Genomic DNA, 56,942 nt, shown 5'->3' with positions numbered 1-56,942 from the left:
AGCAGCAGCTTGAGGGAGTCATCCAGATCCAGCATGCGCCCGGACGCCAGCCCGAACGGATTGCCGGCCGGGACCGGATTCAGCGGGGCATCCCCCGGCCGATTCGGCGCTTGCAGGCCGAGAACACGTTTTATCCAGCTCATAATGCTTTCCTTAAGTCGCTGCTTGCTCGCCCAGGCTTTTGCCATGCATCAGCCAAGCGACGAAGATACCGGCTATGGCGCCGCAAAGGTGTGACTCAATCGAAACTCCCGGCACCGGCACGAAGCCCAGCAGCAAGCCGCTGTAGCCAATCAACGCAACGCTAGCGACGGCAAGACTGAGCAGACTGCGCTGATACCAGGCCCTGGCCAGCAGGTAAGTCCAGAGCCCGAAAATCACGCCGCTGGCGCCCACATGCATGAGCGGCCGGCCGATGACCCAGACCATCAGACCGCCGAGAATCGCAATCAGCACTGTCACTCGCACATAACGCGATACGCCCTCACTCAGTACCAGCGAACTGAGCACGACAAAGGGCAGCAAGTTACCCAGCAAGTGGCGCACCGAGCCGTGCAGAAACGGCGCGAACAGGATGCCTTGCAGCCCTGTGAGCGTGCGCGGCAACAGGCCATGATGGAGCAGGCTGTTACCGGTCACGGAATTGATTATCTGGACCACGATCATCAGGGCAGCAAGACCGAGGACAAGCCTCAGGCCGTTTCCAACCTTCATGTTCACACCCCTGAAAAGCGCACAGAAAAAGGGGCCGGCGAACAGTACGCCTGCCCCTCGTAGTCGTGCCGGTTACGCGTCTTTGCCGGCCTGACTTTGTGCTTTCAGACGGGCCAGTACGTCGGCGGCACCGCCGGTTTTCGCGCCGATACCCGCGTCCTGCAGGCGGCGCTCCAGGTCACCGCCATTGGCCGCATCGGCCAGCTCTTCAGCGGCTTCGAGCTTGGCGTCCTGTTCATCCTGACGCTGCTTGATGCGCGCCAGGGAACCCACGGCGGTTTCCAGACGGCCATTGGCGCCACCGGTAGCAGCTGCAGCATTGATCTGCGCACGCTGCACGCTGTCACGCGCCTTGGCCATGTCTGCCTGCTGGCGCAGCCCCTTGATCTGGGTTTCAGCTTTGGTGACCTGGGCCGTCAGCTTGGCGACCTGAGCGCCGAACTGGTCGGCGGCGGTTTTCTCCTGATCGCGCAGGCCGGTCAGCTCGGCGACCTTCTCGGCGCACTCGGTGGCCAGGCCTTCTTCACCCTGGTTCAGCGCGGCCATGGCCTTCTGTTCCCAGTTGGCGATGTTTTTGTCGTGCTCTTCAACACGCTGTACCGACAGCTTGTGCTTGGCTTTGATCTGAATCAGCTGGTTGCGCGCAGCGAGCATCGAGGCGTCGGCGTCACGGATTTCCTGATCAAGAATGCGCAGCGCTTGCGAATCGACGATGGCTTCGCCAACTTCCGAAGCACCACCGCGCAGGGCTGTTACCATTTTTTTCCAAAGGCTCATGAATACGTCTCCCTTACTTCGAATCGGCAGTTAAAAAGTGTTCGTAGGCTTCGGCGGCACGAATAACGTTGTCCGCCAGGGTGAGGACTTCATGGACGATCACACTCAGGGACGAAGCTGCGCTGAGGGCGCCGAACATGTTGTAGACAGCCTCGCCATTGGGCATGGTCTCGATGCCGATGGACGACAGCGGGAAAATGTCCCGGCTGCGCAGTACGGCGTCGTTGAACTCGGCAACGTCCTTGACCTGGGATGTGTAGACCAGCACCGAGTCCACCAGAATCTGGTTGCCAGCGATGGCGATGATGATTGGCAGGCCGCCAAACTGATGCATGGTCACTTGCAGGCTCGGCTCGGCGCCTTGCAGCAGGGTCAGTTCAATCTCGTTGTTCCTGACCGCGTCTTGCTCGACCAGGGCCGCATGCAGCGTGTCGATGGTCCAGTTGGTATTTTCCGTCATGAATTGCTCCAGTTTGACTCGGTTGCCCCGGTAGGGCTGGCGTAGGGCTTTCTCGATCGTTCGCAATACATCTGCGTTTTCCGGAAGAACATACAGCTCTCGTTTCACGAGCCCGGCAGCTGTCAGCCGTGCGCGCATTTCACGCATGTAATCGGTTGAAGTTTTCCGAGCCATTTCGGCGCCTCTGTGAATCTCACATGTGATGAGGACATACACTAGGCCTGAAATCGAAGACGCGCAAGTCCTCACATGTGAGAAAAATCTCATTCTGAATAGAAGAAGATCGCCGATTGCTTTCAGAAAAATCTGTGGCCTACTGGAGGACGTCGTAAGCCTTTGGATTTTTTGCTGTATGAAGAAGCCTTTCACCGCTCATCTGCCCGCCTGGCTGCGCCGGGTACTGCGCCCGCTGTTGGATCCTTATCGCCGTTACCGCCACGCCCGTCTGATCCACGCTGCACGGATCGTCGTCGGTCTGCTGGTGACCATCATGCTGACCACCGGCATCAACCTGCCCCATGGCGAATGGGCCTCGGTGACCATGCTCATCGTGATCGGCGGCCTGCAGCACCACGGCAATATCGGCAAGAAGTCGGTGGAACGCGCCTATGGCACGCTGATCGGCGCAGGCCTCGGGTTGGCGGTAGTGGCGCAACAGAATTACCTGGGCCAGCCGCTGCTGACCTACCTGATCATGTCCCTGGCTTGCGGCTTCTTCGCCTATCACGCCATCGGCAAGGGTGGTTACACCGCACTGCTGTCGGCCATCACCCTGTTTATCGTCGCCGGGCATGGTGACAACCCCATAAGCGATGGTCTGTGGCGTACCGTCGATATCCTCATCGGTATTGCCTTGGCGCTGGCGTTTTCATTCGCCCTGCCGCTCTACGCGGTTTATTCCTGGCGCTACAACCTGGCCAAGGGCCTGCGTGATTGCGCCAAAGTCTACGGGCGCATCAGCCACGGTCAGGCGATTACTGCCGACGAGCACCTGAAGTTGATGGGCGGACTTAACGCCATCATGTTGCAGCTACGCTCACTGATGCCTTCGGTGTCCAAGGAAGTGCGCATTTCCATTGTCGAATTGGAAGCCATTCAGGGCCATTTCCGAATGTGCCTGAGCACCCTGGAAATACTCGCCAATATCCGCCCGGAAGATATCGACAACGCCCCGGACGAACTCAAGGCCTGCCTGGAAGCCGAGCACCGGCTGATTCGCCGTCAGTTGATCGGCATGGCCCGAGCCCTGCAAACCGGCGCGACCGAACGCCTCAAGCGCACAGCCGAGCCAACTCCAGCCCCCATGCAAGTGCCACCGGAGCTGGTCGGCTATCACCTGCTCACCCAACAAATGGCGCGCAATCTCGACGGCATGCAACAGCGCCTGGCCAAGACGGCGCGACGCTGGAAGATCTGATCAACAAAAGCGACATCGCCTTCTTGAATTGCGACATTGCCCGCTGAAATCTTTTCCGGGCATAGTCCTGTGCATGACAAATGACATCTATATCGGCTAGCGTTTACTGGCGAAAAGCCAGCCCAACTAATAAATAGGCTGCTAACTATTTAAATCAGACCAGACCCTCAACAAGCAGGGCAACTAACGGGGCAACTAATAGCCCCTTTTATGCATTCTTTTCTTTCTTCTGCTGCCGCCACTTAACACTCTAAGCAGAACACCATGATCGAACCCGAACGGATTGTGACGTTATCGAAGGAAGTCGAAGCCCTGGCTACTCGCGGCGTCAGCGATATTCAAATGATCACCCGCCAGACACGCCTGCTGGCGGTCAATGCGTTGATCGAAGCGGCCCATGCGGGCAGCGCCGGGCGCGGCTTTTCGGTAGTGGCCGAAGAGGTCAAGAACATCTCCGAGCGCATCTCGAAAATCGCCAGCGGCCTGACCCAGGACCTGCAGGCGGCGGTCAATGAGCTGACCGAACTGGGCCAGAGTATGTGCTTCGACATGCGCGGGCAGCGCTTGGCCGATTTGTCGCTGAATCTGATCGAAATCATCGACCGCAACCTCTATGAGCGCACCTGCGACGTGCGCTGGTGGGCGACCGATGCCTCGCTGCTGGATGTGCTGTCGCGCCCCAATGCCGAGACCTGCGCCCATGCCAGCGAACGCCTGGGCATCATCCTCGACAGCTACACCGTGTACCTGGATATCTGGGTGGCCGACAGCCGCGGCAAAGTCATCGCTTCCGGCCGACCGAAAGCCCATGGCAAGGTGATCGGCGCCGATGTCTCGCAGGCCCCCTGGTTCACCCAGGCCATGCGCCACAGTTCAGGCGACCAGTATTACGCCGGGGAAGTGGCCGTCGAACCGCTGCTTAACAACGCCCAGACCTGCGCCTTCAGCGCCGGCGTGCGCAGCAGCGAAAACCGCCTGAGCCCGGTCATCGGCGTGATCGGCATTTTCTTCGACTGGCAGGCCCAGGCCGCGTCCGTCATCGACGGCGTGCGCCTGACCAACGAAGAGCGCTCGCGTAGCAGGGTGATGATGGTCGATGCCAACCACAAGATCATCGCCAGCTCCGACACCGAAAGCCACCTGGGCGAAAGTATCCAGTTGCAAATCAAGAATGGCCAGCAGAGCGGCTACAGCACTCTGCAGGACAATATCATCCAGGGCTATTCCCTGACGCCGGGGTTCGAGACCTATAAAGGGATGGGCTGGGTGGGAGTGATCGAGCAGCGGTTGCCGGATCCTGAAACAGTTGGATAGTGAAAAAATCCGGGGCGAACAATCTGTAGGAGCGAATTCATTCGCGAAAGCGGCGGTTCAGACGACAGATGTGTATCGAATGTACTGGCCTCTTCGCGAATGAATTCGCTCCCACAAAATTCAGCCCACAGAATTTATACCCTGGAGGTCGCCCTCGCTATTCACTCGCGGCACACTCAACCACCTGCACCGTCACATCCTTCACCGCACGAAATGCCGCCAGTTCAGCCTCGTCCGCCGCCGAGGTGATCAACAGCCACTCGCGCTCGATGGGAGTCCAGTGTTGTTGCCGAGCGCGGCCGAGTTTTTGCGAGTCGGCCAGGACGATGACCTGAGCCGCACGCTTGATGATGCATTCCTTGAGATAGGCCTGCTGCGCGCTGGCTTCGCACAAGCCGAAATCGGCCACCACGCCATCGGCGCCGAGGAAAGCCTTGTCGACACTCAGGCGGCTCAGGGACAGCTCGGCCAGCGGGCCCAGGGTGCTCATGCTTGAGCCGCGCAGGTCGCCACCGATCAGGGTCAACTGCACCCCCGGCGCATTGGCCAGGGTCATCACGGCGAGCAGATTGTTGGTCACCACATGGATGTTTTGCCGCGAATACAGATGCACCGCGAGGGCCGCGCAGGTGGTGCCGCCGTCGAGCAGCACCGTGTCGCCGTCCTGCACATGGGCAGCGGCGGCACGGGCGATGGCTTCTTTCTGATCGCGCTGGCTGGCCTTGCGTTCTTCCAGTGAGGCTTCTGGCTCATGCACACCGACCAGCGCCGTGGCGCCACCGTGGGTGCGCACCAGATGACGCTGCTTGGCGAGCATGGTCAGGTCGCGGCGCACCGTGGCTTCGGACACACCGAGCGCGGCACTCAATTGCTCGACATTGGTATCGCGGGCGCGAACAAGCTCGAGAATGGCGCGGTGGCGGTCGCTCGCTTTCATGAAAGATCTCGCATCAGGACGGCCGCCGATAGTACGCGACTCAGCCCCGGCGTGTCGCCAGCTCGGCCCCTTGGCGCAAGGCTTCGAGCAGGCTGCGCTCGTCGGCGATGCCCTTGCCGGCGATGTCGAACGCAGTGCCATGGTCCACCGAGGTACGAATCACTTCCAGGCCCACGGTCACATTGACCCCGGCCTCCAGACCCAGGACCTTGACCGGCCCGTGGCCCTGATCGTGATACATCGCCACCACCAGATCGAAGTCGCCGCGTCCGGCGCGGAAGAACAGCGTATCGGCAGGCAGCGGCCCAGTCACATCCAGCCCCTGTTCCTGCAACAGCTTGACCGCCGGAATGATCTTCTCTTCTTCCTCGCCATAACCGAACAGGCCGTTCTCCCCGGCATGGGGATTGATGCCGCAGACACCAATGCGCGGGCGAGCAATACCGGCCTTGATCAGGGTCGCATTGCCGCGTTCGATGGTGCGCTGGACCAGGCCCGGCTCGATCTTGCGGATGGCGTCGATGATGCCGATATGGGTGGTGACGTGGATCACCCGCAGTTGCGGCGCGACCAGCATCATCGACACTTCGTCGACATGGGTCAGGTGCGCGAGCATCTCGGTATGGCCGGGATACTTGTGGCCACCGGCGTGCAGCGCTTCCTTGTTCAGCGGTGCGGTGCAGATGGCGTCGATCTGCCCCGCTTCGGCCAGAACCACAGCGCGGGCGATGTACTGGTAGGCGGCGTCCCCGGCAATCGACGACAGCTGGCCGAACGGCAGGTCGTCGGGGATCAGGTCCAGGTCCACGCAATCGATGGTGCCAGGCTCGTACAGCGCTTCGGAGGCGTCCTTGATTCGCCGTACCTTGGCGCTGCCATTGACGATGCGGTTGGCCTGCTCCAGGCGTCGCGCATCGCCGATCACCAGCGGACGGCATTGTTGGTAGACGATGTCGTGGGTCAGGCTCTTGACGATGATTTCCGGTCCGACGCCGCTGGCGTCGCCCATGGTGATGCCGATGACGGGGAGATAGTCGCTCATGTGCTTACCTAAATCCTTTAAAAAATACGGTTTAAATGTTCGCCACGGCCAGCGGTTCGCTCAGGCCGTGTAAATGCAGCCACGCGGCATACAGCGCGTGGTCGGTACCGAATGCGCCAGCCTTGGTGACAATGCCGGGGCAATGCCCATTCGTAACGGGGCGCCCGAAGGCCACTCCGGCCTCGACTTCAGCAAGCAGTTGCAGGCTGCCAATGCCCACCGCGCCGAGCATCGCCCGCGCAGTTTCACCGCCCGTGGCGACCAGGCCGCCAAGCTTGCTGAAGTGCGGCGCGACCATGGCAGCCAGTTGTTCGGAAAGCTGTACGCCCTCAGCCGGATCGAAAGCTTCATCACGGCCGATGCGCAACAGCAGATCGCGGCCCTGCGCCAGCACCTGGCCGATATCCATCTGCCAGTTATCCCAGCGAGCATGCTGCGCACCCTGGCGCAGGACCTCGGGCGGCACGATCAACTCGTCGATATCGGCGCGTGCCTTGAGCAGCGCGCATTGTCGCTGGCAGACCTCGGACAGGCTGCCGACCAAGGCCAGGATCGGTGCTTGTGCAGCAGCAGGCAGCCCCTCGGTCAGCGCATCCGACAGCCCGGCCAGTTGCGCGATCTCCCGCGCCAGGCCACCGGAGCCGACCCAGTACAACGGCTGATCCAGCTCCAGGGTGACCCGGGCAAGGATGCGCAGGTCCTGGGCGGTCTGCGCATCGACGATCAACGCCTGCACGCCGCTGCGAGCCGCCGCATGAATATGTTCGGCCAACGCCTGAACATCGCCGCGCAGGACCTCCAGTTTCAACGGCGCCGTACGCAGGCCCGCTTCGGCCAACAGACCGTCGATATCCGCGCAACGGCCGGCGTGCTCCAGTTGCCAGGTATCGGTGCTTTCCAGGGGCTGACCATTGACCCATATACGACCATCGAGAGTCGTGCGCCCGGTCGCCGGAAACGCCGGGGCGACGATGGCCAACCCGGCCAGGCTTTGTAACGCCGCCACTTCGGCGGCCCAATTGCCGCGCAGGGTCGAGTCGATCTTTTTGTACAGGCGCTGGCCCGGTTTGAGCAACGCCTTGAAGGTGGACAATGCTCGCTGCGCCGCCGCTTCGGGCGCCAGGCGGCGGCTGTCGGTATCGGCGGCGATCACCTGGGCCGCGCCAGTATCCCGGGACGGATCGAGGGTCACCACCGTGGGCAGGCCGACACTGGCAAAGCCAATCGCACAGTCGGCAGCGCCGGAGAGGTCATCGGCAATGATCAGCAGGTTCATCGGCGTACCTCTTGCTCGCCACCGACGTAGTGCGGTGCCCGTGCAGCCTGACGCTCCTTGTAGCGCTTGGCGACAGTTGCCGTAAGAATCGGCGACAAAATGGCCGTGACTACGACGCAGGCTGCGACCAGCAGCGTCGCGCTATTGGCCGCCTCGGTATACACCGGGTTCGCCGCCGCAATCAGCGCGGGCACGGCGGCGGCATTGCCAGCGGTGTTGGCTGCGGCGACTCCCGCCACCCCCGTACCGCCTGACAGGCGATCAGCGAAATACAGCGGAATACCCGTCACCACGACCACCGCAACACCCAGGGCGATACCCAGCAAGCCTGCCTGCCAGACCTTGTGCAGATCGAGGCTGGCGCCCAGGGCCAGGGCGAAGAACGGGATCATCACCGGCACGGCCTTGGCCAGGAAGTCGCGCATCTCGCGGTCCAGATTGCCCAGCAGCATGCCCAGCAACAACGGCAAAATCGCCCCCACCAGCGTCGGCCAGGGAAACGCCGCCAGACCGGCCACGCCCAGGGTGACCATGGTCAGGAACGGGCCGGATTCCAGAGACATCACCGAATAGGCGCCGACGTCTTCCGAACGACCGTATTGGCCCATCAGGGCCATGTACAGGCCACCGTTGGTGTCGTTCATCGCCGCCACCACGGCCAGAGTCGAGATCCCGGCAAAGATGCCCGAGGTGACCGGCTGCTCCCCGAGGAAATGGCCCATGACCACACCCACCAAAATCGCCGTACCAACCTTGGCGCCGAACAGCACACCGCCTTTCTTCAGCAGATAAGGCGTGGCCTTGACGTCGATGCTGGCGCCCATGCACACGTAGAACACCGCAAGGATCGGCAGCGAGCCGGTAAACAGGGCATTGGTGAAGGAGCCAAAGAACTTCGGCATATCGGGCAGGAAGGTAGCGACAAGCGAACCAAGCAGCAGCGGGACGATCATCATCCCGCCGGGTACACGTTCTATCGAACGCTTGATAGGAATCTGGGCCACGGGTTGTCTCCTTATTCTTATGATTTGATCAAAACGATCATACGAATGATCGTTTCGCTCAAAAAGATTAGAACATTTGCATAAAATGAGCAAATCAATCATTTTTATGATCATTCAGTCATTTCGTGTGCAAGGCACAAGGAGATGAGAAGAGTCGTGGGAGCGAGGCTTGCCCGCGAAGAGGCCGTTACAGCCGATACTTATCCAGGGTCTGGAAGGTCCTTCGCGGGCAAGCCTCGCTCCAACGTCTATGCAAGCAAGGTCAATAGGTCGGCGGCGTAATCACCCAGATCACCACCGCATCGACCTCGCCCGGATTGCCGTAGCGATGCGGCTCCTGGCTGGCAAAGCGGAAGCTGTCGCCCGCTTGCAGGCGAAAATGCCGCTCGCCCACCCACAGCTCGAAACTGCCGGTGAGCACAAAGCCCACCTCTTCACCTTCGTGGGTGTAGCTGGTGCGGTTGTAGGCGCCGGGAGGGAAGCGCGAGTGGACCATTTCGATCTGCCCGCTGGGGCTTGGGGTCAGCAGTTGATCGTGGATGCCGTCGTCATAGTGGATGTTCTGACGGCTGTCCTTGCGCACCACATAGCCCGCGTCGGCGCTGGCGACTTCCATGCGCGTCGAGAAGAACCACTGGATATTCACGCCCAGGCAGCGGCCGATCTTCAGCAAGGTGTCTACCGAGGGCCGCGACAGGTCGCGTTCGAGCTGGCTGATGTAGCCCACCGACAGGTGGCTTTGCCGGGCCAGTTCGGCCAGGGTCAGGCCCTGGCGCTTGCGCAGGCCGCGAATGCGCTCACCGAGAAAGCTCTCGCTGGCGGGCGCGTCGTCCTGTCCGGGTTGCGCATCCATGGCGCTGTCGCGGGTCTTGCCTGATGTCATGTTTCCCTCGGTGCCCTGATGTCGATGAAGCAAGCCGCATTGTAGGGGGCATGGCCTGACAATAGTCCAATGCCTCGAGAGGATTTTAGCGATAGTGAAATTATTAGATTTTTTTTCACAAAAGAGTCTTTTCTGTCTATTTTTTTCACTGCGTCTGGATTAGTCTCTGGATCACGCCCACACCGAATGGGTGTCATAAAAAAATCAAGCTGCACCGGTCTGCGCAGAGTCCTTCTGCCTCATGGCCAGATCGCCCCGTTTATTCACTACGTGCCTGTTTAAATCCGTTTACCCCTGCGCAGCCTGGGAGCTTCAGCGTGTCTGATCGCCGCCCCTCCCTGTTTGCCGAGCAAGGCCTCTGGCCGTTAGGAAAATGTCGATGAACAGTAAAAAACTAAAAATTGCCTGTGCGTTGTTGATGCTCTCGCCTTTGCCCGCCCTTGCGGCAGAAAGCATGGTCATCGTCGGTTTCGGCGGTGCCGCGCAGAAAGTCCAGAACACCGCGATCTTCGAGCCCTTCGCGAAGAAGGCTGGGGTCGACGTGGTGCAGAGCGAATACAACGGCGAAATGGCCAAGATCAAAGTCATGGCCGAAACCGGCCATGCCGACTGGGACGTGGTTCAGGTCGAAGCACCGGATCTGGAGCGCGGCTGCGCCGAAGGCCTGTTCCAGAAACTCGACTGGAACAAACTCGGCGGCAGCGACCAACTGATCGCTGGCGCGAAACAGGACTGCGGTTCCGCTGCGCTGGTCTGGGGCATGCCGCTGGTGTATGCCACCGACAAGGTCAAGACCGCGCCGACGTCCTGGGCAGACTTCTGGGACACCACCAAATACCCCGGCAAACGCGGCCTGCGCAAAGGCGCCATGTACACCCTCGAATACGCCCTGCTGGCCGACGGCGTCGCGGCGGCCGACGTCTATAAAGTGCTGGGCACTCCGGCCGGGGTTGATCGCGCCTTCGCCAAGCTGGACAAGCTCAAGTCGTCGATCCAGTGGTGGGAAGCCGGCTCCCAGCCAATGCAGTGGCTGGCTTCGGGCGACGCGGTCATGAGTACCGCTTTTAGCGGTCGCGGCGCCGTAGCCGCCAGTGAAGGCCTGAAAGTTGCACCGCTGTGGCAAGGTTCGCTGTACAGCATGGACTACTGGGCCATCACCAAGCACTCGGCCCATAGCGACTCTGCCAACACGTTCATCGCCTACGCCAACCAGGCCGAGCCGCAGCAGAAGTTTGCCCATATGATCGCTTATGGCGTGACCAACAAATCCCTGGCCGACAAACTCGACGCCGACAAGGCCCCGTGGATTGCCACTTCGCCGCAAAACATGGCCGTGGCCGTGCCGTTGAATATCGAGTTCTGGGTCGACCACGGCGAAGAACTGGAAGAGCGCCTCAACGCTTGGCTCGCCCACTGACAGATCCCCCTGACCGGAGCCCTTATGGAACACCTTTACAGCCAGGAAGAATGGCAACTCAGGCAAGAGCTGGCAGCCTGCTATCGTCTGATCGCGCACTACCGCATGACCGACCTGATCTCGACGCATATCTCGGTACGCCTGCCCGGGCCTGAGCACCACTTCCTGATCAATCCCTATGGGCTGTTCTTCGAGGAGATTACCGCCTCGAACCTGGTCAAGATCGATCTGGACGGCAACAAGGTCCAGGACAGCGCCTACCCGGTCAACCCGGCCGGGTTCGTCATTCATAGCGCGATCCACCGTGCCCGCGAAGACGCCCAGTGCGTGCTGCACACCCACACCAGAGCCGGTTGCGCGGTGGCGGCCCAGGAAGGCGGCCTGCTGCCGGTCAACCAGATCTCCCTGGAGTTCTATGGTCGGGTGGCGTACCACGACTACGAAGGCATCGCCTTGAACTTCAGCGAACAGCAGCGCCTGGTAGAGGACCTTGGCAACAAGTCGGTGATGATCCTGCGCAACCACGGCCTGCTGACCGTGGGCGACAGCGTCAAGCAGGCGTTCCTGCGCATGTATTACCTGGAAAAGGCTTGCGAAATCCAGTTGGCCGCCCAGGCCGGTGGCACCCTGCGCTTGCCACCGGACGAAGTCTGCCGTCGTACCGAGCAGCAATTCAACGAACCGGGCAAGGACGTGCCCGAAGGCGAACTGAGCGACCCGGATGCCGTGCAGTTTGCCTGGGCGGCGTTGTTGCGGCTGTTGGATCGGATAGCGCCCGAATACAAGCTGTAGGATTCATCCGGCCATACTGCAAGGAGAGTGGTGGGAGGGAATTTTGTGGGAGCGAATTCATTCGCGAAAACGGCGGTGCAGTCGATGCAAATGTATTGGATGTACTACCCCCTTCGCGGATGAATCCGCTCCCACAGTTTCTGTGTTCAGCTCAGGGCCGCACAGCCCCATTCAAGCAGGTAAGATGTCCCCGCCCACAGGAGACCTGCCTTGTCCGCCACCCGCCCGCCCGTTCTCGATGAAATCGACCGCCAGCTGATCGCCGCCCTGCAACTCAATGCCAGGGAAAGCGTGGCCATGCTCGCCCGGCAACTGGGCATCGCCCGCACCACCGTGACCTCGCGCCTGGCCCGGCTAGAAAGCAGCAAGGTCATCACCGGTTACGGCGTGCGCCTGAGCCAGCGCGTGGTCGATGGCGGTTTGCAAGCGTATGTCGGCATCACCGTACAACCGCGCTCCGGCAAGGAAGTCCTGCGCCGCCTCAGCACCCTGGCCCAGGTGCAGCAGCTGTGTGCGGTCAGCGGCGAATTCGACTACGTCGCCTGGCTGCGCACTGACTCGCCCGAACAGCTCGACGAATTGCTGGACCTGATCGGCAGCGTCGATGGCGTCGAGAAGACCACCACCTCGATTATTCTCAGCAGCAAGATTGATCGCGGGCAGGTTTGATTATCGCGACTTCGTTGGAGCGAGGCTTGCCCGCGAACCAACCAACGTGGAGTGTCAGGCAAACCGCTTCGCGATCTTCGCGGGCAAGCCTCGCTCCAACGATCTAAATGCTCACCAATTTCGTCATATTGATAGAAAACCCTGCATAACGACGACACATTGCGTCTTATTAACGTGCCATCCCTTGTCTAGACTGTGCCCTTTCGCGTCCCAGCCGAACAAGGTCAGCCATGAACAACAATCGCCACCCCGCCGACGGCAAGAAACCCATCACTATCTTTGGCCCGGACTTCCCGTTCGCCTTCGATGCCTGGATCGAACATCCGGCGGGTCTGGGCTGCATTCCCGCCGAGCAGCATGGCGCGGAGGTGGCGATTGTCGGGGCCGGGATCGCCGGGCTGGTGGCGGCCTACGAGCTGATGAAGCTGGGCCTCAAGCCGGTGGTGTACGAGGCCTCGAAACTGGGCGGGCGCTTGCGCTCCCAGGCGTTCGAGGGTGCCGAAGGGGTGATTGCCGAGCTGGGTGGCATGCGCTTTCCGGTGTCGTCCACGGCCTTCTATCACTACGTCGACAAACTGGGCCTGGAGTCCAAGCCCTTCCCCAACCCGCTGACGCCGGCGTCCGGGAGCACGGTCATCGATCTGGAAGGCTCGACCTACTACGCCCAGTCCATCGCCGACCTGCCCGCGCTGTTTCAGGAAGTGGCCGACGCCTGGGCCGATGCCCTGGAAGCCGGCTCGCAATTCGCCGACATCCAGCAGGCCATCCGCGACCGCGATGTACCGCGTCTGAAACAGCTGTGGAACACCCTCGTGCCGCTGTGGGACGACCGCACTTTCTACGACTTCGTCGCCACCTCGAAAGCCTTCGCCAAGCTGTCTTTTGCCCACCGCGAAGTGTTCGGCCAGGTTGGTTTCGGCACCGGCGGCTGGGATTCGGACTTCCCCAATTCGATGCTGGAAATCTTCCGCGTGGTCATGACCAATTGCGACGATCACCAGCACCTGATCGTCGGCGGCGTCGAGCAGGTGCCCCAGGGCATCTGGCGCCATGTGCCGGAGCGTTGCGCCCACTGGCCCGAAGGCACCAGCCTGTCGTCGCTGCATCGCGGCGCGCCACGCGCCGGGGCCAAACGCATTGCCCGCGCCGCCGACGGACGCTTTGCCGTGACCGATGACTGGGGCAATGTCGGCCACTACGCCGCCGTGCTGACCACCTGCCAGAGCTGGCTGCTGACCACCCAGATCGACTGCGAGGAATCGCTGTTCTCGCAGAAGATGTGGATGGCCCTGGACCGCACCCGCTACATGCAGTCGTCGAAAACCTTCGTCATGGTCGACCGCCCGTTCTGGAAGGACAAAGACCCGGAAACCGGCCGCGATTTGATGAGCATGACCCTCACCGATCGCCTGACCCGCGGCACCTACCTGTTCGATAACGGCGAGGACAAGCCAGGGGTCATCTGCCTGTCCTACTCGTGGATGAGCGATGCCCTGAAAATGCTGCCGCAGCCCACCGACAAGCGGGTCAAGCTGGCCCTGGATGCGCTGAAAAAGATCTACCCGAAGGTCGATATCGCCGCCCATATCATCGGCGACCCAATCACCGTGTCCTGGGAGGCCGACCCGTACTTCCTCGGCGCTTTCAAAGGTGCATTGCCGGGCCATTACCGTTATAACCAACGTATGTACGCGCACTTCATGCAACAGGACATGCCTGCCGAACAGCGCGGCATCTTTATCGCGGGCGACGATGTATCGTGGACTCCGGCCTGGGTCGAAGGCGCGGTGCAGACCTCGCTCAATGCGGTGTGGGGGATCATGACCCACTTCGGTGGCAAGACCCACGCCGAAAACCCGGGCCCCGGCGATGTCTTCGCCGAGATCGGCCCGATTGCCTTGCCCGACTGATTGGAGGCACGCCCATGCGTATCGCGCTGTATCAATGTCCGCCCCTGCCGCTGGATATAGACGGCAACCTGCAGCGCCTGGCGCAGCAGGCGCGTATCGCTGCGCAACAGGGCGCGGACCTGCTGATCTGCCCGGAGATGTACCTCAGCGGCTACAACATCGGTGCCGCCGCCGTGCAGGAGCTGGCGCAATTGAACTACGGCCCGGCGGCCAGTCGCATTGCCGCCATTGGCCAGGCCAACGGCATCGCGATTCTGTACGGTTACCCCGAGCGCCATGACGGCCGGGTGTATAACGCCGTGCAGTTGATCGATGCCAAGGGCAACACCCTGGCCAACTACCGCAAGACCCATCTGTACGGCGATCTGGACCGGGCGATGTTCAGCCCCGGCGAAACCGCCCTGCCGATATTCGAACTGAACGGGTGGCGCCTGGGTCTGCTGATCTGCTACGACGTCGAGTTCCCGGAAAACACCCGTGATCTGGCCCTGGCCGGTGCCGATGTGATCCTGGTGCCGACCGCCAATATGGAACCCTACGATTTCGTCGCCGATGTCACGGTGCGTGCACGGGCCTATGAAAACCAGTGCTACGTGGCCTACGCCAACTATTGCGGCAGCGAAGGGCAGATCCGCTACTGCGGTCTGAGCAGCCTGTGTGCGCCGGATGGTAGCCGCATTGCCCTGGCCGGGCGCGACGAATTGCTGATCCTGGGTACTCTGGACCGACAGTTGCTCGACGATTCGCGCACGCTCAATCCTTACTTCAAGGATCGTCGGGCCGAGTTGTATACGCGCCTGAGCAACGACTGATTCGCGCCAACGCGTTAGCATGAGGGCTCCTTTGCCGAGCCCTTTGCCAGCCATGCCTGTCCAGCAGACCCGCGAAGACCTGACCCTGCCCAACGGCCTGCACGTAGTGCTGTGCCATGCGCCGCGCCTGAAACGCAGCGCAGCATCCCTGCGTGTGGCAGTGGGCAGCCATGATGCGCCCCAAGCATGGCCGGGGCTGGCGCACTTTCTTGAGCACCTGTTTTTCCTCGGCACCGAGCACTTTGCCGCAGCCGACAATCTGATGACCTTTGTCCAGCGCCACGGCGGCCAGGTCAACGCCAGCACCCGCGAGCGCTGCACGGATTTCTTTTTTGAACTGCCGCCCGACGCATTGGCCCAGGGTCTGGAGCGCCTGTGCGACATGCTCGCCCATCCGCGCATGACAATGGACGAGCAACTGCGTGAGCGGGAAGTGCTGCACGCCGAGTTCATCGCCTGGTCCCGGGATGCCAAGGCCCGTGCGCAGCAACAGACCTTGTCCGCCTTGTCGCCGCGCCACCCGCTGCGCGGCTTTCATGCCGGTAATCGCTACAGTCTGCCGGTGCCTGGCGCTGCGTTTCAGCAAGGACTGAAAGATTTCTATCAGCGCTTTTATCAGGCTGGGCAAATGCGCCTTTGTCTGACCGGGCCGCAGTCGCTAGATGAGTTGCGGGCGATAGCATTGAGTGCGGGCGGGGTATTTGCGCCGGGGGCTCGCATTGCCCAGACTCCCCCGCCGCCGTTGTTCGACAGGCCTTCGACGGCCCCGCTGTTGTTTGCCTGCGAAAAATTGCCGGACGGGGCGGATGAAGCGCTGGGGTTTTTCTGTAGCTGGTTGGGTGAAGCGCAGGTGATTTATCAGTTTGCCGGGCAGGCGTTGCTCAAGGTTGACTCTGTTGTTGGCGCCGCCTTCGCGAATAAATTCGCTCCCACAGGTTCTCAATACGCTCTGGTGGGAGCGGATTCATCCGCGAAAGGGCCTCTGGTATTTTTCGATTGGCTGACCTTCTTCAAAACCCACTGGCCCGCCCTGCGCCACGAATACAACCTGCGCCAACAACTGCGCCTGCACACCTGCAGCGCTCTGGACCTGGCTCATCACCACGCCCGCGAATTGCCCGGCGAGCTGTCCGAACAAGGCGCCCTGGCCCTTGCCGCCCTGCTCGATCAGCTTCAGGGGCCAACCCCTGCTACAACCTTCGGATGGCAATTACCCGCGCCCAATCCCTTCCTTACCTCGGCCGCCACTGCCACTGACGAAGCCGCGCTATTTGTGCGCTGGCAGCTACCCGCCGCCAACCCGCTGCTCTGGCGCAGGATCAAATTCAGCTTCGGCGCACTGACCGAACAGGCCAACGAAGCCGGTGTCAGCCTGAGCTTTATGGCCTATGACGTTTACTGGCAACTGACCCTGACCGGCCTCGCCGCGCCCATGGCTGCGATTGTCGATGACGCCCTGCGCTGCCTGACGACGCCGAACCCGGACGAGCCCGCCGACGAAGCGCCACCGATCCCCATTCGTCAGTTGCTCAAGCACCTGCCGGATTACAACTTGCCCGACCAATCCAGCGAAACCGCAGACCTGTCACTGCTCTGGCAAGACAGCCACTGGATCGCCTTTGCCCACGGCGCACCGCTGACGCAATTGCTGCCGCCAACACCTCTGCCCGGCACTGAATCTCTGTCAAGCCATGCGCCTCTGGCCGTTCAGCCCGGCCGACACTGGTCCGTTCATCCCTGCGACTCAACCGAGCACGCCCTGCTGTTGTTCTGCCCGGCGCCCGGCACTGACCTGGCCTTTGAAGCGGCCTGGCGTCTGCTCGCCCATCTGGCTCAGGCGCCCTTCTATCAGCGTTTGCGGGTCGAACTGCAACTGGGTTACGCGGTATTCAGCGGTATTCGTCAGCTTAACGGGCAGGTCGGCTGGTTATTCGGCGTGCAATCGCCAGGGGCGCCCGTCGGCCAATTGGCCGAGCATATCGAAGCGTTTATCGACGACCTGCCACGACTTGTTGCCAGCGCCGATCTGCCCAGTCAGGCCAAGGCCCTGGCCAAGCAATTCGAACCGCAGGCCCTGGAGTGCGCCCAGGCCGCGCAGTTGCTGTGGCAAGCCCATCTGGCCGGACACGGCGATGACTACTTCGAAGCGTTGCGAAGAGCCATCGCCCGACTGGACGTTTCGACCCTGCAACAAGCCGCAATACGTCTTAAACAAACCTTCATATACATCGCTACACACACGCCTGAACGTTTGCAGCCACAGCTGGACTAACCTTGTAACGCCCATCGCGGCATTTACCCGGAGGAAACGCTTATGTGGACCAAACCGACCTACACAGACCTGCGCATCGGCTTCGAAGTGACCATGTACTTCGCCAACCGTTGAGCACAGCGCGGCACGAAGCCCCGGTTCGCCGGGGCTTTTTCATGTCACGGTAGATGCGAGACCGGTAGGACTGGCTTTAGCCGGGAGAGCGCCCTCCCGGCTAAAGCCGGTCCTACGACAAAGAAGGATTTGAGACGCCCATGCATATCCAGATTCTCGGCTCAGCCGCCGGCGGTGGTTTCCCGCAATGGAACTGCAACTGCGCCAATTGTGCGGGCCTGCGTGACGGCAGCCTCAACGCGAAAGCGCGCACCCAGTCCTCCATGGCCCTGTCCGATGACGGCGTGAACTGGGTGCTGTGCAACGCCTCCCCGGATATCCGCGCGCAACTGCACAACTTCGCGCCCATGCAGCCGGGCCGGGCACTGCGCGATACCGGGATTGCCGCGATCATCCTGATGGACAGCCAGATCGACCACACCACCGGCCTGCTCAGCCTGCGCGAAGGTTGCCCGCATCAGGTCTGGTGTACCGAGATGGTCCATGAAGACTTGAGCACCGGCTTCCCGCTGTTCGACATGCTCAAGCACTGGAACGGCGGCCTGGTGTGGAACCGCATCGAGCTGCAGGGCAGCTTCACCATTGCCGCCTGCCCGAATTTACGCTTTACCCCGCTGCCTCTGCGCAGTGCCGCACCGCCTTATTCGCCCCACCGTTTCGACCCGCATCCCGGCGACAACATTGGCCTGATCGTCGAGGACCTGAAGACCGGCGGCCGGCTGTTCTACGCCCCAGGCCTCGGTCAGGTCGATGACGCCCTGCTGGGCCAGATGCAGCAGGCCGATTGTCTGCTGGTGGACGGCACCTTGTGGGACGACGACGAAATGCAAAAGCGCGGTGTCGGCACCCGCACCGGACGGGAAATGGGCCATCTGGCGCAGAGCGGCGTGGGCGGCATGCTCGACGTGCTGGAGCGTCTGCCACGCCAGCGTAAAGTCCTCATCCACATCAACAACACCAACCCGATCCTCGACGAAGACTCGCCGCAAAGGGCCGAACTGGCGCGGCGCGAGATCGAAGTGGCGTTTGATGGGATGAGTATCGAGTTGTAGCAAATCCAGCGACCCACACAAATCCTGTGGGAGCGAGGCTTGCCCGTGAAGAGGCCAGGACAACCGACACATATCCTGGGCCAGAGAGAACGCATTGCGGGCAAGCCTCGCTCCCATAAAGTCCAGCCAGGGAACACGGATTATGAGCGAACACCCAGCACTATCCCCCGCCGAATTCGAGCGGGCCTTGCGCGCCAAGGGCGCCTATTACCATATCCATCACCCCTTCCATGTCGCCATGTACGAAGGGCGGGCCAGCCGCGAGCAGATTCAGGGCTGGGTCGCCAATCGTTTCTACTATCAGGTCAATATCCCGCTGAAAGATGCGGCGATCATGGCCAACTGCCCGGACCGTAATGTCCGTCGCGAATGGATTCAGCGCATGATCGACCACGACGGCGCACCCGGCGAAGACGGCGGCATCGAAGCCTGGCTGCGCTTGGGCGAGGCCGTGGGTCTCGACCCGGAGCAACTGCGTTCCCAGGAACTGGTGCTGCCCGGCGTACGCTTTGCCGTCGATGCCTACGTCAACTTCGCCCGCCGCGCCAGTTGGCAGGAAGCCGCCAGCAGCTCGCTGACTGAAATGTTCGCACCGCTCATCCATCAGTCGCGCCTGGACAGCTGGCCGCAGCACTACCCGTGGATCGACCCCAGCGGCTACGAATACTTCCGCAGCCGCCTGAGTCAGGCCCGACGCGATGTCGAGCACGGGCTGGCCATCACCCTGGAGCACTACACCACCTTTGAGGGCCAGCAGCGCATGCTGGAAATCCTCCAGTTCAAACTGGACATTTTGTGGAGCATGCTGGACGCCATGAGCATGGCCTACGAGCTGCACAGGCCGCCCTATCACAGCGTCACCGACCAACGGGTCTGGCACCGGGGGATCGAGTTATGAGTTTTGATCGCGAGCGTATTCCAAACTGGCGGCGTGGCTATCGTTACCAGTTCGAACCGGCGCAAAACGGCCATGTGCTGCTCTACCCGGAAGGCATGATCAAGCTCAACGAAAGCGCCGCCGCCATCGGTGGCCTGATCGACGGGCAGCGCTCGGTGGCGGCGATCATCGCCCTGCTCGACGAGCAATTCCCCGGCGTGCCGGAGCTTGGTGAGGACGTCGAGCAATTCATGGAGGTCGCCCGTGCTGAACACTGGATCGAACTTGCCTGAGCTGCCGCCCAAGCCCGAAACAGGCCTGCCGCTGTGGTTGCTCGCCGAGCTGACCTACCGTTGCCCGCTGCAATGCCCGTACTGCTCCAACCCGTTGGATTTTGCCCAGCAGGGCCAGGAGCTGAGCACCGAACAATGGTTCAAGGTCATGACCGAAGCGCGGCAGATGGGCGCGGCGCAGATTGGTTTTTCCGGCGGCGAACCGCTGGTCCGCCAGGACCTCGCCGAGCTGATCCGCGAAGCTCGGCGCCTGGGCTTTTACACCAACCTGATCACCTCCGGTATCGGCCTCACCGAACAAAAGATCATCGACTTCAAGGAAGCCGGGCTGGACCATATTCAGATTAGCTTCCAGGCCAGTGACGAGCAGGTAAATAACATGCTCGCAGGCTCGAAAAAGGCCTTCGCCCACAAACTGGAGATGGCCAAAGCGGTGAAGAAGCATGGCTACCCCATGGTCCTCAACTTCGTCACCCACCGGCACAACATTGACCGCATCGACCGCATCATCGAGCTGTGCCTGGCCCTGGAAGCGGACTTCGTCGAGCTGGCCACCTGTCAGTTCTACGGCTGGGCCTACCTCAATCGCGCAGGCCTGCTGCCGAGCAAAGAACAATTGGTCCGGGCCGAGCGCATCACCAACGAATACCGCGACAAGCTGGCGGCCGAGGATCATCCGTGCAAGCTGATCTTCGTCACCCCCGACTATTATGAAGAGCGGCCCAAAGCCTGCATGAACGGCTGGGGCAGCCTGTTCCTCACCGTCACCCCGGACGGCACCGCCCTGCCCTGTCACGGCGCGCGGCAGATGCCGATCCAGTTCCCCAACGTGCGCGACCATAACCTGCAACACATCTGGTACGACTCGTTCGGCTTCAACCGTTTCCGTGGCTATGACTGGATGCCCGAGCCCTGCCGCTCGTGCGACGAGAAGGAAAAGGACTTCGGCGGCTGCCGTTGTCAGGCCTTCATGCTGACCGGGAATGCGGCAAATGCTGACCCCGTATGCGGAAAATCCTTAGATCATAAATTGATCATTCAAGCGCGCGAAGAAGCCGGGTATGCTAGCCAAAAAATAGACGAGATGGCATTTCGCAATGACAGAAATTCGCGCCTCATCGCTAGATCCTGAAACCCTCACAGCAGCCCAGGCCGTAGCGGCAGGCGTTGACTTTGCGGAACTGCAAATCAGCCCGGCCGGCCTGTTCTGGAATGAATATCGCCCCGCCGAGGGCAGCAGCCGAATATGGCGCAGGTTCGAGGAAACCATCACCTGCCTGACGCCTGCCGAGTTCAGCGTGCGCAGCCGGGTCTATGAATACGGTGGTGGCGCGTTCTGCCTGACGGAAGACTCGGTCATCTTCGTCAACGAAAGCGATCAACAGATTTATGTGCAGCCCTTCGAAGAAGGCGAGCCCAAGGCCCTCACCCGTGGGCGCAAGCGCTACGGCGACCTGCACTTCTCCAACGGCCTGGTCCTGGCCGTGGAGGAAGACAAGGACATCCATCAACTGGTGTCCCTCGACATCCGCGACGGCAAGCGCCTGGTCCTGGCCCGTGGCGCCGATTTCTACGCCTCGCCGACCATGAGCCCGGACGGCCAGCGCCTGGCCTGGGTCGAATGGTTCAAACCCCATCAACCCTGGACCAGCACATTGCTGATGATGTGCAAGCGTCTGGAGACCGGCGGCTGGTCTGAACCGCGCTGCCTGGCTGGGGATCGTGATGAAGAATCGATCCAGCAGCCCTGCTTCGATGCACATAACCGCCTGTACTGCCTGAGCGATCAGGAAGGGTACTGGCAGCCGTGCGTCGAAGGCTCGTTCGGCCTGACCCACCTCAAGGCTGCCGATGCCGACCACGCCCCGGCGCCGTGGCAACTGGGCGGTCGTAGCTGGCTGGCCATCGACATGGGGGCTTACCTCGCCAGTTGGTCGGAAAACGGCGTTGCGGTGCTGGGCCTGCGTGACAACCATGGCGTAGTCACCGACTACAGCGGCGAATATAGCCGCTTCCGCAGCCTGACCATCGACGACGAAAACATTTACTGCGTCGCCGCCTCGGCCACCTGCCTGCCCACCGTCATTGCCATCAACCGCAAGACGCGCAAATCAAAGATGATTGCCGGTGGCGGCTCACCGCTGCCCGCCGCCCGTATCAGCCGTGCGCAACCGCTGCGCTATGCCAGCGGCCCGAACGGCAAGGTCCAGGCCTACGGCTACTTCTACCCGCCGATCAACGGCGCGGCCAAACCGCCACTGGTGGTATTTATCCATGGCGGCCCAACCTCGGCCTGCTATCCGGTGCTCGACCTGCGCATCCAGTATTGGAGCCAGCGCGGCTTTGCCGTGGCCGACCTCAACTATCGCGGCAGCACCGGCTACGGCCGCATCTACCGCAACGCCTTGCACCTGAACTGGGGCGTGGCCGACGTCGATGATGCCTGCGCCGTGGTCACCCACCTGGCCGAGCGCGGTCTGATCAACGAACAACAGGCGTTCATCCGCGGCGGCAGTGCCGGCGGCTATACCGCCCTGTGCGCGTTGGCCTTCCGCCACGTCTTCCGCGGCGGCGCCAGCCTGTATGGCGTCAGCGACCCGCTTGCACTGAGCAAGGTCACCCACAAGTTTGAGGCGCAATACCTGGATTGGCTGATCGGCGATCCGGACAAGGAGGCGGAGCGCTACCAGACCCGCACCCCGCTGCTCCACGCCGCGCGCATTCACGTACCGGTGATCTTCTTCCAGGGCGAACTCGACGTCGTGGTCGTCCCGGAACAGACCCGCACCATGGTCAAGGCCCTGCAAAGCAACGGCACCCGCGTCGAAGCCCACTACTATCCCGACGAACAGCACGGCTTCCGCAAGGCCAAAAACCAGGCCGATGCGTTGGAGAAGGAGTGCGCGTTCTATCAGACGGTGCTGGAGGGGGAGCGGCGGCAGAGTAGCCATTGATCGTCAGGGTCACGCCCTGGCGCTAAGGCGCTAACGTGGGAGTCGTCTTGCTGGCGATGCGGTAGAACAGCCGACACATTCATCGGCTGGTCAAAAGCAATTGCCAGCAAGCCGGCGCCTGCGGGACATGCTTTCACTTCGGGTCCCGCGGCTTGCTTAAATCTGAACGGGCCTATTTACGGCTGGCGATGATGTAGACCGCATGGATGATGCCGGGGAAGTAGCCCAGCAGCGTCAGCAGGATATTGAGCCAGAACGCCCCGGCAAAACCGACCTGAAGGAACACACCCAGCGGCGGCAGCAGAATGGCGATGATGATACGGATGATATCCATGGGTCAGGCTCCTGATGGTGGGCGTTCAATTACGCCCTATAGCTAATCGACCTTGAGGCTGCATCAGGGTTCCACGGGGAAATGGCATCGAGCCAGTATCATGAGGTCATCCCCTTCCCCTGTAGGAGCTGCCGAAGGCTGCGAAAGCGGTGTGTCAGATGACTCCATTCGCCGCCTTCGGCAGCTCCTACAGGGTATCGCCGCTTTCGCAATAAAAAAGCCCCGCACCAAGACCTCCGGTGCGGGGCAACGCGTTACTAACGCGACGGTTCGGTTTACACAGAGAGATCAGGCCGGTTGGCTGCGGCCTTGATTCAGGCGGGCGGTCCGGGCCCGGGCGAAGGCACGACCCAGTCGCTGGAGCATTTCGTCGATATTGGCGCGGCTGACGGTCAGAGCCGGGGAGAAGCGCAGGCAGTCGGCTTGCGGGGCATTGAGCAGCAGGCCCTCAAGTTGTGCGGCGGCGACCACGGCAGCGGCTGAATCGCTATCCAGTTGCATGCCCCAGAGCAGGCCCTGGCCGCGCACTTCGCCGTGTTGATAGCGCAGGCTCAGACGGGTCAGACCCTGTTGCAGGTACTCGCCGGTCTCGCGTACTCGCTGCAAAAAACCTTCCTCCAGCACGCTGTGCAGCACGGCCAGCCCGGCGGCCGTCATCAGCGCATTGCCATGATGGCTGCCCTCCAGCTCACCCGGTTCGGCGCAGCAGGCTTTGCCTCGCGCCAGCAAGGCCGCCAGAGGCACACCGCCGCCCAGGCCTTTGCCAAGGACGACAATATCGGCGCGAATGTCGTAGGTCTCTTCGCAAAGCAAAGTGCCGCAGCGGCCAATGCCGGTCTGCACTTCATCGAGGATCAGCAGGATGCCCAGTTCACGGCACAGCTTGGCCACGCCTTGCAGATAGTCATGGGTGGCGGGGATGACCCCCGCTTCGCTCTGGATTGGCTCGAGGATAATCGCCACGGTCTGGGCATCGACAGCGCTGTGCAGCGCAGCCAGATCGTTGAATGGCACCTGGCTGAAGCCGGGCAGGCCATTCTCGTAGCCCGAAGCCGATAGCGCGGTGATACTGCGGCCATGGCAGCCTTGCCGCGCAGTGATGATGCCAATGGCGCCGCCACGGTGGATCCGGCCCCATTTGCGCGCCAGCTTGATCGCGGCTTCGCAGGCCTCGCTGCCGCTGTTGAGCAGGTAGGCCTGATCGCTACCGGTGCTTTCGCACAGACGTTGCGCCAGGTCGACCACGCCGCGATGGTGCAGGCCGGCGCCGGGGTTGATCAGGGCCATGGCCTGATTATTCAAGGCCCGAATCAGCACGGCCGGGCTGTGGCCGAGGCTGTTCACCGCGCCGCCCTGGTTGAAGTCCAGGTACGGGCGGCCTTCGCAGTCCCACAGCCACGAGCCCTGACCACGGACGAATACCGGATCACTGCGCTCGGCACCCGGCATCAGATGGCGGCTGGAAATATCCCGGCGTTGCGCGGGCAAGGCCTGGCTTTGGGTGGCGTCGTCAATATCAATGACCGGGCGTCGCAACTTGAACAGATTCATGCGCGCAACCCTTCCAGTGGCAGGCCGAGCAAACGGTCGGTCCAATCCTCGACCCGACCGCTGCGCAGGCGCTTGAGGGCAATGTCGCGCCAGCGTGAAGACAGCGCCGAGCAATCCACCAGCTTCTTCAGGTTGCTGTGCTCCAGCGGCTCCAGAAAAAAGCTGCGTAAGGCCCAAGCCACGGTCAGGCCGGGATAGCTGCGCTGGATCAGTTCGAGGGAGTCCTCGGCGCTGACAAAACCGGGCTTGAGCACACGATAGAACCAGCCGCAACGCCCCGTGTCCTGTGCCTCCTGTGGCAAATCCTGCAGACCCCAGTGCTGGCTGAGACGATAGCAGGGCGAGCGCGGCTGGCTGACTTGCAACAAGGCGCCGCCCCAGCGAAACATATCGCCCAGGCACACCTGTTCTTCGGTGACGCCATGGGTCGCGAGGTTTTCGCCGAAGGCTGGCGCGCTCCAGTCGATATGCGGATAAAGCTTGCGCCAGTAGGCGTAGTGCTCGGCCGGGTAGTGATGCACCGCCCGCTCGGGGCCGGTATGGAAGCGCGGGTCGCCATGCTCATCAGTGCCGAGGCCCTGTGGCCACAACCAGATGCGGCGGTCAAGGCGCTGCTTGTCGACATCAATGATCAATCCGTGACCTAGGTTTTTCGCTTTCCCTATGTAAACACCATCAACAGTCACGTTGCCCATCACGATTTTTAGCCCTCACGCCCTTGGAATAGGTGCTAGACTATGCCCACGAGCGACGTCCGGCCATTTCGATTTTCGAGCTTTTTCGATAAGAGTTACTTATGGATATGCGGCAACTGCGATATTTCGTCGCGGTGTTTGAAGAAGGCCATGTGGGCCGGGCTGCGGAGCGTCTTTCGCTATCGCAACCAGCTTTGTCGCAGCAGATCCGCCATCTGGAAACCAGCCTGGATGTCAGTCTGTTCGAACGCAGCAGCAAACGCCTGTTGCCGACCCTGGCGGCCCATACGTTGTACAACCATGCGGTGCCGTTGCTCGAAGGCATGGAGCGCGCCCGCGAGGCCTTGCGTCACTTCAAGGGCCAGGCCCTGCGCACGTTGGCCATCGGCGTACTGCAGACCGTGCACCCCAGCCTGGTGCCGCAGATGCTCGAACGCATCCGCAAGGCCCAGCCGCACCTGGTAGTGCAGATCTACGAGCTGACCGGCATGGAAGTGGAGCGACGCCTGCTCAATGGCTCGCTGGATATCGGCATCAGCTACCTGCCGCCGCGCCAACCGGGCCTGCACAGCCTGTTGCTGTACGAAGACGAGTTGCAACTGGTCATGCCCGCCAGCCACCCGTTGCGCGAGTTCAAAAAGGTGTCGCTGAATCAAGCGGCGGACTTGCCAATGCTATTGCTGGGCGAGGAGTTTCAGGTTCGCCAGTTGTGGCAGACGCAGCTGGCCAATCTGGGGCGCCGACCTCACGTGCAGGCCGAGCTCAACAGCATGGCGGTGATTCTCGACAGCCTGGAACACACCCATCTGGTCACCGTGCTACCCGGCCGCGCCCGACAAGCGCAACAAAACCCTGAGTTGCTATGGAAGCCTCTCAGCGAGCCAAGGGTGCCTTTGCAGATTGGTCTGGTTTATCGCGATGCGCAGCGCCAGCAGGCAACCATCGAGTTGCTGCGTTCGTTGCTGGAAGATGTGCGCACGGCACCACTGGAAGGCTTGGCGCCGACCTGAATCGCGCGCACAAAGAAAACCCCGCCGAAGCGGGGTTTTGCATATGGTTTCCCGTGATATCCCTTTCGTCCCACCATCCTGGCAGGCTTTCCCTACGTGTCCCTGTTATCTATTTAAGCGCATCCTGCGCGACGTCCATGTGAAGTAGATTAGCTTTGGATCCATTTTGCCGATATGGCCAAACAGCACCACGGCGTGTAAGCAAATGCTTACAAATTCATTTCCGCTGATTAACTGCAACGGGATCTGTAGGAGCTGCCGCAGGCTGCGATCGGGTTTATTCGTCAAACCGTCTTCGCAGCCTTCGGCAGCTCCTACATTGGGTTGCGCGCCAGCCGCACGAACACTCGCGTTCAGATCATCAGAACTGCGACGCGTCCAGCAGGAACAGCGATTCGCTGCCTGCCCGCACCGACGCATTGAGCGAGTGAATGCGCGGCAGCAGACGAGCGAAGAAGAAGCGCGCGGTGCCCAGTTTGCTGGCGTAGAAGTCTTCCTGTTGTTCCTTGCCCAGTGCGGCCTTGGCCATCATCGCCCACAGATAAGCGTAGGCGGTGTAGCCGAAGACATGCAGATACTCGACTGACGCGGCGCCGATTTCGTTGGGGTTGTTGCGCGAGCGATCCAGTACCCAGCCGGTCAGTTCGTCCAGCGTGGTCAAGGCGGCGCTCAGGGGCTTGGTGAATTCGCTGACAGAGCTGTCGCATGAGGCGATGAACTGACGGATCTCGTCAGCGAACAGGTTGTAGTACGCCCCGCCGCTGCCAACGATCTTGCGCCCGACCAGATCCAGCGCCTGAATACCGTTGGTGCCTTCGTAGATCTGAGTGATGCGCACGTCGCGCACCAGTTGCTCCTGGCCCCACTCGCGAATGTAGCCATGGCCGCCGAATACTTGCTGGCCATGTACGGTGGTTTCCAGGCCCAGGTCGGTGAGGAAAGCCTTGGCGACCGGAGTCAGCAGGGCGACCAATGCGTCGGCACGTTCACGCTCGGCGTCGTCTTCGCTGTATTTCGCGGTGTCCAGTTGCATGGCCACGTAGGTGGAGAACGCACGACCGCCTTCGTTGTTGGCCTTCATGGTCAGCAACATGCGGCGCACGTCCGGATGGACGATGATCGGGTCGGCCACCTTGTCTTTCTGCTGCGCACCCGTCGGCGCGCGGCTTTGCAAGCGGTCGCGGGCGTAGTCCACGGCGTTCTGATAGGAGCGCTCACCCGAGGCCAGGCCCTGAATGCCGACGCCCAGACGCTCGTAGTTCATCATGGTGAACATCGCCGCCAGGCCCTTGTTCGGCTCGCCGACCAGATAACCGGTGGCGCCATCGAAGTTGATCACGCAGGTGGCCGAGGCCTGGATGCCCATCTTGTGCTCGATGGAGCCGCAACTGACGGTATTGCGCTCGCCCAGGCTGCCATCGGCATTGACCATGAATTTGGGCACCAGGAACAGCGAGATGCCTTTAGGGCCGGCTGGCGCATCGGGCAGCTTGGCCAGGACCAGATGGATGATGTTCTCGGTCAGGTCGTGTTCGCCGCCGGTGATGAAGATTTTCGTGCCGCTGATCTTGTAGGCACCATCGGTCTGAGGCTCGGCCTTGGTGCGAATGATACCCAGATCGGTACCGGCGTGGGCTTCGGTCAGGCACATCGACCCGGCCCAAGTGCCGGCGTACATGTTCGGCAGGTAGGTCGCTTTCAGTTCTTCGGTAGCGTGGGTATTGATCGATACGCAGGCGCCGGACGTCAGCATCGGATATAGACCGAAGGCCAGGCTCGCCGAGTTGAGCATTTCCTCGACCTGGGCCGAGACCACCTTGGGCATGCCCATACCGCCGAACTCAGGGTTGCCGCCGACACCCACCCAGCCGCCTTCGGCGTAGGTCTGGTAGGCCTGGGGGAAACCGGCGGGCGTGGTGACTGCGGTGTCTTTCCAGTGGCAGCCTTCTTCGTCGGCCGCGCGGCTCAGGGGCGCGATGGTTTTGCTGGTGACCTTGCCGGCTTCTTCAAGAATCGCTTCGACGGTTTCGGCATCGACCACATCTGCCAGTTGCGGCAGCCGGGCCCAGCGCTTGGACACTTCGAAGACTTCATTGAGGACAAAGCGCATATCGCGCAGGGGGGCTTTGTAGTCAGCCATGGCATACCTCGCAAAACAGGAGCTGGATCCTGGGGGAATGACCCGGCTCACAAGTTTCAGAGCCGCAGTGTCGATTGCGGCCGAGTGTATCCCAAGATCATTTGCGACACATAGGGTCAAGTAGTGACCATTTATCTTATTTTGGTCACAAAGCAGATGACCGTATCGCCTGCAACGGTGGGAGCGAATTCATTCGCGAAGAGGCCGGTGCATCCAATAGATATTCGTCGCCTGGAATGTCGCTTTCGCGAATAAATTCGCTCCCACAGTTGGCACCCACTTGAGTCGCTCTCATCCCCCAGTTTGTATCGCACAGAGATGATTACCCCGCCATCTCCGGCGCCCGTACTGCGCCGCGCTTGCTCTGCTGGCCAAATACCATGACGCAGTTACGCCCTGCGCCCTTGGCGCTGTAAAGCGCCTGGTCGGCAGACTTGAGCACTTCGTCCGGCGTGCGGTGTTCCGGCAGGCGTTCGGCGACGCCGATGCTGACAGTCACCGAAACCGCAGAAGCCCCTGCACCGCCACGCTTCTGCCGCCCCTGCAGATCGTCCTGGGGGCGACTGTCAGGGTTGCGCAGCTGGATGCTGTAGTTGGCGATGGACTCGCGGATAACTTCGAGGTGCGGCAGGCATTCCTCCACCGTCTTGCCCGCGAAGACAATGGCAAATTCCTCACCGCCATAGCGATAGGCACGCCCGCCGCCGTTGGTGATCTTCGCCAGTTTGCTCGCCACCAGACGCAATACCTGGTCGCCGACATCATGGCCATGGGTGTCGTTGAATTTCTTGAAGTGGTCGACGTCGCCCATGGCCAACACATAGTTGCGGCCCAGGCGCTGCATCCGTTCGTTGAGCGCGCGACGCCCCGGCAGACCGGTGAGCTCGTCGCGGAAGGCCATCTGATAGGCCTCATGGGCTACCGCAGCGGCGATCATCAGCATCACCTGGCTGCACAGAATATTCAGGGTGAACGGCAGAATGAAGGTTTTCGGCAAGGCCCAAAACAGCCCGAGCAGCCCCACCAGTTGCGCCGCATGCAAGGGCCGCGGCTTTTGCACGTACTGGGTGATCAACAAACCGAAGGCCAGCAGGAACATCGCGTAGGAAAGCTGGATCAGGCTCATCCACGAGCCGTGCAGCGCTGGCCAGCGGATGTCCGCCAGCCAGGCCAGCAGCGCCTCCGGGTAACTCTGCTCAAGGCCCAGGGCGACGCCGCCCACCGCCAGCAGCACAGCGGCGCGGGCCACCATGTCCTGCAGCAAGTGCGTGCGCTCCTCCCAGGCAGCAAATACGCCATACAAGACCGGCAGCAACAGGCAGATCAGGTGGAACACCACCGCCGCGTCTTCGCGGACCTTGCCGTTGTCCCGGTAGTAATCGGTCTGGGTATCAAGCAGGAAATAGGCGACGTACACCGTGAGCATCAGAAACAGCTCACGCTGGCGCCGGTACACCGTGCAGTAGGCTCCGCCCAGCAGCAGCACCAGGGTCGGCAGGACGTTGAACAGTGAAGTGAAGAAGACGTTCAGGTCCTTGACGTAGGCGGCTGCGAGCCCGGCGAGAAGAAGCACCAATGAGGGCACGAAATGGCTGAAGCGTGTAGCTGAAGAACGCAGCAAGGGGGTGTCTCCTACCCGGCACCAGGGTAAAGAACTCGTATGATGGCATTGTGCCCTCAACGGATGATTAATGCATTCAGTAGTACTAAATAGCAGGCTTCTTTCTTTAACGGCAGGAAAGGGAAAAGGTTTATCGGCGCTGCATGAAGGTTATTTAACCGTCTGGGACAGTTCGATGCCCTGTGGGAGCGAATTCATTCGCGAAGGCGTCGGTACATCCACCTTTATCAGAACAGGCAAGAGCTTTCGCGAATGAATTCGCTCCCACACCTCACTCCAACAGGGTTCTTCAGGAAAAAAAAAGCCGCCTCCCCATACAGGGAGGCGGCCTTTGAGAAAAACGCAACGGGGACTTAGTAGCCCAGTGCGAAATCTTCTTCTTTCATGTCCATCAGGTTGTGGGCACCCGACAGGATCGCGGCCACGTGGGTACGGGTACGCGGCAGGATGCGCTGGAAGTAGAAGCGAGCAGTCTGCAACTTGGCGTTGTAGAAGGCTTCTTCAGTGGTGCCAGCGGCCAGTTTTTCTGCTGCCAGACGCGCCATGTCAGCCCAGAAGTAAGCCAGGCAGGCGTAACCCGAATACATCACGTAGTCCACCGAGGCCGCGCCCACTTCTTCGCGGTCTTTCATGGCGGCCATGCCGATCTTCATGGTCAGCTCGCCCCACTCTTTGTTCAGTGCTGCCAGCGGGGTGACGAACTCCTGAACAGCAGCGTTGCCTTCGTTGCCCTGGCAGAACTTGTGGACGATCTTGGTGAAGCTTTTCAGTGCTTCGCCTTGGCTCATCAGCACTTTGCGGCCCAGCAGGTCGAGCGCCTGGATGCCGGTGGTGCCTTCGTACAGCATGGAAATGCGGCTGTCGCGAACATTCTGCTCCATGCCCCACTCGGCGATAAAGCCGTGGCCGCCGTAGATCTGTACGCCATGGTTGGCGGACTCGAAGCCCACTTCAGTCATGAAGGCCTTGGCGATCGGCGTCATGAAAGCCAGCAGTGCATCAGCGGCTTTCTTGGCGTCGGCGTCTTCGCTGTACTTGACGATATCGACCTGTTTGGCAGTGAAGTACACCATGGCCCGCGTACCTTCGGCGAAAGCCTTCATGGTCAGCAGCATGCGGCGTACGTCCGGGTGCACGATGATCGCGTCAGCGGCTTTTTCCGGAGATTTCGGACCGGTCAGGGAACGCATCTGCAGACGTTCACGAGCGTATTTCAGGCCGCCCTGGAAACCGATTTCGGCGTGGGCCAGGCCTTGCAGCGCAGTACCCAGGCGCGCGGTGTTCATGAACGTGAACATGCAGTTCAGGCCCTTGTTCGCCGGGCCGATCAGGTAACCGGTCGCGCCATCGAAATTCATCACGCAGGTGGCGTTGCCGTGAATGCCCATCTTGTGTTCGATGGAACCGCAAGTGACGGCGTTGCGCTCACCGATGCTGCCTTCGATCGAAGGAATGAACTTGGGCACGATGAACAGCGAGATACCTTTGGTGCCGGCCGGTGCATCGGGCAGGCGGGCCAGGACGATATGGACGATGTTATCGGCCATGTCGTGCTCACCGGCGGAGATGAAAATCTTGGTGCCGGACACCTTGTAGCTGCCGTCGGCCTGAGGCTCGGCCTTGGTGCGCAGCATGCCCAGGTCAGTGCCGCAGTGCGGTTCGGTCAGGCACATGGTGCCGGTCCATTCGCCGGAAACCAGTTTGGTCAGATAAGCGTCTTGCTGCTCTGGCGTGCCGTGCTCGGAAATGGTGTTCATCGCGCCATGGGACAGGCCTGGGTACATGCCCCACGACCAGTTGGCTTCACCGACCATCTCGCTGACTGCCAGGCCCAGAGACTCAGGCAGGCCCTGGCCGCCATGAGCGACGTCATGGGCCAGGCTTGGCCAGCCGCCTTCGACGAATTGCTTGTATGCCTGTTTGAAGCCGGTCGGCGTCTTCACGCCGGTTTCACTCCAGGTGCAGCCCTCGGTATCGCCTACACGGTTCAGCGGAGCCAGTACCTGCTCGCAGAACTTGGCGCCCTCTTCGAGAATGGCGTCCACCATGTCAGGCGTAGCGTCCTGGCAAGCCGGCAGGCTTTCGTAGTGAGCTGCGTAACCGAGCAGTTCGTCACGTACGAAGCGAATATCACGCAAGGGGGCCTTGTATTCAGGCATAGCGATAAACCTCTGCTGATGAATCCTGGAATGAGTGACCGATCGGTGCGATGAAGAGCACCGGACAACTCTCTGATGCCTGTCGATCAAACGGGTGTTTGAAACATACGTTTACGCCCAAATCTTGTCAAGCGGGCTGCGTCGATTTAGGTGGGAGCGTGGCTTGCCCGCGAAAGCGAATTTTGGCTTGGGAAGAATAGATGGGATGCACTGACTTCTTCGCGGGCAAGCCACGCTCCCACAATGATTTGTGCGATAACAGAAAGTCTAGTTGAGCAGGAAGGTGTTGCGAGGGCGATACAAGGAAGTGATAGCGAAAGATTCATACGGCTGCCGTGCGCAGATTCGCACGGCAAGAAGGGGCTATATCAAGCAGTTACGTTGATCAGGCAGTTACGTTAATCAATGTACCGAGCATTTCGTCGCTGGCCTTTTGCACAGCGGCACCGGCCTGAACCTGGTTCTTGCCCGACTCCAACTCAACGACGTTAGTCGCCAAATCCGAACGCTGGGAACGGTCAACCGCGCGCAAACGCTCCAACTGGAAATCCGAAGACTGGCTGCGGCCAGAGATTTCGATGTTGTTGTTGGCGAGCTGACTGGCTGCCTGATCGACACGAGTCTCGCCAACCTGCATGGCGCTGAGGCCCGGGTAAACGGAGTTGTTCAATGTCACTTGCATGGAATGATCCTCTGTTCAGAAAGCGAACATGGCTATTGAAACAGCAATAGAGGCGGAATACCCGACAAAAAGACTAATGGCAGTTAGCCGCCTCATAGATGGCAACCATAGCCCGCATCATACAAGGCCTTAGCATGAGGCTGGGGTGCCGCCTGTTCAATCCAACCCGACAGGCAGCACGTCCAATTGCGACGTGGGTCACACCGCCTGGATCATTCCCGGCCCTTCTGCTGGCAGCCGTCGTCGCTCTGCGCCTGCAACAGGTTGGCCTGGGTCAGGTTGCAACCGGCCGGTACGCTGCGGGTCAGCCAGACATTACCGCCAATGGTCGAGCCCTGGCCGATGGTGATGCGCCCAAGAATGGTCGCACCGGCATAGATCACTACGTCGTCCTCGACTATCGGGTGACGCGCATGGCCTTTCTGCAACTGGCCGTCTTCATCGGCCGGGAAGCGTTTGGCGCCCAGGGTCACCGCCTGATAGATACGCACGCGCTCGCCAATGATCGCGGTTTCGCCGATCACCACACCCGTCCCGTGGTCAATAAAGAAGCTGGCGCCGATCTGCGCGCCGGGGTGGATGTCGATGCCGGTGGCCGAGTGGGCGAGTTCCGAACTGATCCGCGCCAGCAGCGGCAAGCCGGCGCGATACAAATAGTGGGCCAGGCGGTGATGGATCACCGCGAGGATCCCCGGATAGCACAGCAGCACTTCATCGACACTGCGGGCGGCCGGGTCGCCGTGATAGGCGGCCAGCACGTCGGTATCGAGCAACAGGCGAATCCCCGGCAGGGCCGTGGCAAAACCCTGAATCAACTCCAGGGCTTTCTGGTCCAGGCCGGACACGTCCTCGCCGCGCTGATGGGCGACGTAGCGCAGCTCCAGGCGGGCCTGGGCCAGCAGCGCGTTGAGCGCCACGTCCAAGGTATGGCCGACATAGAAATCCTCGCTCTCTTCACGCAGATCCACCGGCCCCAGACGCATGGGGAACAGCGCGCCACTGAGGGCTTCGAGGATCTCCGCCATGGCCGCGCGCGAAGGCAGTTCGCGGCCGCCATGCTCGCCGCTGACCCGGCCATTGCGGGTGCGCCAGTCGGCCCGTGCTTCACGCAGCTGGCTGACGATGCCCTGCAATTGCCAATGACTGGAGCGACCGTTGACGGCGGCTTTGGTTAGTTCGCTCACGCTGACATCTCCTGACAGGACGCGGCCTTTTATGGTGGCGACCGCTGATGCGGCCACTCTACGGCAAACTTTTATGGGGAAAAAATAACAATTTGTGTAGAGCTTAAGCGCTCATCGCATAAGTACGTGACGGTTGATGTGGGGGAAACCTCTGCCCTATAGTCCTGCGACTTATCTGTACGGCTCATCGACCCTCATGATCAAACAACAGCTCGCCCGCTTTAACCGCCTGGACCTGCTAGGTGCGCCGACGCCGCTGGTGAAACTGGAACGCCTGTCTGAGTGGGCGGGGCGCGATATCTACGTCAAGCGTGACGACACCACGCCGCTGGCGCTGGGCGGCAACAAGCTGCGCAAGCTCGAGTACCTGGCCGCCGATGCCCTGGCCCAGGGTGCCGACACCCTGGTCACCGCCGGCGCCATCCAGTCCAACCACGTCCGCCAGACCGCTGCGCTGGCCGCGCAACTGGGCCTGGGCTGCGTAGCCCTGCTGGAAAACCCCATCGCCAGTGAAGACAGCAACTACCTGCACAACGGCAACCGCCTGCTGTTGGACCTGTTCGACGCCCGGGTCGAACTGGTGGAAAACCTCGATAACGCCGATGAACAGTTGCAGGCCGTCGCTGCGCGCCTTAGCTCCAGCGGCAAGAAGCCATATCTGGTGCCCATCGGCGGCTCCAATGCCCTCGGTGCCCTGGGTTACGTGCGGGCCGGGCTGGAACTGGCCGAGCAGATCAAAATGACCGGCCTGGATTTCGCTGCAGTCGTGTTGGCCTCGGGCAGCGCAGGCACCCATAGCGGCCTGGCACTGGCCCTGGCCGAAGAGCTGCCGGGCCTGCCTGTCGTGGGTGTCACCGTGTCGCGTCCGGAAGAAACCCAGTTCCCGAAAGTACAGGGCCTGGCCGAACGCACCGCCGAGCTGTTGGGCGTGCCGCTGCCGGACGCCTTTAAAGTGCACCTGTGGGACGAGTATTACGGCCCGCGCTACGGCGAGCCCAATGCGGGCACCCTGGCCGCCGTGAAACTGGTCGCCAGCCATGAAGGTCTGTTGCTCGATCCGGTCTATACCGGCAAGGCCATGGCCGGTTTGCTCGACGGCATCGGTCGCCAGCGTTTCGACGACGGCCCGCTGATATTCCTGCATACCGGCGGTGCCCCGGCGCTGTTTGCTTATCCCGGGGTATTCGGCGACTGACCGCCATAGACACTTATACCCAAAACGAACAAACACATAGATTTTAATTATTTTATTTCATATGGGCCGCCTCTCTATAGTCGCGGCCCAAGGCACGGGGGCTGTTCAAGTGCCGCAAAAGCTGGTTAAAGGCTTCAAGCCAAAACATTCCTAAAACAAGGGGCTCGTATGAATCTGTCTGCCATCCGCCGCACACTGCTCGTTTCCGCCATGGGTCTGGTCATGGGCGCCAGCCTGATGACCCAAGCCACTGCCGGTGAGCAGCTCGCCACCATCCAGAAGAACGGCATCCTCAACGTCGGCCTGGAAGGCACCTACCCGCCATTCAGCTTCGTCGGTGAAGACGGCAAACTGGCCGGTTTCGAAGTCGAGCTGTCCGAAGCCCTGGCCAAGGAGCTGGGCGTCAAGGTCAAGCTGCAACCGACCAAGTGGGACGGCATCCTCGCGGCCCTGGAATCCAAGCGCCTGGACGTCGTAGTCAACCAGGTGACCATCTCCGACGAGCGCAAAAAGAAGTATGACTTCTCCGAGCCCTACACCGTTTCCGGCATCCAGGCTTTGGTACAGAAGAAAGACGCTGGCAAGTTCGACAAGCCAGAAGACCTCAAAGGCCACAAGGTCGGCGTCGGTCTGGGCACCAACTACGAGCAATGGCTCAAGGCCAATGTGCCGGACGCCATCGTCAAGACCTACGACGATGATCCGACCAAGTACCAGGACCTGCGTGTAGGCCGTATCGACGCCATTCTGGTAGACCGTCTGGCCGCCCTGGAACTGGTCGGCAAGACCAAGGACACCCTGTCGGTTTCCGGCGCACCGTTCTCCCGTCAGGAAGCCGGTATTGCCCTGCGCAAAGGTGAGCCGGAACTGCTCGCCGCGCTCAACAAAGCCCTGGATAAACTGCGCGCCGACGGAACCCTGGCCAAGCTGTCGCAGAAGTACTTCAACGCTGACGTGACCAAATGATTGAAGAGAGCCTACAGCTCGCGCTGGACTCCGCGCCCTTCCTGCTCAAGGGCGCGTACTACACAGTAATCCTCAGCCTGGGCGGGATGTTCTTCGGATTGGTGCTGGGCTTCGGCCTGGCGCTGATGCGTCTGTCGCGCTTGCGCCTGCTCAGTGGTATTGCCAGGGTCTACGTGTCGTTCTTTCGCGGCACGCCCCTGCTGGTACAGCTGTTCGTGATCTATTACGGCCTGCCGCAATTGGGGATTGAACTCGATCCCCTGCCGGCAGCGCTGATCGGTTTCTCCCTGAACATGGGTGCCTATGCCTGCGAAATCCTGCGTGCCGCCATCGGTGCCGTGGACCGCGGGCAATGGGAAGCAGCCGCCAGTATCGGCATGACCCGCGCGCAGACCATGCGCCGGGCCATCCTGCCACAGGCTGCGCGCACTGCCCTGCCGCCGTTGGGCAACAGCTTTATCTCACTGGTCAAGGACACCGCCCTGGCAGCCACCATTCAGGTGCCGGAGCTGTTCCGTCAGGCGCAGTTGATCACCGCCCGGACCTTCGAAATCTTCACCATGTACCTTGCCGCCGCCCTGATCTACTGGATCCTCGCCAGCCTGCTCGCGCATTTGCAGAACCGTCTGGAAGCGCGGGTCAATCGGCATGATCTGGAGTCATGAGCATGATAGTGGTCGAAAAGCTGACCAAGGAATTCAAAGGCCAGCAGGTGCTCAAGGGCATTGATCTCAAGGTCGAGGCCGGCGAAGTGGTGGCCATTATTGGCCCCAGCGGCTCGGGCAAGACTACCCTGCTGCGCTGCCTGAACTTCCTCGAAGAACCGAGCAGCGGCAAGATCGTGGTCGGCGACATTGCCGTCGATGGCAGTCGCCCGCTGAGCCAGCAGCAAGGGCTGATTCGCCAGTTGCGCCAGCACGTCGGCTTCGTGTTCCAGAACTTCAACCTGTTTCCCCACCGCACCGCGCTGGAAAACGTCATCGAAGGGCCCATCGTGGTCAAGAAGATGGCCCGGGAACAGGCGCTCGCACTGGGTCGCAAGCTGCTGGTCAGGGTTGGCCTGGCTGGCAAGGAAGAGTCTTATCCTCGGCGTCTGTCCGGTGGGCAGCAGCAGCGGGTAGCGATTGCCCGGGCCCTGGCCATGGAGCCGGAAGTCATTCTGTTCGATGAGCCGACTTCGGCACTGGACCCGGAGCTGGTGGGCGAAGTGCTGGCGACCATCCGCAGCCTGGCCGAAGAAAAGCGCACCATGGTCATCGTGACCCACGAAATGAGCTTCGCCAGAGACGTGGCCAACCGGGTGATCTTCATCGACAAGGGCGTCATCGTCGAACAGGGCGAGGCCAAGGCCCTGTTTGCCAACCCTCGTGAGGAACGCACCCGGCAATTTCTCGAGCGCAGCCGTAACTGATCTGCACCGCAGCATCAAAAAAGCGCCTTCGGGCGCTTTTTTTACCTTGTTTTCAGCCTTGCGAATCACCCTGGATACACACTTGCGCACACCATTTATTGGCAGTACTTAAACACCCTCACATACTGAAAAACTTCTATCCAGCACCATAAAGGCAATCCGCAACACCTGCGGTAGGTCAACCAATAAATAAAAAGTAAATAAACAACCTGACATCCGTGGGAAATTTCCGACTTCACTCTTTCAGCGCATTTTACTCACGCCACTTCTTGACAGCCTCGCAATAACCCCATTAGCTCGGTGGCGGCGAAAGGTTTAACGTCATTGTTTTATTGCAAATATTATCGTCCAACATATTGCAATACCTGTCGTAACTTTCGGTATTCTACCACTCAATACCCCTTAAATTTTCAGTCGCTTTCCCTGTGTATACGTGCGTGTGCCGCCCCTGGAAAAACGACGATCAAGAGTATTCATAAATGGCTTCTAACACCTGCAAGACCACTCCTCCCACCCTGCCAGCCCCCCATGTACCCCAGGCTCATCACCAGGGTATTGGTCGTCTGGCCGCCGCTCACCTGATGGTGCATATCGACCCCTACCCCACCATGGACGAAGGCGATCTTATCGAATTGCTCTGGGGAGGTTGCTACGTGACTTCGAAAACCCTGGACCTGGCTGACATTGGCCAGACTATCGCCTTACGTGTGCCGGAGAGCTTTCTACAGAACGGCAAGGTCAAGATCAGCTATCGGGTCATGAAGGTCGGTGGCCTGCCCGAAGCATCCGCGCCCTGCACGCTCTGGGTCAGGCTGGATCTGCCCGGCGGCCAGTTGCTCGACCCGGACGCCGAAGAAAATCAGGGCCTGGAACCCCTGACACTGCCCGATCCGGTACTGCAACGCGGACTGCACTCCAGCCATCTACTCGATGGTCTGCCAGTCAGCATTGCGCCCTATCTGAACATGGCTGCCCATGACGAAATCACTCTGCGCTGGGGCGACTTGCGCGTGGACCTGCCCGCCATCAGTGCCCGCGAAGTAGGCATGCCCGTTATCTACACGGTGCCGCCGGAGTTCATTCGCGAGGCCTGCGTCGAAGAGGCCCAGGAAATAACCTATTGCATCATTGACCGCGCCGGAAATAACTCGCGCTGGGCTCCGGCGCGCATTATCAAGACTTCCAACAACGCAAAGAAGCCTCTTTAAGGTCGAACACAGCGCAAATGGCCGATACGGCGGACAATCCCTGACACGCTATCCACCGTATCGGCACCACCGCCTTTCAAGACGACGAAAGTTGTGCACTAGCGCACACAGTTATAAACATTCAGATTTGTCCTACTCAACATTGCACTTATACCTACAGCTTTTCCCCGACGCACTTATGACACGCTGCTAGCCTGCATCAGAAACACACGATTAATAACGAGAACAATCATCATGAAACACAAAGACATCGCAGTAGTGTGCATTTTTATTCTGACCCTGACCTATGTCACCGTGCTTTAAAGCAAAGGCTAACATTCGTCTTCTATGCTTATTCCCAAACGTTAGTTTATTTAATTTTTATACACGATTAGGGTATATACACCGGACCACCGGACATCGTTGATTTTCCCCGCCGCAGCCCATGCGGCTTGATACGAGGTTCCCATGGTCATTTCTACGGTCAACCGCACACCACCACAGCAGGGCCGGGACAACATCGCTCCATTGCTGCCCGCCAAGGTCCTGCGCAACGATGCCGACGCCATCGCCGCCGCCCATGAGCTGGCCGCCATTGCCCGAGTCCACGCCGCCCAACGCGACCGTGAGCGCAAACTGCCCTGGGCAGAAATCGAACATTTCACCCGCAGCGGCCTGGGCAGTATTTCCATTGCCCGCGCCTATGGCGGGCCACAGGTTTCATTTACCACCCTGGCCGAAGTATTCCGCATTATCTGCACCGCCGATCCGGCGCTGGGGCAGATCCCGCAGAATCATTTCGGCATTCTGCAACTGGTGGCGGGCTGCGCCACCGAACCGCAGAAACGCGCGCTGTTCCAGAACGTCCTGGACGGCTGGCGCATCGGTAATGCCGGGCCTGAACGCGGCACGAAAAACACCCTGGAGCTCAAGGCCCGGGCCCGGCGCGACGGTGATCAATTCATCATCGACGGACAGAAGTTCTACTCAACCGGCGCGCTGTTCGCCCATTGGGTTGCGGTCAAGGCGCTGAATGACGAAGGCCGTCAAGTGCTGGCTCTGGTGCCGCGCAATACGCCGGGCTTGAGCATCGTCGACGACTGGTCCGGCTTCGGCCAACGTACCACCGCCAGTGGCACGGTGTTGCTGGAGGGTGTGAGAGTCGACGCCGAACGGGTGATCGACAACTGGCGCCAGGCCCTGGTGCCGAATATTCAGGGTGCGGTTTCGCAGTTGATCCAGGCCGCCATCGACGCCGGGATTGCCCGTGGCGCCATTGACGATGCCATCAGCTTTGTCCGCGAGCGCTCGCGCCCCTGGGTGGACGCCAACGTCGAACGTGCCAGCGACGACCCTTATGTGATCGCCGATATCGGCAAGCTCAAGCTCGACCTGCATGCCGCTGAAGCCCTGCTGCGCAAGGCCGGACAAATACTGGATGAAGTCGCCGCCACAGAGATCGACGAGCACTCCGCCGCCCGGGCTTCCATTGCCGTGGCCGAGGCCAAGGTGCTGACCACGGAAATCGCCCTGCTGGCCAGCGAGAAGCTGTTCGAACTGTCCGGCAGCCGCGCCACCCTCGCCGAGTTCAATCTCGACCGTCACTGGCGCAACGCAAGGGTGCACACCCTGCACGACCCGGTGCGCTGGAAATACCACGCCATCGGCGCCTGGAACCTCAACGGCAACCTGCCTGCCCGCCATTCGTGGATCTGAACCAGACCTCTGGAGCACCACCCTATGAGTTTTACTTCTCCCGCCGCCGTGATCGGTGACGACGCCCAGGCTCTGGAAATCGCCACCGCACTGGCTGCACAGTTTCAACGCGACAGTATCCTGCGCGACCGCGAACGCCGCCTGCCCCTGGCCGAACTCGAGCTGTTCAGCCAGTCCGGCCTGTGGGGCATCAGCGTGCCGAAAGCCTATGGCGGCGCTGGCGTGTCCAACGTCACCCTGGCCAAGGTCATTGCCCTGATTGCTGCCGCCGACGCTTCGCTCGGGCAGATTCCGCAAAACCATTTCTATGCCCTGGAAGTGTTGCGGGTAAACGGCAACCTGGCCCAGCAACAGCGTCTGTATGGCGAAGCCCTGCGCGGTGTGCGTTTCGGCAATGCCCTGGCCGAACTGGGCACCCGCACCGCCCATGACCGCACCACTCGCCTAAGCCGCGACGGCGATGGCTATCGCATCAATGGCCGCAAGTTCTACGCGACCGGCGCCTTGTACGCGCAACGCATTCCGACGTCGGTGATCGATGACGACGGCATCCAGCAACTGGCTTTTGTCGCTGCCGACAGCCCCGGCCTCAGTGTGATCGATGACTGGAGCGGCTTCGGCCAGCGCACCACCGGCAGCGGCTCAGTGGTGTTCAACAGCGTGTTCGTGCCAGCGGAAGATGTCGTGCCATTCCAGACCGCCTTCGAGCGCCCGACCACGGTTGGGCCCCTGGCGCAGATTCTTCACGCAGCCATCGACACCGGCATCGCCCGCGCCGCCTATGACGACGCCCTGGTGTTCGTGCGGACCCGCACCCGGCCATGGATCGACTCCGGCAGCGATAAAGCCGTGGACGATCCGCTGACGTTGCACAGCTTCGGCAAACTCGGCGCGCGCCTGAGCGCTTGCGAAGCCTTGCTCGACCGTGCCGGAGAATTCCTCGACCGCGCCCAGCTCGACACCACCGCCGACAGCCTCGCCGCCGCCTCCATCGCCGTGGCCGAAGCCCGGGCCATCAGCACCGAAGTATCCCTGGCCGCCGGCAGCACCCTGTTCGAACTGGCCGGCAGCCAGGCGACCCTGGCCGAGCATGGCCTCGATCGCCACTGGCGCAACGCCCGCGTGCACACCCTGCACGACCCGGTGCGCTGGAAGTATCACACCATCGGCAACTACTACCTCAACGACATCAATCCTCCGCGTCGGGGGACCATCTGATGGCGAAGAAAAAGATCCTGCTCAATGCGTTCAACATGAACTGCATCGGCCATATCAACCACGGCCTGTGGACTCACCCACGGGACAACTCGACCCAGTACAAGACCCTGGAATACTGGACCGAACTGGCCCAACTGCTTGAGCGCGGACTGTTCGATGGCCTGTTCATTGCCGATATCGTGGGCGTCTACGACGTCTACCAGAACTCGGTGGACGTGCCGCTCAAGGAGTCGATCCAACTACCGGTCAACGACCCGCTGCTGTTGGTCTCGGCCATGGCCGCCGTCACCCGCAACCTGAGTTTCGGCCTGACCGCCAACCTCACCTACGAGCCGCCGTATCTGTTCGCCCGGCGCATGTCGACCCTCGATCACCTGAGCCGCGGCCGGGTTGGCTGGAATATCGTCACCGGTTACCTCGACAGCGCCGCCCGGGCCATGGGCCTGAGCCAGCAGGTCGAGCATGACCGCCGCTACGATCAGGCCGACGAGTACCTGGAGGTGCTCTACAAGCTCTGGGAAGGCAGCTGGGAAGATGGCGCCGTGCTCAACGACCCGGCGCAACGTATCTATGCGCAGCCGGACAAGGTGCACAAGGTCCGTCACGAGGGCGAGTTCTATCGGGTCGAGGGTTACCACCTGTGCGAGCCGTCGCCACAGCGCACGCCGGTGTTGTTCCAGGCGGGCAGCTCCGATCGCGGCCTGCAATTCGCCGGGCGTCACGCCGAGTGCGTGTTCATCAGCGGGCAGAACAAGACCGCGACCCGCGAGCAGGTGGACAAGGTTCGCGCCAGCGCCAAGGCCGCCGGGCGCAAGCCTGAAGACATCAAAATCTTCATGGGCCTGAACGTGATTGTCGGCGCCACCGAGCAAGAGGCCCAGGCCAAGCTTGTGGAGTATCGCCAGTACGCCAGTGCCGAGGCGGGCGTGGCGCATTTTGCCGCGTCCACCGGCATCGACTTTGCCGAATACGAACTGGATGAACCGATCCAGTACGTGAAGAGCAACGCCATTCAGTCGGCGACGAAAAACCTCAAGAACAACGACTGGACCCGCCAGCGCCTGCTCGACCAGCACGCTCTGGGCGGGCGCTATTTCACTGTGGTCGGCTCAGCGCAGCAGGTGGCCGACGAACTGGAATCCTGGATCGCCGAAACCGGCCTGGACGGCTTCAACCTGACCCGCATCGTCACCCCGGAAAGCTACGTCGACTTCATCGACCTGGTGATCCCTGAACTGCAACGACGCGGCTCCTACAAGACCGCCTACGACAGCGGCTCATTGCGCGAAAAGCTGTTTCCCGAGGGTGAAGCGCATTTGCCCCAGCGGCATACCGGGGCCAGTTATCGACGGTCAAGTAACTCATAGCCAGCTGAGAGCACAAGGTTTTTTGTGGGAGCGAATTCATTCGCGAAAACGGTATTTCAAAGCACGGAAATGTTTTGGTTGTACTGCCCTCTTCGCGAATGAATTCGCTCCCACATTTCTCAGCGATGAATACATCCATACAGACAAAACAAAACCCAACCTTGCGGAATTCACCATGAACAAACTGATCGCCACCCTGGCCCTGGGCCTGTTATCCCTCACCGCCCACGCCGCCGATGCGCCGTTGAAAGTCGGCACCACCGCCGCCTTCGCCATCCCTCTGGAAGCCGCCGTCGAAGAGGCCGGCAAGCAGGGCCTGAAGGTCGAGCTGGTGGAATTCACCGATTGGATCGCCCCCAACGTCAGCCTCGCGGCGGGTGATATCGATGTGAACTACTTCCAGCACATCCCCTTCCTGACCAACGCCAATGCCGCTGCCGGGACCCATCTGGAATCCTACGCGCCGGGGATCATCAATAACGTCGGCCTGTACTCCAGGAAATACAAAAGCTTCGACGAGCTGCCAAGCGGCGCTACCGTAGCCATCGCCAACGATCCGATCAACGCCGGTCGCGGCCTGCAACTGCTGGCCAAGGCCGGTCTGCTGACCCTCAAGCCGGGCGTCGGCTACAAGGCCACCGAAGAAGACATCACCGCCAACCCGAAGAAGCTCAAGCTGATTCAGGTCGAGGCCGTGCAACTGGTGCGCGCCTACGATGACGCCGATCTGGTCCAGGGCTACCCGGCTTATATCCGCCTGGCCAAGACCTTCGACCCAAGCTCGGCGATTCTTTTCGACGGCCTCGATCACCCGGAATACGTCATCCAGTTCGTGATCCGCCCGGACCACAAGAACGATCCGCGCCTGGCCAAGTTCATCGACATCTATCAACACTCGCCGGTAGTGCGCGCCGCCCTGGACAAGGCCAACGGCAAGCTCTACCAGGCCGGCTGGGAAAAGTGACATGACCGCCATCGCCCAGCGTCAGCAGCCCACCGACAACGCGCAGTCCGCCGACAAGGTCGAACTGCATCCTGACCTGAACAACGCTCTGGTTCGATTCATCAACCTGGGCAAGACCTACAACGGCCAACAGGGCCCAGTGCAGGCTCTGCACAACATCGACCTGGCCATCCAGCGCGGCGAGATCTTCGGCATCATCGGCCGCAGCGGCGCGGGCAAGTCGTCACTGATCCGCACCATCAACCGTCTTGAGCAACCGAGCAGCGGCCGGGTGCTGATCAATCAGGTGGATATCGGCGAGCTCAACGAAGACCGCCTGGTCGAGCTGCGCCGCCGGATCGGCATGATCTTCCAGCACTTCAACCTGATGTCGGCCAAGACCGTGTGGCAGAACGTCGAACTGCCGCTCAAGGTCGCAGGCGTGGCCAAGGACCAGCGCCAGCGCAAGGTCGGCGAGCTGTTGGAACTGGTCGGCCTGCAAGACAAGCACCACGCCTACCCCGCGCAGTTGTCCGGCGGGCAGAAACAGCGCGTCGGCATCGCCCGCGCTCTGGTGCATGACCCGGACATTCTGCTGTGCGATGAAGCCACCTCGGCCCTGGACCCGGAAACCACTCAGTCGATCCTTGGCCTGCTCAAAGAGATCAATCAGCGCCTGGGCCTGACCATCATCCTCATCACCCACGAGATGGCGGTGATCCGCGATATCTGCGACCGCGTTGTGGTGCTGGAGCAAGGCAAGGTGGTCGAGCAAGGCCCGGTCTGGCAGGTGTTCGGCAGTCCGCAACATGAGGTCAGCAAAACCCTGCTGGCACCGCTGCAACATGGCTTGCCGGAAGACTTGCAGGCGCGCCTGCATGCACAGCCGCCGCAGCCCGATGCAGCACTGGTGCTGGACCTGCACTTTACCGGCGAGTCCGGCGAAGAGCCCGATCTGGCGGCGCTGTTCAACGCCCTCGGCGGGCAGATTCGTCTGCTCAATGGCGGTATCGAACGCATCCAGGGCCGTCCTCTGGGGCACTTGCTGATAGCCGTGGCGGCATCGCGTTACAGCCGCGAAGAATTGCTCAGTCGTGCCCGGCAACAGGCACAGCATGTGGAGGTCATCGGCTATGTGGTTTGATCGCTTGCTCCAGGGCACCCTGGATACGTTTTTGATGGTCGGCGTATCGTCGCTGATCGCACTGCTGGTGGGCATTCCGTTGGCGGTGATTCTGGTCACCAGCCATAAAGGCGGTATCTACGAGGCACCGAACCTCAATCGCATACTGGGCGGCTTCGTTAACCTGTTCCGCTCGGTGCCGTTCCTGATCCTGATGGTCGCGCTGATCCCCTTTACCCGGCTGATCGTCGGCACCACCTACGGCGTGTGGGCCGCTGTCGTGCCCCTGACCATCGCGGCGACGCCGTTCTTTGCGCGCATTGCCGAAGTCAGCCTGCGTGAGGTCGATCACGGCCTGATCGAAGCTGCTCAGGCGATGGGTTGCCGTCGCTGGCATATCGTCTGGCACGTACTGCTGCCCGAAGCGCGGCCGGGTATCGTCGGCGGTTTCACTATCACTCTGGTGACCATGATCAACTCCTCGGCTATGGCCGGTGCCATCGGTGCCGGTGGCCTGGGTGACATCGCCTATCGCTACGGCTATCAGCGTTTCGACAGCCAGGTAATGGTCACGGTGATTGTGCTGTTGGTGGTGCTGGTGGCGTTTATCCAGTTCGGCGGCGATCGCCTGGCGCGGGTGCTGAACAAGCGCTGAGCTATGCGGCGCAGGGCATTTTGAGTAAGGTCAGCACTCAACGAGCCCTGCGCGAAGCCCCCATGACCCTCGACCGCGACACGCTACAGACCATCACTGCCACGACCCTGGGCCACTACAACCAGGTCGCCGACGACTTTCGCGAAGGCACCCGCGACCACGACGTCAGCCAGAATATCGACGCCCTGCTGCGGCATATCCAGGGCGGCGCGCCACTGCAAATCCTCGACTTCGGTTGCGGGCCGGGGCGCGACCTGCAGACCTTCACCCGCATGGGTCATATCGCCACCGGCCTCGACGGCTCCGAACGCTTCGCCGAAATGGCCAGGGCCGACACTGGCTGCGAGGTGCTGCAACAGAACTTCCTCGAACTGAATCTGCCAGTTGAGCGCTTCGACGGCATCTTCGCCAATGCCGTGCTGTTCCACGTCCCCAAGCAGGAACTGCCCCGGGTATTGCGCGAACTGCACGCAGCCCTGAAGCCCCGCGGCGTACTGTTCAGCTCCAACCCCCGTGGCGACAACCAGGAAGGCTGGAAAGGCCCGCGCTACGGCGCCTATCACGATCTGGAAAACTGGCGGGCGTTACTGACGACGGCGGGGTTTGTCGAGCTTGAGCATTACTACCGGCCAGCGGGATTGCCCCGGGATCAACAGCCCTGGTTGGCGAGTGTGTGGCGCAAGGCCTGAGGACTTAATAATCCAACCTGTGGGAGCGTGGCTTGCCCGCGATGAAGGCGACACGGTCTCGCTACCTGATCAGATCCAGACAGCGTCCCAAAGTGGGTAGTCCCCAACCCGCTCGACCAGACCGGCCCGCACAGGGTTTAACACGATATATCTGGCAACAGCTTTCAGATCGTCCTCCCGGCGAATAGCTCGATCATGGAAACTTGCCTGCCAGATACTACCGGTACGACCTATTGCCGCGCTCACGGCCAAACGGGTGAGAGACTTGGTACGCCCAACTACACGGCTCAGCGAATCACTCCTCAGCTCTAGCAGCCAGTGGAAATGATCAGGCATTACCACCCAAGCCAAAGAATGTACGAGCTGATCGCGTTCAGCTTGCTTGAATTGCTTGGCGAGGAGACATCCCACTCTCCAGTCCGCAAATAACGGCTGTCGATCCAGGGTGTTGGATGTGACCAGGTAAATTCGGCCTTGTTCGCTGTATCGACCGACGCGCAGCCGTCGAGATTGATGAGGTGAGCGCATTCCTTTGCCTCTGAGCTTTATGAAGCTCAGAGGCTAGCTCTGACAGGCGACTGCCAATGGGCAATTGCTTGACGGAATATGTCCAAGACCGAGTTGAGGCCATCGCGGGCAAGCCACGCTCCCACCCGATCTCACTCCGATCCGCTTTCTCAAGGCCCTGGCCAATCATCAGCTGGAGCACTTGCAGGAACAGCGAGCGACGTGAGGGCATAAAAAAACCGCCTGTCAGCAGGCGGTTTTTTGTTGGCTAAACCCTATCCCCGTAGGAGCTGCCGCAGGCTGCGAATGGGTCTGTCTGATACCCCGCTTTTCGCAGCCTTCGGCAGCTCCTACAGGGTCTCATTCCAGATCAGCTGATTCAGCTCCCCGCACCACCATGCGCTTCTTCGAAGAAGTATTCCTTCCAGTCCGTCGCCTTGTTTTTCAGCACGCCCAGTTCATGCAGCTTCTCGGCGTAGATGTAGGTGCGTTGCGGCACGACGGTGAAGTCGATTTCCGGGTCGGCAACGATCTTCTCGACCAGGGGCAGCGGCAGCTTGGATTGTTCGACTGCGATATAGGTCTTGGCCGCCGCAGGCTTGTCGGCCTTGATGATCTTCTCCGCCTCGGCCAGGGCGTCGTAGAACGCCTTGTAGGTCTTGGGGTTTTCGTCGTGGAATTTCTGCGTGGTGTAGAGCACGTTGAACGTGGCCTGGCCGCCGAGGATGTCGTAGGAACTCAGCACTTTGTGCACGTTAGGATTTTCCAGTTCCTGATACTGGAACGGCGGGCTTGAGAAGTGCGAGTTGATTTCCGAACCACCGGCAATCAGCGCCGAAGTGGCGTCCGGGTGCGGCACACTGACCGAGATGTTGTCGAATTTCTTGAAGTTGTCGTTACCGAACTGCTTGGCGGTTTCGATCTGCAAGGTGCGCGACTGGAAGCCTACGCCCGCAGCCGGAACGGCGATGCGGTCCTTGTCGCTGAAGTCCTTGAGGGTCTTCACGTTCGGGTTATTGGTCAGCAAGTAATTGGGCATCGAACCCAGGGAGGCGATGGCCTTGACGTTCTGCTTGCCCTTGGTGCGGTCCCACAGCACCAGCATCGGCGGGATACCAGCGGATACCACGTCCAGAGCACCGGCCAGCAGCGCTTCGTTCATGGCCGTGGCGCCGGAAATGCTGTTCCAGTCGACGGCTATATCCAGCCCTTCCTGCTTACCGTGTTTCTCGATCAGCTTCTGATCGCGAACCACGTCGAGGATCAGGTAACCGATGCCGAATTGTTGCGCGATGCTGATCTTGCCTTCCGCCTGGGCGCCGCTGCTGAGCAGGCCTGCGAACAAACCGATGGTGGCCGCCAGCACGGTCAGTGCGGGACGTTTGAAAGAAGTTGCCATGTTGAGAACCTCAGAAAAATTCGAATGGTGGGTGGTAGTACTCGTTGGAGCAGGGCTTGCCCGCGAACCTGGCGACGCGCAGTGCCAGGCGCAACGCGTCAAGCTTTTCGCGGGCAAGCCCCGCTCCCACAGGTGTCAGGTTTCTTAGCGCTGCATGCCCCAACGCTTTACGGTCAGCTTCTCGACATTGGCGAACAACAGGTTTTCCACCAGCAGGCCAATCAGAATCACCGCAGCCAAGCCAGCGAAGACCTTGTCGGTATACAGCTCGTTACGGTTCTGGAAGATGTACCAGCCCAGGCCGCCCTTGCCCGACGAGGCGCCAAACACCAGTTCAGCGGCGATCAGGGTGCGCCAGGCGAAGGCCCAGCCGATCTTCAGGCCCGCGAGGATCGACGGCAGTGCCGCCGGGATCAGGATGTACCAGACAAAGCGCAGACCCTTGAGGCCGTAGTTGCGCCCGGCCATGCGCTGGGTCTCGGACACACCGAGGAAACCGGCGTAAGTGTTGAGCGCCAAGGCCCACAGCACCGAGTGCACCAACACAAAGATCAGGCTGTTCTGCCCCAGGCCGAACCACAGCAGGGACAGCGGCAGCAAGGCAATGGCCGGCAGCGGGTTGAACATCGCGGTCAGGGTGCTGAGCAGGTCACGGCCCAGTTGGGTCGACACCGCCAGCGTGGTCAGGCCAAAGGCCAGGACAATACCGATCAGGTAGCCCTTGACCAGCACGGTCAGGGAAATCCATACCTTGCTCAGCAGCTCGCCGCTGATGATGCCGTCGTAAAATGCCGACGCGGTTTGCAGGAAGCTGGGCAGCAGCAGGTCATTACCCTGGATACGCGCAGCGATTTCCCAGATAACGGCAAGGGCGATAAGGATCACGCTCTTGCGCACCCAGCTCAACTGCCAGATGCGTTGTAGCAGGGGAATATCACGCGCCAGATCTTCTTGGGTGAAGGGCTGCAGCGTGACTTCGTATTCCTCACGGATGGGGGGTGCAAGGCTCATGGTGCTGATCTCTTGAATACTGGTTTACAACAAACCATCGCGATTGAAATGCGGCTCCCACAGGAGATAAGCGCCAATCAAATCAATAGGCGATTCGAATGTCCTGGAAGCTCAGATCGCGCTCCACCGGGCTGCCGTCGCTTTCGTCGAACAGCAGGCGATGAATGCGTTGCGCGGTGCTCTGGAAGGCCGTGCCGCCGAGGCTTTTCAGGTCGAACTGATGGCTGTTGATCTCGGCCCTTACGCGCCCCGGATGGGGCGACAGCAGCAGGATGCGATTGCCGACGACCAGCGCTTCTTCGATGGAGTGGGTCACGAACAGCAAGGTGAAACGCACTTCTTCCCACAGCTCCAGCAGCTCTTCCTGCATCTTGCGGCGGGTCAGGGCGTCGAGGGCGGCGAAGGGTTCATCCATCAGCAGGATCTTCGGCTGCATCGCCAAGGCACGGGCAATCGCTACCCGCGCTTTCATGCCGCCGGACAGGGTGTGCGGGTAGGCATCGGCAAAAGCACTAAGGCCGACTTTTTCCAGGTAATACCGTGCACGTTCCAGGGCTTCGGGCTTTTTCAGGGTGCGCGAGGCCAGCAGCGGGAACATGACGTTCTGGATCACGGTTTTCCAGGGCGGCAGTTGGTCGAACTCCTGGAATACGACGATCCTGTCCGGGCCAGGCTCGGAAACCTGCTCGCCAGCAAGACGAATCTCGCCTTCGCTGGGTCGGATAAAACCGGCCACCGCTTTGAGCAAGGTCGATTTCCCACAGCCCGAAGGGCCAAGCAGGACAAAGCGGTCGGACGGATCGACTTCAAAACTGACTTGATGGGTCGCCCGCACCACGCGCTCGGGGGTGCGGTATTCCAGGCTGACGTTCTGTACCTTCAGCAGAGCTTCAGGCGCCTGCAAAGGCAGCGCCTGGGCAACCGGGCTTTCGCTGGCCGTGTGGCCTTGCAAAACAGCATTCATGAAACGGTACTCCTGAATCAGAACGGCGCATCACCCTGGATGGTGGTGCGGTGCAGCTTGCGACGCAGGTGTGCAGGGCAACCGGCGGCCAGGTGGATCAGCGAACGGTTGTCCCAGAACACCATGTCGTTTGCCTGCCAGTGATGGCGGTAGATATGTTCGGGGCGCACGCTGTGGTCGTAGATTTCCTGCAGCAGGGCGCGGCTTTCGTCTTCCGGCAGGCCGACGATGCGCGTGGTGAAACCTTCGCTGACGAACAGCGCCTTGCGGCCGTTTTCCGGGTGGGTACGCACGATCGGGTGGGTGACTTCAACGACCTGGGCCAATTGCTCCGGGGTCAGGGTCGGGCGCCAGCTGGCGGCGTTATGGCCTTCGCTGTAGCGCGCGGTGTAGTTGTGCACGGCCGAACGACCTTCCACCGCCTTGCGCAGATGCTCAGGCAGGGTGTCCCAGGCCCGATGCATGTCGGCGAACAAAGTGTCGCCGCCTTCGCTTGGCAGCTCTTGGGCGTAGAGCATCGAGCCCAGGCTCGGCAGTTCCTTGTAGGACAGGTCCGAGTGCCAATATTTGCCCGCATCGCCTAGGCCGACCGGCTGGCCGTTCTCGACGATATTGGACACGATGAGGATTTCCGGGTGATTGGCCAGCAGGAACTGCTTGAGCACATGGATCTGCAACACGCCGAAACGGCGGCTGAAATCGATCTGCTGTTGCGGGGTGATCTGCTGGTCGCGGAAGACCACGACGTGATAGTCCAGATGCGCCTGATGCACGCGGGCAAAATCGGCGTCGTTCAGAGGTTTGGACAAATCCAGCCCGACGATCTCTGCACCCACCTTTTCGGCGAATGGGCGCACGTCGAACGATTGCGCGGCGGCTTGGGCGGACGATGAAGCGAGAGAGGCAGCGGGCATGTGAATTGCGACTCCAGAAGACTGGTGGTTTAGGGAGTCGACTTTATAGATATAAGAATCAGAATTTAAATACCGTTACGGCATATTGATATCACTTAACGAGCTAGCACCCCGCAGACGCAGACTGACTGGGCAGTCAGTCCGGGATTCCGGCCCTTTCCGACGAAAGACCGGGGAGTTTTCCGACAAATGCGAACACAATGCCCGTTACGGGGTCTACGCAGGACGCGTGATAAAGCCCTATAAGAATCAGGAGCATTTCGATATGCCAACCCAGAAGACCTTCAACTACCCCCTCAAGGGCAATCCGGAAGACATGGTCAAACTGTTGATCGCCCTGAACCGCGCGCTCGATCCCCAGACAAATAAAAACGCCGACGCTGCTACCAGCCGTCGGCGTTAATCAGTTCAGCCTGTCACGCGACAATCAGAACGCTGGCACAACCGCACCGTCGTACTTCTTGTTGATGAAGTCTTTGACCTGTTGGCTGGTCAGGGCCTTGGACAGCTTGTTGATGGCGTCGGTGTGGGCATTGTCCTCACGGGTCACCAGGTAGTTCACGTACGGCGAGTCGGAACCTTCCAGAATCAACGCATCCTTTTTCGGGCTGAGCTTGGCTTCCAGCGCGTAGTTGGTGTTGATCAGGTCCAGGTCAACTTCTTTGAACACGCGCGGCAGAATGGCCGACTCCAGTTCTTTGAACTTGAAATGTTTCGGGTTGCTGGCCACGTCTTTGGTGGTCGACAGCGCGTTGGTTGGATCTTTCAGGGTGATCAAACCGTTTTTCTGCAGCAGCAGCAGGGCACGACCGGCGTTGCTGCCTTCGTTAGGCAGGGCGATGGTTGCGCCGTCCGGCAGGTCCTTGATGCTCTTCCACTTGCTCGAGTAGCCGCCAAACGGTTCAACGTGAACGCCTACACCCACTTGCAGGTTGGCACCCTTGCCTTTGTTGAAACCGTCCAGGTAAGGCTTGGTCTGGAAGTAGTTGGCGTCCAGACGTTTCTCGTTCAACTGCACGTTCGGTTGCACGTAGTCAGTGAAAACCTTGATTTCCAGGTCCACGCCTTCTTTGGCCAGCTCAGGCTTGATCAGCTCGAGGATCTCGGCGTGGGGTACTGGCGTGGCGCCTACCACCAGTTTTTCGCCGGCGTGGGCCAGGCCGATCGACAGAGCGGCAGCCAGTGCAGTCAACAAGAAAGTCTTTTTCATATTATGTCCTTGGCGAAAAGCGCCATCGCCACAAAACGACGGCTTATCAGTGAGTTGCCGCACTCTGGTGGCGCGGCGTGAAGCGGACATTACCGAGATTCTTTATTCCAATACAATACTTTTTATTTCAGTGCTTATGCCTTTTTGCTGGGTAGCGGCTAATCGCCACGTGCCCGCTTCAAGGCAGCTCTTGCAGTAGACGCTTCAGCACCGCCAGTTGTTTAAGATCGGCGTCATTCAACAAGCGTCGAATCTGCTCTTCGGGGGACAGGCGTTCAGGCAAACCCAGATGTTGCGCCAGCACTTCATCGCCTGGGCTGACCAGCAGGGCAAAGTGAATAACGTTCTCCAGCTCCCGGGTATTACCCGGCCAACTGTGGGCTTCCAGCGCCGCCTGCGCCGCCTCGCTGATCAGTGGCACGGCAAAGCCCAGGCGCTGGCTGTAGATGCCGAGGAAATATTCGGCCAGGGGCAGGATATCGCCGACCCGCTCGCGCAAGGCAGGCAGCTCAAGCTGGCCTTCACGCAAATAGTGATAGAGACGCTCGTGAAACTTCCCCGCCGCCACGGCTGGCGCCAGGTCGATACTGGTCGCCGCGACCAGGCGCACATCCACCGGGCTTGGTTGGGCGGCGCCGACGCGAGTGACTTCGTGATTTTCCAGGGCCGCCAGCAATTTGGTCTGAATGGCCAGGGGCAGGTCGGCGATTTCATCCAGGTACAGCGTGCCGCCATTGGCCGAGCCGAACCACCCTGCCCGACTGCTCACCGAACCGCTATGGGCCCCCGCGGCGTAGCCGAACAATTCGGCATCGGCGTAGGTCGGGCTGATGGCCGCGCAATTGACTGAGACGAACAATCCGCTGCGGTCACTGCCGCGATGGATCTGCCGTGCCAGCAATTCCTTGCCGGTGCCCGACTCGCCGCGAATCAGCACCGGCAAGGCGCCAGGTGCGCGCAGCTCCAGCTCCTCACGCAAGCGCCGTGAACGCGGGTCGACGAACACCAGAGCTTTGGCGCGAATGCTCAGGGGACTTTTTTCAGCGTCGGGGAAGGTCAGCAGCGGCTGGCCGAGATCAGGGTGAAGGCTCATGGCAAACTCCCGCCCGAGCCAACGATTGACTCAGGCGTTAACTAAAGGGATCGATCGTAGTCGGTAATAGAAACGCGAAACAGGCCGCGTCAATTGAGTTCATGCGCGGCGCCGGGCTTGTTGTTCCATGCGGCCCTGCAGGCGATACAGATAGGCGAAACCCTGCTCCCAACGCTGATGACCGGACTTGACGTTGATATGCCCGGCCTCGCTGAGGATGCCGATCTCGGCGCCCCAGTTGCGGGCAAAGGTCAAAGCGCGCTGGGTGCTGACGGCGGCATCGTTGTCGGAACTGACCACCTGGGTCGGAAACGGCAGCAGATCCGTCGGGATCGGCGCAAAGTTGCGCAGCGCCGGCGGGCAGTTCGGCCGCTCGACGTCGGCAGGTGCGACCAGCAAGGCGCCACGCACCTGACGCAACGACACCAACGGTGCCAGCTTCGCCCAATGCGCCACGGTCACGCAGCCCAGGCTGTGGGCAATCAGGATCACCGGGGTATCGTCGGCGGCGATGCTGCGTTGCAGTTCACCCACCCAGTCCTCGAGACGCGGTTGCAGCCAATTGTCCTGCTCGACCCGCGCGCTATTGGGCAAGCTGTTCTGCCAATGGCTCTGCCAATGTTCGTCAGGCGACCCTTGCCAGCCTGGCACGATCAGATAGCGAATCGATTCGTTATGCATGGGGTCACCTCGTGCATCGTTGCGTTCATGGGGCAAGTATAGGGACGGGATATATATTCGTTAAGGAATAAGAAGCTATTTATTAAGACCCAAAAGAAATATACGAATTAAAAAGCCCGCATAAAAAAAGGGCCACCCCCTGCCTAAGGAGTGACCCAAGAAAACTGCTGTAGTCCCTGCTCACAACGCGTGAGAGCGAGGTTGAAGATAGCGATGCTCTGTTACAAATGCGCTACGGCTACCCCCTCATTTGGCGGTGATAACCGATAATTTGGTAATGCCAGCCTTCTCGATGGAGGCCATGGCCCGCGCCACTTCGCCGTAGTTCACGCCGTTGTCCGCCTGCAATTGCACGCGCACGTCGGGATTCTTCTGCTTGGCTGCAGCCAGGTTGGTCTGCAGCAGATCCGGCTGGATTTCGTCCTTGTTGATGAACAGCTTGCCCTTGTCGTCGATGCTGACGACCAACGGGTCTTTCTGCTCGACCGGTGCCACGGATTCAGTCTTGGGCAGGTTTATCGGGATCGAATTGGTCAAAAGCGGCGCGGTGACGATAAACACCACCAGCAGCACCAGCATCACGTCCACCAAGGGCGTCACGTTGATCTCGCTGAGCACCTCGTCACTGTCTTGGGTGGAGAAGGCCATATCAGGATGCCTCCTTCACTTTCTGCGAGCCTGCAGCCGGCTTGTTCAGCACTGGATGCAGCAGCACGCGGAAGGCGTTTTTCTGCGCCAGGCTGTAGAAGTCGTGGGCAAAGTCGTCGAGGTCGGCAGCCGTCAGCTTCAGGCGGCGCAGGAAATAGTTGTAGACCAACACCGCAGGCACCGCGACGGCGATACCGACGCCTGTGGCAACCAGGGCTGCACCAATGGGACCGGCCACGGTTTCCAGGCTGGCGGAACCGGCGGCGCTGATGCCTTTGAGCGCCGACATGATGCCCCACACAGTGCCGAACAGACCGATAAAGGGCGAGGTGCTGCCGATACTGGCGACGATCGCCAGACCGGTTTCCAGGGAACGGCGCTCACGCACAATCTGTTGACGCAGCGCCCGCTCCAGACGGTCCTGATGATTGATCGAGTGGGCCAGGTCGGTCTGTTGACTACCTTCCTGCACCTGAATCGCCGCATAACCGGCTTGAGCTACCCGCGCTGCGGCGCCGGGCTGGGTGGTCGCCAGTTCGGCAGCGGAATCCAGGCTAGAGGCGGCCCAGAATTGCTTGTGGAAACGCCGGTCCTGACTCTTCAGGCGACCGAACTGCACGCCCTTGAGCAGGGCCAGCCCCCAGGTTGCGACGGAGAAAATCAGCAGCAGCCAGATAACCGCATGCTCAATGGATTCGAAGGGGGATGCCAATACGTTCATGGTCTGTGCTCTCTTGCTTGTGCATGGGTCTGCTGTTGTGACGGATTAACGAATCTTGAAATCGATGGGTACGCTGACCCAGCCATCAATCGGGTCGTTGCCCTGTTTGGCCGGGACAAAGCTCCAACGCTTGACCGCTGTCTGCGCCGCTTCATCGAGTTGCTCGCGGCCGCTGCTCTTCTGGATCTGGATCTCGCTCGGCTTGCCGCTGGCCAGTACATGCACCCGCAACAGCACCGTGCCTTCCCAACCGCGACGCATCGCCAAGGCGGGATATTCCGGCGCCGGGTTATGCAGGTAACCGGCGTTGGCCGATGCCGGGGTAACCGGTGCAGGCGCGGGCGGTGCCGGTGGCGCGGGGGCGGCAACCGGTGGCGCCGGAACAGGCGGCGCAGGCGGTTGCTCGACCGGCTTGGCCACGGGCTTGGGCGGTGGCGGCTTGACCACTGGCTTGGGTTTGGGAATCGGCTTGGGCGGCGGCGGTTTCACGGCCAGTTCGTCTTCCACTGGCGGTGGCGGTTCTACCACCGGCTGCGGAATCGGCTCGGGCGGTGGCGGCGGGGTTTCCACCACCGGTGGCGCGGGCTGGGAAAATTCGATGGTCATGGGCGGGATTTCCGGCGGCACGATCGGCAACACCGGAGCCGGGTTCTGATTGAGGGCATAAATCACCGCGCCGTGCAGAACCAGGGCGAGCACCCCAAGCAATATGGCTTCGCGACGGCTGAGCACACCCTTGGGCGTGCTGTGCAGGCGTGACAACGCCAAAGGCCCGCGCCAGACCCGGCCGAGATCAACCAACTCGCCGTTCGGGGTCCTGCGCCAAAGCACGTCGTGGGCACTGGCAGCGGTCTGGACATTGCCCATCGCTTCACTCCTGCTGTCTTCATAAAAGATCGAGGAGCCTATGATTGGCGACGGCTGCTTAGCGCATAAAGCAATATTTAAAGTTATAAATAGAA

The 56,942-nt window shown here is 60.8% G+C and carries 56 protein-coding genes (1 of these 56 only partly in view); 28 read left to right on the top strand and 28 right to left on the bottom strand.

What is annotated here, in order from left to right:
- The 4 genes from M2401_RS27230 to M2401_RS27215 all read right to left on the bottom strand — a co-directional run.
- Positions 1-143 carry the 5' portion of a YjfK family protein gene (locus M2401_RS27230; RefSeq protein WP_259108336.1) on the bottom strand. Its footprint begins 523 nt before the window's first position, so only the first 143 of its 666 coding nucleotides appear in the window; the start codon lies at positions 141-143; its stop codon lies off the left edge, out of view.
- 10 nt (positions 144-153) lie between these two features.
- Positions 154-714: a rhomboid family intramembrane serine protease gene (locus M2401_RS27225; RefSeq protein WP_259108333.1), complete on the bottom strand. Its 561-nt coding sequence runs from the start codon at positions 712-714 to the stop codon at positions 154-156.
- Between the two features lie 72 nt (positions 715-786).
- Positions 787-1,491, bottom strand: a complete 705-nt coding sequence (locus tag M2401_RS27220) for a PspA/IM30 family protein (protein ID WP_259108331.1) — start codon at positions 1,489-1,491, stop codon at positions 787-789.
- 13 nt (positions 1,492-1,504) lie between these two features.
- Positions 1,505-2,125 (bottom strand): YjfI family protein, encoded by a 621-nt coding sequence (locus M2401_RS27215; RefSeq protein ID WP_259108328.1) that lies wholly within the window; start codon positions 2,123-2,125, stop codon positions 1,505-1,507.
- Between the two features lie 178 nt (positions 2,126-2,303).
- On the opposite strand from M2401_RS27215, the gene M2401_RS27210 reads away from it, so the two are divergent.
- Positions 2,304-3,368 (top strand): FUSC family protein, encoded by a 1,065-nt coding sequence (locus M2401_RS27210; RefSeq protein WP_259108325.1) that lies wholly within the window; start codon positions 2,304-2,306, stop codon positions 3,366-3,368.
- 264 nt (positions 3,369-3,632) lie between these two features.
- Complete coding sequence (locus M2401_RS27205; RefSeq protein WP_310504155.1) at positions 3,633-4,682, top strand: methyl-accepting chemotaxis protein; 1,050 nt, start codon at positions 3,633-3,635, stop codon at positions 4,680-4,682.
- A gap of 157 nt (positions 4,683-4,839) precedes the next feature.
- Here the strand turns inward: M2401_RS27205 and M2401_RS27200 are convergent, their stop codons facing one another.
- From M2401_RS27200 to M2401_RS27180, 5 genes are all read right to left on the bottom strand, one after another.
- On the bottom strand, positions 4,840-5,619 hold the full coding sequence (locus tag M2401_RS27200; protein WP_259108323.1) for a DeoR/GlpR family DNA-binding transcription regulator: 780 nt from the start codon (positions 5,617-5,619) through the stop codon (positions 4,840-4,842).
- Between the two features lie 40 nt (positions 5,620-5,659).
- Positions 5,660-6,661, bottom strand: coding sequence for a 4-hydroxythreonine-4-phosphate dehydrogenase PdxA (pdxA, locus tag M2401_RS27195; protein ID WP_259108320.1), 1,002 nt, complete (start codon positions 6,659-6,661; stop codon positions 5,660-5,662).
- Between the two features lie 31 nt (positions 6,662-6,692).
- The gene (locus M2401_RS27190; RefSeq protein WP_259108317.1) at positions 6,693-7,937 is read right to left on the bottom strand and encodes a four-carbon acid sugar kinase family protein; all 1,245 of its coding nucleotides are present in this window, start codon (positions 7,935-7,937) and stop codon (positions 6,693-6,695) included.
- Positions 7,934-8,941, bottom strand: a complete 1,008-nt coding sequence (locus tag M2401_RS27185) for a 2-keto-3-deoxygluconate permease (RefSeq protein WP_310504154.1) — start codon at positions 8,939-8,941, stop codon at positions 7,934-7,936. Before M2401_RS27185 ends, M2401_RS27190 begins: the two co-directional genes overlap by 4 nt.
- 262 nt (positions 8,942-9,203) lie before the next feature.
- Positions 9,204-9,794, bottom strand: a complete 591-nt coding sequence (locus tag M2401_RS27180) for a helix-turn-helix domain-containing protein (protein ID WP_259108508.1) — start codon at positions 9,792-9,794, stop codon at positions 9,204-9,206.
- 403 nt (positions 9,795-10,197) lie between these two features.
- On the opposite strand from M2401_RS27180, the gene M2401_RS27175 reads away from it, so the two are divergent.
- The 12 genes from M2401_RS27175 (at position 10,198) to M2401_RS27120 (ending at position 22,986) form a co-directional block, all read left to right on the top strand.
- Entirely contained in the window at positions 10,198-11,241 is a 1,044-nt protein-coding gene (locus tag M2401_RS27175) for an ABC transporter substrate-binding protein (protein WP_409033990.1), read from the top strand.
- Positions 11,242-11,265: 24 nt separating this feature from the next.
- Positions 11,266-12,033, top strand: coding sequence for a class II aldolase/adducin family protein (locus M2401_RS27170; protein WP_259108311.1), 768 nt, complete (start codon positions 11,266-11,268; stop codon positions 12,031-12,033).
- Between the two features lie 210 nt (positions 12,034-12,243).
- The gene (locus M2401_RS27165; RefSeq protein ID WP_259108294.1) at positions 12,244-12,702 is read left to right on the top strand and encodes an Lrp/AsnC family transcriptional regulator; all 459 of its coding nucleotides are present in this window, start codon (positions 12,244-12,246) and stop codon (positions 12,700-12,702) included.
- Positions 12,703-12,932: 230 nt separating this feature from the next.
- On the top strand, positions 12,933-14,612 hold the full coding sequence (locus M2401_RS27160; RefSeq protein ID WP_259108278.1) for an NAD(P)/FAD-dependent oxidoreductase: 1,680 nt from the start codon (positions 12,933-12,935) through the stop codon (positions 14,610-14,612).
- Positions 14,613-14,626: 14 nt separating this feature from the next.
- Positions 14,627-15,424 (top strand): carbon-nitrogen hydrolase family protein, encoded by a 798-nt coding sequence (locus M2401_RS27155; RefSeq protein ID WP_259108276.1) that lies wholly within the window; start codon positions 14,627-14,629, stop codon positions 15,422-15,424.
- Between the two features lie 52 nt (positions 15,425-15,476).
- A complete protein-coding gene (gene pqqF / locus M2401_RS27150; protein ID WP_409033992.1) occupies positions 15,477-17,696 on the top strand; it encodes a pyrroloquinoline quinone biosynthesis protein PqqF in 2,220 nt (739 codons plus the stop codon).
- A gap of 42 nt (positions 17,697-17,738) precedes the next feature.
- Entirely contained in the window at positions 17,739-17,810 is a 72-nt protein-coding gene (gene pqqA / locus M2401_RS27145; RefSeq protein ID WP_124086857.1) for a pyrroloquinoline quinone precursor peptide PqqA, read from the top strand.
- 140 nt (positions 17,811-17,950) lie between these two features.
- Positions 17,951-18,862: a pyrroloquinoline quinone biosynthesis protein PqqB gene (gene pqqB, locus M2401_RS27140; RefSeq protein ID WP_259108262.1), complete on the top strand. Its 912-nt coding sequence runs from the start codon at positions 17,951-17,953 to the stop codon at positions 18,860-18,862.
- A gap of 142 nt (positions 18,863-19,004) precedes the next feature.
- Positions 19,005-19,760, top strand: coding sequence for a pyrroloquinoline-quinone synthase PqqC (gene pqqC / locus M2401_RS27135; protein ID WP_259108260.1), 756 nt, complete (start codon positions 19,005-19,007; stop codon positions 19,758-19,760).
- Complete coding sequence (gene pqqD / locus M2401_RS27130; protein WP_259108259.1) at positions 19,757-20,032, top strand: pyrroloquinoline quinone biosynthesis peptide chaperone PqqD; 276 nt, start codon at positions 19,757-19,759, stop codon at positions 20,030-20,032. The genes pqqC and pqqD overlap by 4 nt, the downstream gene beginning before the upstream one ends.
- The gene (gene pqqE / locus M2401_RS27125; RefSeq protein ID WP_259108256.1) at positions 20,004-21,164 is read left to right on the top strand and encodes a pyrroloquinoline quinone biosynthesis protein PqqE; all 1,161 of its coding nucleotides are present in this window, start codon (positions 20,004-20,006) and stop codon (positions 21,162-21,164) included. The genes pqqD and pqqE overlap by 29 nt, the downstream gene beginning before the upstream one ends.
- Positions 21,130-22,986: a S9 family peptidase gene (locus M2401_RS27120; RefSeq protein ID WP_259108253.1), complete on the top strand. Its 1,857-nt coding sequence runs from the start codon at positions 21,130-21,132 to the stop codon at positions 22,984-22,986. The genes pqqE and M2401_RS27120 overlap by 35 nt, the downstream gene beginning before the upstream one ends.
- A 172-nt stretch (positions 22,987-23,158) precedes the next feature.
- Here the strand turns inward: M2401_RS27120 and M2401_RS27115 are convergent, their stop codons facing one another.
- The 3 genes from M2401_RS27115 to M2401_RS27105 form a co-directional block, all read right to left on the bottom strand.
- Entirely contained in the window at positions 23,159-23,320 is a 162-nt protein-coding gene (locus M2401_RS27115; RefSeq protein ID WP_081564967.1) for a YqaE/Pmp3 family membrane protein, read from the bottom strand.
- Between the two features lie 288 nt (positions 23,321-23,608).
- Positions 23,609-24,871, bottom strand: a complete 1,263-nt coding sequence (locus M2401_RS27110; RefSeq protein WP_259108250.1) for an aspartate aminotransferase family protein — start codon at positions 24,869-24,871, stop codon at positions 23,609-23,611.
- A complete protein-coding gene (locus M2401_RS27105; RefSeq protein WP_259108247.1) occupies positions 24,868-25,566 on the bottom strand; it encodes an MOSC domain-containing protein in 699 nt (232 codons plus the stop codon). Before M2401_RS27105 ends, M2401_RS27110 begins: the two co-directional genes overlap by 4 nt.
- A 101-nt stretch (positions 25,567-25,667) precedes the next feature.
- Here M2401_RS27105 and M2401_RS27100 point away from each other — a divergent pair, with 101 nt between their 5' ends.
- Complete coding sequence (locus M2401_RS27100) at positions 25,668-26,576, top strand: LysR family transcriptional regulator (protein ID WP_259108246.1); 909 nt, start codon at positions 25,668-25,670, stop codon at positions 26,574-26,576.
- 361 nt (positions 26,577-26,937) lie between these two features.
- Here the strand turns inward: M2401_RS27100 and M2401_RS27095 are convergent, their stop codons facing one another.
- From M2401_RS27095 to epsC, 5 genes are all read right to left on the bottom strand, one after another.
- Positions 26,938-28,716: an acyl-CoA dehydrogenase C-terminal domain-containing protein gene (locus M2401_RS27095; protein WP_259108244.1), complete on the bottom strand. Its 1,779-nt coding sequence runs from the start codon at positions 28,714-28,716 to the stop codon at positions 26,938-26,940.
- Between the two features lie 322 nt (positions 28,717-29,038).
- A complete protein-coding gene (locus M2401_RS27090) occupies positions 29,039-30,337 on the bottom strand; it encodes a GGDEF domain-containing protein (protein WP_259108241.1) in 1,299 nt (432 codons plus the stop codon).
- 353 nt (positions 30,338-30,690) lie between these two features.
- Complete coding sequence (locus tag M2401_RS27085) at positions 30,691-32,496, bottom strand: phenylacyl-CoA dehydrogenase (RefSeq protein WP_259108240.1); 1,806 nt, start codon at positions 32,494-32,496, stop codon at positions 30,691-30,693.
- A 385-nt stretch (positions 32,497-32,881) separates the two neighbouring features.
- A complete protein-coding gene (locus M2401_RS27080) occupies positions 32,882-33,178 on the bottom strand; it encodes a pyrroloquinoline quinone biosynthesis protein PqqE (protein ID WP_259108237.1) in 297 nt (98 codons plus the stop codon).
- A 212-nt stretch (positions 33,179-33,390) separates the two neighbouring features.
- A complete protein-coding gene (gene epsC / locus M2401_RS27075) occupies positions 33,391-34,362 on the bottom strand; it encodes a serine O-acetyltransferase EpsC (RefSeq protein WP_259108235.1) in 972 nt (323 codons plus the stop codon).
- A gap of 196 nt (positions 34,363-34,558) precedes the next feature.
- Here epsC and M2401_RS27070 point away from each other — a divergent pair, with 196 nt between their 5' ends.
- The 12 genes from M2401_RS27070 (at position 34,559) to M2401_RS27015 (ending at position 46,832) form a co-directional block, all read left to right on the top strand.
- Complete coding sequence (locus tag M2401_RS27070; protein WP_259108233.1) at positions 34,559-35,557, top strand: D-cysteine desulfhydrase; 999 nt, start codon at positions 34,559-34,561, stop codon at positions 35,555-35,557.
- A gap of 168 nt (positions 35,558-35,725) precedes the next feature.
- On the top strand, positions 35,726-36,523 hold the full coding sequence (tcyJ, locus tag M2401_RS27065) for a cystine ABC transporter substrate-binding protein (RefSeq protein ID WP_259108231.1): 798 nt from the start codon (positions 35,726-35,728) through the stop codon (positions 36,521-36,523).
- A complete protein-coding gene (tcyL, locus tag M2401_RS27060) occupies positions 36,520-37,188 on the top strand; it encodes a cystine ABC transporter permease (RefSeq protein ID WP_259108220.1) in 669 nt (222 codons plus the stop codon). Before tcyJ ends, tcyL begins: the two co-directional genes overlap by 4 nt.
- Before the next feature lie 2 nt (positions 37,189-37,190).
- Positions 37,191-37,934 carry an L-cystine ABC transporter ATP-binding protein TcyN gene (gene tcyN, locus M2401_RS27055; protein WP_259108218.1) on the top strand — a complete coding sequence of 248 codons (744 nt, stop codon included), beginning with the start codon at positions 37,191-37,193 and terminating at the stop codon, positions 37,932-37,934.
- A gap of 479 nt (positions 37,935-38,413) precedes the next feature.
- Complete coding sequence (locus tag M2401_RS27050; protein WP_259108215.1) at positions 38,414-39,142, top strand: hypothetical protein; 729 nt, start codon at positions 38,414-38,416, stop codon at positions 39,140-39,142.
- 447 nt (positions 39,143-39,589) lie between these two features.
- Positions 39,590-40,837, top strand: coding sequence for an SfnB family sulfur acquisition oxidoreductase (locus M2401_RS27045; RefSeq protein ID WP_259108212.1), 1,248 nt, complete (start codon positions 39,590-39,592; stop codon positions 40,835-40,837).
- Between the two features lie 24 nt (positions 40,838-40,861).
- Entirely contained in the window at positions 40,862-42,055 is a 1,194-nt protein-coding gene (locus M2401_RS27040; RefSeq protein ID WP_259108210.1) for an SfnB family sulfur acquisition oxidoreductase, read from the top strand.
- A complete protein-coding gene (locus M2401_RS27035) occupies positions 42,055-43,422 on the top strand; it encodes an LLM class flavin-dependent oxidoreductase (RefSeq protein WP_259108207.1) in 1,368 nt (455 codons plus the stop codon). Before M2401_RS27040 ends, M2401_RS27035 begins: the two co-directional genes overlap by 1 nt.
- A gap of 175 nt (positions 43,423-43,597) precedes the next feature.
- A complete protein-coding gene (locus tag M2401_RS27030) occupies positions 43,598-44,386 on the top strand; it encodes a MetQ/NlpA family ABC transporter substrate-binding protein (protein ID WP_259108204.1) in 789 nt (262 codons plus the stop codon).
- A gap of 1 nt (position 44,387) precedes the next feature.
- Positions 44,388-45,509, top strand: coding sequence for a methionine ABC transporter ATP-binding protein (locus tag M2401_RS27025; protein WP_259108202.1), 1,122 nt, complete (start codon positions 44,388-44,390; stop codon positions 45,507-45,509).
- The gene (locus M2401_RS27020; protein ID WP_259108199.1) at positions 45,499-46,143 is read left to right on the top strand and encodes a methionine ABC transporter permease; all 645 of its coding nucleotides are present in this window, start codon (positions 45,499-45,501) and stop codon (positions 46,141-46,143) included. The genes M2401_RS27025 and M2401_RS27020 overlap by 11 nt, the downstream gene beginning before the upstream one ends.
- Before the next feature lie 62 nt (positions 46,144-46,205).
- Positions 46,206-46,832 carry a bifunctional 2-polyprenyl-6-hydroxyphenol methylase/3-demethylubiquinol 3-O-methyltransferase UbiG gene (locus tag M2401_RS27015; protein ID WP_259108198.1) on the top strand — a complete coding sequence of 209 codons (627 nt, stop codon included), beginning with the start codon at positions 46,206-46,208 and terminating at the stop codon, positions 46,830-46,832.
- A gap of 69 nt (positions 46,833-46,901) precedes the next feature.
- On the opposite strand, the gene M2401_RS27010 is transcribed toward M2401_RS27015, so the two are convergent.
- The 5 genes from M2401_RS27010 to M2401_RS26990 form a co-directional block, all read right to left on the bottom strand.
- The gene (locus tag M2401_RS27010; RefSeq protein ID WP_259108195.1) at positions 46,902-47,360 is read right to left on the bottom strand and encodes an REP-associated tyrosine transposase; all 459 of its coding nucleotides are present in this window, start codon (positions 47,358-47,360) and stop codon (positions 46,902-46,904) included.
- Positions 47,361-47,718: 358 nt separating this feature from the next.
- Positions 47,719-48,738: an ABC transporter substrate-binding protein gene (locus M2401_RS27005; protein ID WP_259108193.1), complete on the bottom strand. Its 1,020-nt coding sequence runs from the start codon at positions 48,736-48,738 to the stop codon at positions 47,719-47,721.
- 144 nt (positions 48,739-48,882) lie between these two features.
- The gene (locus M2401_RS27000) at positions 48,883-49,749 is read right to left on the bottom strand and encodes an ABC transporter permease (RefSeq protein WP_259108191.1); all 867 of its coding nucleotides are present in this window, start codon (positions 49,747-49,749) and stop codon (positions 48,883-48,885) included.
- An 82-nt stretch (positions 49,750-49,831) separates the two neighbouring features.
- Positions 49,832-50,713, bottom strand: coding sequence for an ABC transporter ATP-binding protein (locus M2401_RS26995; protein WP_259108188.1), 882 nt, complete (start codon positions 50,711-50,713; stop codon positions 49,832-49,834).
- 17 nt (positions 50,714-50,730) lie between these two features.
- Positions 50,731-51,627 (bottom strand): TauD/TfdA family dioxygenase, encoded by an 897-nt coding sequence (locus M2401_RS26990; protein ID WP_259108185.1) that lies wholly within the window; start codon positions 51,625-51,627, stop codon positions 50,731-50,733.
- 265 nt (positions 51,628-51,892) lie between these two features.
- Here M2401_RS26990 and M2401_RS26985 point away from each other — a divergent pair, with 265 nt between their 5' ends.
- The gene (locus tag M2401_RS26985) at positions 51,893-52,030 is read left to right on the top strand and encodes a hypothetical protein (protein WP_259108182.1); all 138 of its coding nucleotides are present in this window, start codon (positions 51,893-51,895) and stop codon (positions 52,028-52,030) included.
- 24 nt (positions 52,031-52,054) lie between these two features.
- Here M2401_RS26985 and M2401_RS26980 read toward each other — a convergent pair whose 3' ends face one another.
- The 6 genes from M2401_RS26980 to M2401_RS26955 form a co-directional block, all read right to left on the bottom strand.
- A complete protein-coding gene (locus M2401_RS26980) occupies positions 52,055-52,837 on the bottom strand; it encodes a MetQ/NlpA family ABC transporter substrate-binding protein (protein WP_259108180.1) in 783 nt (260 codons plus the stop codon).
- 178 nt (positions 52,838-53,015) lie between these two features.
- Complete coding sequence (locus M2401_RS26975) at positions 53,016-53,930, bottom strand: sigma 54-interacting transcriptional regulator (RefSeq protein WP_259108177.1); 915 nt, start codon at positions 53,928-53,930, stop codon at positions 53,016-53,018.
- Positions 53,931-54,029: 99 nt separating this feature from the next.
- On the bottom strand, positions 54,030-54,611 hold the full coding sequence (locus M2401_RS26970) for an alpha/beta hydrolase (protein ID WP_259108174.1): 582 nt from the start codon (positions 54,609-54,611) through the stop codon (positions 54,030-54,032).
- A 246-nt stretch (positions 54,612-54,857) separates the two neighbouring features.
- Positions 54,858-55,259, bottom strand: a complete 402-nt coding sequence (locus M2401_RS26965) for a biopolymer transporter ExbD (RefSeq protein ID WP_259108171.1) — start codon at positions 55,257-55,259, stop codon at positions 54,858-54,860.
- A 1-nt stretch (position 55,260) separates the two neighbouring features.
- Positions 55,261-55,980, bottom strand: coding sequence for a MotA/TolQ/ExbB proton channel family protein (locus M2401_RS26960; protein WP_259108169.1), 720 nt, complete (start codon positions 55,978-55,980; stop codon positions 55,261-55,263).
- Between the two features lie 45 nt (positions 55,981-56,025).
- Positions 56,026-56,847 (bottom strand): energy transducer TonB, encoded by an 822-nt coding sequence (locus M2401_RS26955; RefSeq protein ID WP_259108166.1) that lies wholly within the window; start codon positions 56,845-56,847, stop codon positions 56,026-56,028.
- Positions 56,848-56,942: the final 95 nt, after the last annotated feature.

It is taken from the genome of Pseudomonas sp. JUb42, assembly GCF_024807945.1.
Lineage (GTDB): Bacteria > Pseudomonadota > Gammaproteobacteria > Pseudomonadales > Pseudomonadaceae > Aquipseudomonas.
This window is presented reverse-complemented; position numbering and strand designations above follow the sequence as displayed.

Excerpts from the sequence above, each read along its gene's own strand:
- M2401_RS27225 (WP_259108333.1), bottom strand. The coding sequence starts at position 714 with ATGAAGGTTGGAAACGGCCTGAGGCTTGTCCTCGGTCTTGCTGCCCTG.
- M2401_RS27220 (WP_259108331.1), bottom strand. The coding sequence starts at position 1,491 with ATGAGCCTTTGGAAAAAAATGGTAACAGCCCTGCGCGGTGGTGCTTCG.
- M2401_RS27215 (WP_259108328.1), bottom strand. The coding sequence starts at position 2,125 with ATGGCTCGGAAAACTTCAACCGATTACATGCGTGAAATGCGCGCACGG.
- M2401_RS27210 (WP_259108325.1), top strand. The coding sequence starts at position 2,304 with ATGAAGAAGCCTTTCACCGCTCATCTGCCCGCCTGGCTGCGCCGGGTA.
- M2401_RS27205 (WP_310504155.1), top strand. The coding sequence starts at position 3,633 with ATGATCGAACCCGAACGGATTGTGACGTTATCGAAGGAAGTCGAAGCC.
- M2401_RS27200 (WP_259108323.1), bottom strand. The coding sequence starts at position 5,619 with ATGAAAGCGAGCGACCGCCACCGCGCCATTCTCGAGCTTGTTCGCGCC.
- pdxA (WP_259108320.1), bottom strand. The coding sequence starts at position 6,661 with ATGAGCGACTATCTCCCCGTCATCGGCATCACCATGGGCGACGCCAGC.
- M2401_RS27190 (WP_259108317.1), bottom strand. The coding sequence starts at position 7,937 with ATGAACCTGCTGATCATTGCCGATGACCTCTCCGGCGCTGCCGACTGT.
- M2401_RS27180 (WP_259108508.1), bottom strand. The coding sequence starts at position 9,794 with ATGGATGCGCAACCCGGACAGGACGACGCGCCCGCCAGCGAGAGCTTT.
- M2401_RS27175 (WP_409033990.1), top strand. The coding sequence starts at position 10,198 with ATGTCGATGAACAGTAAAAAACTAAAAATTGCCTGTGCGTTGTTGATG.
- M2401_RS27170 (WP_259108311.1), top strand. The coding sequence starts at position 11,266 with ATGGAACACCTTTACAGCCAGGAAGAATGGCAACTCAGGCAAGAGCTG.
- M2401_RS27160 (WP_259108278.1), top strand. The coding sequence starts at position 12,933 with ATGAACAACAATCGCCACCCCGCCGACGGCAAGAAACCCATCACTATC.
- M2401_RS27155 (WP_259108276.1), top strand. The coding sequence starts at position 14,627 with ATGCGTATCGCGCTGTATCAATGTCCGCCCCTGCCGCTGGATATAGAC.
- pqqF (WP_409033992.1), top strand. The coding sequence starts at position 15,477 with ATGCCTGTCCAGCAGACCCGCGAAGACCTGACCCTGCCCAACGGCCTG.
- pqqB (WP_259108262.1), top strand. The coding sequence starts at position 17,951 with ATGCATATCCAGATTCTCGGCTCAGCCGCCGGCGGTGGTTTCCCGCAA.
- pqqC (WP_259108260.1), top strand. The coding sequence starts at position 19,005 with ATGAGCGAACACCCAGCACTATCCCCCGCCGAATTCGAGCGGGCCTTG.
- pqqD (WP_259108259.1), top strand. The coding sequence starts at position 19,757 with ATGAGTTTTGATCGCGAGCGTATTCCAAACTGGCGGCGTGGCTATCGT.
- M2401_RS27120 (WP_259108253.1), top strand. The coding sequence starts at position 21,130 with ATGACAGAAATTCGCGCCTCATCGCTAGATCCTGAAACCCTCACAGCA.
- M2401_RS27115 (WP_081564967.1), bottom strand. The coding sequence starts at position 23,320 with ATGGATATCATCCGTATCATCATCGCCATTCTGCTGCCGCCGCTGGGT.
- M2401_RS27110 (WP_259108250.1), bottom strand. The coding sequence starts at position 24,871 with ATGAATCTGTTCAAGTTGCGACGCCCGGTCATTGATATTGACGACGCC.
- M2401_RS27105 (WP_259108247.1), bottom strand. The coding sequence starts at position 25,566 with ATGGGCAACGTGACTGTTGATGGTGTTTACATAGGGAAAGCGAAAAAC.
- M2401_RS27100 (WP_259108246.1), top strand. The coding sequence starts at position 25,668 with ATGGATATGCGGCAACTGCGATATTTCGTCGCGGTGTTTGAAGAAGGC.
- M2401_RS27095 (WP_259108244.1), bottom strand. The coding sequence starts at position 28,716 with ATGGCTGACTACAAAGCCCCCCTGCGCGATATGCGCTTTGTCCTCAAT.
- M2401_RS27085 (WP_259108240.1), bottom strand. The coding sequence starts at position 32,496 with ATGCCTGAATACAAGGCCCCCTTGCGTGATATTCGCTTCGTACGTGAC.
- M2401_RS27080 (WP_259108237.1), bottom strand. The coding sequence starts at position 33,178 with ATGCAAGTGACATTGAACAACTCCGTTTACCCGGGCCTCAGCGCCATG.
- M2401_RS27070 (WP_259108233.1), top strand. The coding sequence starts at position 34,559 with ATGATCAAACAACAGCTCGCCCGCTTTAACCGCCTGGACCTGCTAGGT.
- tcyJ (WP_259108231.1), top strand. The coding sequence starts at position 35,726 with ATGAATCTGTCTGCCATCCGCCGCACACTGCTCGTTTCCGCCATGGGT.
- tcyL (WP_259108220.1), top strand. The coding sequence starts at position 36,520 with ATGATTGAAGAGAGCCTACAGCTCGCGCTGGACTCCGCGCCCTTCCTG.
- tcyN (WP_259108218.1), top strand. The coding sequence starts at position 37,191 with ATGATAGTGGTCGAAAAGCTGACCAAGGAATTCAAAGGCCAGCAGGTG.
- M2401_RS27050 (WP_259108215.1), top strand. The coding sequence starts at position 38,414 with ATGGCTTCTAACACCTGCAAGACCACTCCTCCCACCCTGCCAGCCCCC.
- M2401_RS27045 (WP_259108212.1), top strand. The coding sequence starts at position 39,590 with ATGGTCATTTCTACGGTCAACCGCACACCACCACAGCAGGGCCGGGAC.
- M2401_RS27040 (WP_259108210.1), top strand. The coding sequence starts at position 40,862 with ATGAGTTTTACTTCTCCCGCCGCCGTGATCGGTGACGACGCCCAGGCT.
- M2401_RS27035 (WP_259108207.1), top strand. The coding sequence starts at position 42,055 with ATGGCGAAGAAAAAGATCCTGCTCAATGCGTTCAACATGAACTGCATC.
- M2401_RS27030 (WP_259108204.1), top strand. The coding sequence starts at position 43,598 with ATGAACAAACTGATCGCCACCCTGGCCCTGGGCCTGTTATCCCTCACC.
- M2401_RS27025 (WP_259108202.1), top strand. The coding sequence starts at position 44,388 with ATGACCGCCATCGCCCAGCGTCAGCAGCCCACCGACAACGCGCAGTCC.
- M2401_RS27020 (WP_259108199.1), top strand. The coding sequence starts at position 45,499 with ATGTGGTTTGATCGCTTGCTCCAGGGCACCCTGGATACGTTTTTGATG.
- M2401_RS27015 (WP_259108198.1), top strand. The coding sequence starts at position 46,206 with ATGACCCTCGACCGCGACACGCTACAGACCATCACTGCCACGACCCTG.
- M2401_RS27010 (WP_259108195.1), bottom strand. The coding sequence starts at position 47,360 with ATGCGCTCACCTCATCAATCTCGACGGCTGCGCGTCGGTCGATACAGC.
- M2401_RS27005 (WP_259108193.1), bottom strand. The coding sequence starts at position 48,738 with ATGGCAACTTCTTTCAAACGTCCCGCACTGACCGTGCTGGCGGCCACC.
- M2401_RS27000 (WP_259108191.1), bottom strand. The coding sequence starts at position 49,749 with ATGAGCCTTGCACCCCCCATCCGTGAGGAATACGAAGTCACGCTGCAG.
- M2401_RS26995 (WP_259108188.1), bottom strand. The coding sequence starts at position 50,713 with ATGAATGCTGTTTTGCAAGGCCACACGGCCAGCGAAAGCCCGGTTGCC.
- M2401_RS26990 (WP_259108185.1), bottom strand. The coding sequence starts at position 51,627 with ATGCCCGCTGCCTCTCTCGCTTCATCGTCCGCCCAAGCCGCCGCGCAA.
- M2401_RS26985 (WP_259108182.1), top strand. The coding sequence starts at position 51,893 with ATGCCAACCCAGAAGACCTTCAACTACCCCCTCAAGGGCAATCCGGAA.
- M2401_RS26980 (WP_259108180.1), bottom strand. The coding sequence starts at position 52,837 with ATGAAAAAGACTTTCTTGTTGACTGCACTGGCTGCCGCTCTGTCGATC.
- M2401_RS26975 (WP_259108177.1), bottom strand. The coding sequence starts at position 53,930 with ATGAGCCTTCACCCTGATCTCGGCCAGCCGCTGCTGACCTTCCCCGAC.
- M2401_RS26970 (WP_259108174.1), bottom strand. The coding sequence starts at position 54,611 with ATGCATAACGAATCGATTCGCTATCTGATCGTGCCAGGCTGGCAAGGG.
- M2401_RS26965 (WP_259108171.1), bottom strand. The coding sequence starts at position 55,259 with ATGGCCTTCTCCACCCAAGACAGTGACGAGGTGCTCAGCGAGATCAAC.
- M2401_RS26960 (WP_259108169.1), bottom strand. The coding sequence starts at position 55,980 with ATGAACGTATTGGCATCCCCCTTCGAATCCATTGAGCATGCGGTTATC.
- M2401_RS26955 (WP_259108166.1), bottom strand. The coding sequence starts at position 56,847 with ATGGGCAATGTCCAGACCGCTGCCAGTGCCCACGACGTGCTTTGGCGC.